Raw genomic sequence first — 55,378 nt, forward strand, 5'->3', positions numbered from 1 at the left:
TCGACCGCGGTGTGGGAGACGGTGGCCGTGGTGACCGCCTTCTGCTCCACCACGCGTGTGCGCACGTCCTGCGCCCACTGCTCCTGCTCCGCGAGGAAATCGCCCGTCGAGGCCGCGGCGAGCTGCTCGAGCGAGTCGTCCACGTCGCGGTGGTCGAAGCTGAACGCGTTGATGATCACCTGCGCGGCCGTCTCGGCGACCTCCTCGCGCTCCTGCGCCACCTGGTGCGCGGATCGCGCCTGGAGGTATCGCGTCCCCCCGACACCGAGCACCGCGAGCCCGGCCACCAGCACGACGACGGCCACGACGGCCATCCAGACGGGGACGCCGGCCCGCGTGCGGTCGGTCGCGGCGGGCGCGGGGTCCTCGTCCGTCGGCTGCGAACTCATGGCGGCGACGGTACCGGACGAGCGTCCTGACGGGTGATCCCCCGGTCGCCCCGTCACCGTGGGATCAGCCCCTGGAGGACGGCGAGCTGCTCGGCGGCCACGGACAGGTTGAGGCGGTCCGGGTCGATCTTCGGTGTACTGTCCCAGGGCTGCGGGACGTCGGGGTGTGCGTATTCCACCCGGTCGGCGCCGCGGACGGCCGTCGGACTGCCGAACGGCACCGTGCAGCGCGCCTCGTAGTTGGGCGGGAAGTCCTGCTCCAGCGGGTCGAAGGACGGGTCCTGCGCCTTGAGCTGCTCGATGATCTCGTAGGTCCTTTCGTAGCCCTGCGTACAGGGTGTGGGATTGTCCATTTCCAGTACCAGGCCGAAGTGGATGGTCCCGTCGCCCGGTGCCACGGACAGACCGCCCGCGGACAGTGCGGGCAGCAGCTGCAGCAGCACCACGAACGACGGCGCCAGCGGATCGACGGTCTTCATGGTGGTGGACAGGTTGCCCACCGCCCGGGTGAGGGGCTCGCCCGAGTTGTCGATCAGTGCACGGGTCTCGTCGGCGAACTCCGGGGCGGTGGAGATGAGCCGCTCGAGGTCCGAATCGGAGTCCCGCAGGGCCTCGGTCACGGTCCGCAGATCACGCGAGAAGCTGACGATCTCCCCGGACTGGTCGGCCTGGGTGTCGAGCACCGTCGCCCCGTCCCGGATGAGCGCCTGCAGCTGCGGCATAGTGCGGATCCCCTCCTCGGAGAGACGGATGAGCGAGTCCGACAGCCGCTGGAGCTGTGGCCCGCGGCCCTCGAAGGCGTCGCCGAGTTCGTCGACCATGACCTCGAGGTCGTCCAGCGGGACCGAGCGGGACAGGTCGTCGACCGAGGCCAGGAGGTCCTCGACGCGCACGGGCAGCGCTTCGCTGCCTGCCGTGATGACGTCGCCGTCCTGCAGGTGCGGCTCGGTGTAGCTGTTGGGCCTGAGGTCCACGAACTGCTCGCCGATCGCCGAGCGGTTGGCGACCACGGCCATCGTGTCGGCGGGAATCCCCGGGGCGTCGGAGTCGAGATCGAGTTCGACGCGCACCCCGCCGTCGGTCAGCGTCAGCTCCCCGACGCGCCCGACGGCGGTCCCACGGTAGTTGACTGCCGCGTTGGTGAACACGCCGCCGGTGTCCGGCAGGTCGAGGTAGACCTTGTACTGCCCGATTCCCAGCAGGGACGGCAGTCGGACGTAGTTGGCGCCGACATAGGCGATACCCACCGCTGCTATCACGCAGAAGGCGATGAGCTGGGTTCTCAGTGTCTTGCTCATCGGTATCCGGGCTCCCCTGGTTCGGGCAGGTAGTTCTCGGAGAACTCCGAGGTCCCCGGCGCGGGCCTGGGCTCGACGGCCCGGTCCATGACGGGTGGTACCGGCAACAGCGGCAGGACGATGGTGGTCCTCCGGTCCGGGCCGTTGTCGCCCTCCCACGGGTTGCCGGGGTCGACGTTGTACGGCCCTCTTGTGGTGGTCGGACGCAGCGGGACCGGGTCACCCTGGTTCGCGCCGAGGTTGCGGAGTGTCTCGGAGATGGTCGCGTCGATCGACAGGAACACGTTGGCCGAGCCACCGATGGTCGAGCGGATCGACGAGTCGGGGAACGGGAACGTGGGCACGAAGCCGGTGAGCTCGATGAGGTCCGGCGTCGACTCACCGAGGTACTGCAGCACGGGCCGGAGGGCGCGCAGGTCGGCGATGAGGTCCTCACGACTGGTGAGCAGGATGTCGGACCCGACCTGGCCCAGGGCGTCGATGCGACGCAGCATCTCCACCAGCTGCGGCCGCTGCTCCTCGAGGACCGCGACGCCGGCGGGGAGCTCGTCGAGTGCGGCCTGGATCTGTTCGCGCTGATCGTTGGCCCGGGCGGTCATGAGGTTGACGCCCTCGAGCGCGGCGGTGATGCTGTCGCGCTGCCGGTTGAGCCCGGCGATGAGCTCGTCGGCGGACCGGAGCGTCTCGGTGAGTCCGTCCTCTCGCCCGTCGGTGGCCTTGCGCAGTTCGGCGACGATCGGCTGCAGCTGGTCGACACCGCCGCCGTTGAGCAACAGCGACAGGGCGCCGAGGACCTGCTCGATGTCCGTGGCGGTCCGGGTGTTGGACGTGGAGATGACGTCCCCGTCCGCGAGCCGACCGGTGGGCGGCTCGTCCTCCGGCGGGGTGAGCTGGACGAACTTCTCACCCAGCAGGTTGGTCTGCTGGATGGACGCCTCCGTGTTGGCGGGCAGCTCCAGGTCGTCACGCAGGACGATGTCGACCTGGGCCGTCCAGCCGTCCTCGGCCAGCGAGATCCCGGTCACGCGCCCGGCGTCGAGTCCGTTGACCTTCACGGTGGACTGCAGCACCAGATCGAGCACGTCGTCGAACCTGATCGAGACATCCATGGGGTCGTCACCGACGTCGGCGCCCCCGGGCAGCGTGTAGTCCTCGAGGTTCATCGAACAGCCGGCGGCCACGGCCGCGACGAGGGCGGCCGCGCCCAGCGCGCGGCCCGCGCGGCCCGCCGGATTGAGCTGTCGCCTCATCCCCGTCCCCCTTCGGAAGCGGGCGTCATGGGCCACCCGCGGTTGCCCTCGACCGTCCCCGGCACCGGGATGGACTGCTTCATCTCGCCGGCGAGGATGCCGAGCGGCAGATCCGGGTTGGACGTGCGCAGTTCCTGGTTGCGCTGGGGCGCGAGCGCCTCGCACGCCTGGATGTCGGCGCGACGGAGGTTGTCCAGCTCCTGGAACAGTTCGTTGCCCGGGTTGAGCCGGCCCAGCTTCATGATCTGGCACAGGATGCCGGCCGGGTTCTGCTTCTCGGGGATGTTCGGGCGCATCGACAGGGTGCCGGACTCCGCGTCGTAGGCGTTGATGAGGTTGGCCAGCGCCAGGGGCGCGGTCTTGAGGATCTCCTCGAGGTCGTCACGCTGGTCGGCGGTGATCTGGCTGATCGTCACCAGGCGGTCGGCGTTGCTGCGGATCACGTCCTGGTTGTCCCGCACGAGACGCGCGACGTCGGCCAACGCGTAGCTCAGTTCGCCCAGCGCACCCTGGAGGTCCTCACGCTGCCCGGCCACCGTCTGGTTGAAGGAGGCCATCTGGGAGTTGAACTCGCGCACCTGGGCGTCGTTCTCCGCCAGCATGGTGACGAAGGACTGCAGGTTGACCACGGTCTCGCTGATGTCCTGGCTCGAGTCGGCCAGTGTCGTCGCGGCGCGGGACAGTTCGTCGATCGAGCGCCCCAGGGCGGCACCGTTGTCGGCGAGGGTGTCGGCGGAGGTGGCGACGAAGCGGTCGAGGGCACCGTCGCGGTTCGCGCCGTCGGGGCCGAGCGCCTCGGTGAGGTCCTTGACCGACGCGTACAGCTTGTCGACCTCGACGGGCGTCGCCGTCCGCTCGATCGGGATGTGCGCGCCCGACTCCATGATCGGGCCGCCCGAGTACGCCGGGACGATCTGGATGTTGCGGTCCGGGATCACCGAGGGGGTGACCTGGACGGCCTTGGCGCCGGCGGGGAGGTCGATGCCTCTGCGCACGTGGAGGCGCACCTCGACGGTGTCACCCATGGGGGTGACCTCTTCGACCGATCCGACCGTCACGCCGAGGATGCGGACGTCGGTGCCCTCGGAGATGCCCACCGCGGACGGGAACGTCGCGGTGATGGTGGTGCGCCCGAGTCGGGTCACCGCGAGGTAGGTGACGGCGACGACCGCGACGACGACGACGAGGAGCAACGCCACCAGCCAGTACGGCAGCTTCTTGTGCATCACTTGATCCCACTCTGTCGGGCCGGCGTCCGGGCGCCCGGGTAGAAGGGCGGTTCCGGCGCTCCCGGCGGGATGAGGTTGGTGACCACGGAGTCGAACCACCGGCCGGTGCCCAGCATGTTGGCGTACAGCCGGTAGAAGGGCGCGAGGTTGTGGATGGACTTCTTGAGGTCCTCCTCGTGGTCGGTGAGGATCTCCAGCGCGGAGTCGAGACTGTCGAGCGTCGGGCCGAACTTCGCCTCGTTGTCCGCCACGAACAATCGCAGCTCGGTCGACAGACCGCGGGTCGACGCCAGGACCAGTTTGAGGGTCTCCGCGCGCTCGTTGAGCTCGCCGAGCAGCTGACCGGTGCCGATGATGAGCCGGCGGAAGTCGTCGTTGCGCTCGGCGAGGATCCGCGAGCTCGTCCGGGTGGCCTCGAGCAGCTGCCGCAGTTCGGCGTCCCGGCTGGAGATGGTCTGGGACAGCCGCGCGACGCCGTCGACCGCGCCGCGGAACTCCTCGGGTGAGGCCTGCATCGCGTCGGTGAGGGTGTCCAGACTCTCCGCCAACTTGACGTCGTCGATCTCGTCGAGCGTCTCGGCCGCGGAGGAGAACGCCGTGACCACGTCGTACGGGGCCACCGTCCGTTCGAGCGGGATCGGTTCGGACCGGTTCAGCTCGCCCGTCCCCGCGGGGTCGAGCGCGAGGAACTTCTGCCCCAGGACGGTCTTGACCTGGATGCTCGCCCGGGTGTCGTCGCCGAGCCAGGCGTCCTCGGCCCGGAAGCCCACGAGTACCTTGTCTCCCTCGAGCTCGACGTCGGTGACCACGCCCACCTTGATTCCGGCGACGCGGACCTCGTTGCCGCCGGTGAGACCCGCCGCCTCGGAGAAGTAGGCCTCGTACTTCGGCCCCGCCCCGACGATGGGCAGGGCGTCCAGTCGGAAGGAGCCGAGCGTGAGCACGAGGATCGTGATCACGCCGATCGCCCCGATGGTGGCGTTACCGAACCGGGGCTCGCCCGGCTTGCGCCTGCTCACGGGATCCCTCCTTCATGGCATCGCGGTGCGACGTTGGTGTACAGGACGTGGTTGAGCGTGGGTCCTCCGCTCGGCAGCAGGTTCGGCACGTTGTTACCCGGGCCGTGTACTAGGTCGGCGCCGCACAGATAGAACTGGAACCAGGAACCGAACGAACCCATCCGGATGAGGTTGTCGGTCTTGAGCGGCATGTTCGTGAGGACCTCGCTGAGCTTCTCCTCGTTGTTGGCGAGATTGTCGGTGACCAACTTGAGGTGGTCTAGCGACTCGGTGACGGCCGGCCGCGTCCCGGTGACGACGTTCTCGGCCGAGGACGTCAGATCCGCCATCGACTCGAGCGAACCGCCGATGGCGTCCCGCTCGGCGGCCAATCCCTCGACGAGCTGCCTGGTGGTCACCACGAGTTGCTGGAACTGGACGTCACGCTCGTTGATCGTCTCGAGCACCCTGGTGAGGTTGTCGATGACCTCCCCGATCACCTGATCGCGGTCGGCCAGGTGGTTGGTGAGCTGGCCGGTCTGACGGACGAGGTTCGTCACCGTGCCACCCTCGCCCTGCAGGACCCGCACCAGCGAGTCGGCGAGGGCGTTGACGTCCTCGGGCTGCAGGGTGGTGAACAACGGCCGGAAGCCGTTGAACAGGGCGGTGAGGTCGACGGCGGGCGACGTCTTCTCGATGGGGATGGTGGTGCCCTCGGGAAGAGTCGGCTGGACCGGCCCCGGTTCGCGCGAGATGTTCATGTACCGCTGGCCGATCATGTTGCGGAACCGGAGGCTGAGGTGGACGTTAGCCGGCAGGGTGCGGTCACCGGCGAGGGTGAAGTACACCTTGGCCTGGTCGCGCTCGTGGATCTCGAAGTCGGTCACGTGCCCCACCACCACTCCCGCGATCCGGACGTCGTCACCCTCCTCGACCATGGTCGCGTCGGAGAAGATCGCGGAGTACTCGGTGCCCTTCTCGCGAGTACCGCCCCGGATGGTCGTGGCGAGGACGGTCGACAGCAGACCGGTGACCACGATGAAGATGACGAGCTTGACGAACGAGGACAGCAGGCCCCCGCGGAACAGCGCTCCGAGTCTGGTCTTCACTCGAACGCCACCTCCGTCCCGCGGAGTGCCGGGGCGCCGAGGGCACCGACCCAGCCCGGGATCTCGGCAGCGTCACGGGCGGAGGCGACGCCGTAGACCGTGCGGACGGTGTCGGTCTCCAGCGGGGACCCGGCGTAGGCCATGGCCATGACATCCGCGTCCCGTCCGGCGGTCACGGTCGACGGGAACGGACGGTTCGGCTGCTCGGGCACCGCGCGTCCGGGTGCCGCGGGGACGGAGCCCCTGCTGCGGAGCGCCGGGACCGGACCGTCGAGGTCCAGTGGGTTGGGCAAGGTCGGCATGCTCTGCGGGCCGGGATTACGCGACGGCGGCTGGAACGCGCCGTCGGCGATCGCCCCGCCGGGGGCCATGGGAAAGATGTCGGGCTCCTGGGCCGGTTCGTAGCAGCGCGGACCGCGAGTGTCGAAGAACCGCGGCTCGTCCTGGTTGGGCACGTACCGCCCCTTCGGGTTCACCACCTCTATGGTCACCCGGATGCCGGGGTGCGGGTCCCCCACGCCGAGGATCGCATCGGAGCGGTCCAGGGCGACCATGAAGTTCTCGACGGTGCACGGCAGGGCCGGCGAGTACTCGGCGAGGTACTCCAGCGAGGTCCGCGAGTCGGCCGCCAGGGCGATGAGGTCCGTGCGGTTGTTGGCCAGGAAACCGGTGAGCACCTCGGCGGAGGTGCTGATGCGCTGCAGTCCGTCCGCGATGTCGGTGCGTCGCTGGATGACCGTGTCGCCGGTGGTCCGCAGGGCGTCGAGGGCGTGGACGAGATCCGGCAGCGCCTCGGAGTACGTCTGGGAGAAGGTCGCGAGGTCCTGCAACCCGGACTCCAGGGCGGGCATCTCCTCGGAGATGCCCTCGAAGACCCGGCCGATCTCCACCAGGCTCGCCCCGATCTCGTCGCCTCGGCCGGCCAGCGCCTGGTTGAGCGCGCCGAGGGTGCCGGCGAGCTTCTGCGGGGGCACGGCCTCGAGCACGGGCAGCAACCCGTCGAGGACCCGGCCGAGCTCGACCGCGTTACCCCGCGTGTCCTGCTCGATGGTGTCGCCCGGTTCGAGCGCGCCCGTCGGCGTGTCGGGGAAGCCGAGGTCCACGTAGCGCTCGCCGAACAGCGTCTTGGGCAGGAGCCTGCCGCTGATGTTGGCCGGGAGCTGGCCCATGAAGTCCGGATCGAACTCCATGTTCACGCGCACCTGGTCGCCGTCGGGCTCGACCCCGGAGACCCGTCCGACGAGGACTCCGCGGGCCTTGACGTCCGCGTCCACGGGCAATGAGTAGGCCATGTCGTCGGTGACCATGGTGACGCTGTCGGACGCGGTGAATGCGCGGTTGTAGATCGCGACCGTGGTCGCGACGAACGCCACGACGATGACGACGAACAGGGTCGCCAGGAGTCGCTTGCGTGTCGATGACATCTCGTTCATCCGGCCACCCGCACCGTCGTGGTCGTGCCCCACAGGGCGAGTCCGACGAAGAAGTTGAGGATGGCCACCACGACGATCGTGGTGCGTACCGCGCGACCGACCGCGACGCCCACGCCGGCCGGTCCGCCGGTGGCGGTGAACCCGTAGTAGCAGTGGATCATCACCAGGACGAACGCGAAGATGATGACCTTGACGAAGGAGTAGATCACGTCTTCGGGCGGCAGGAAGAGATGGAAGTAGTGGTCGAAGGAGCCCGTCGACTGCCCCTGGACCATCGTGTTGACGCCCCGGGTGGCGAGGTAGGACGACAGCAGACCGACCACATAGAGCGGGATGACCGCGATGAACCCGGCGATGATCCGGGTGGTCACCAGGTACGGCACGCTGGGGATCGCCATCACCTCGAGGGCGTCGATCTCCTCCGAGATGCGCATGGCCCCGAGCTGGGCGGTGAACCCGCATCCGACGGTGGCGGACAGCGCGAGTGAGGCCACCAGCGGCGCGACCTCACGGGTGTTGACGTAGGCCGACAGGAAGCCGGTGAGCACCGAGCTGCCGATCTGATCCAGGGCGGCGTAACCCTGGAGCCCCACGACCACGCCGGTGAAACCGCTCATCATGACGATCACGCCGATGGTCCCGCCGAGGACGGCGAGCACGCCCACTCCGAAGGTCACCTCGGCGATGAGCCTCAGAACCTCTTTGCGGTAATGGACGATCGTCTGCGGGATCCACCGGATCGCGCGCAGGTGGAAGGCGAGCTGGTCGCCGAGCGAGTCGAACGAGGCTATGGGGCCGCGGATCATGGCCCGGATCCGGGCCCGGGTGGGGCCGACGTCGGTGTGGATCGCCATCTACGACCCCTTCGGCGGGACGATCTGCAGGTACATCGCCGTGAGGATGAGGTTGGCGAAGAACAGCAGGAGGAAGGTCAGGACCACGCCCAGGTTGACGGCGTCGCCGACCCCCTTGGGACCGCCCTTGGGGTTCATGCCGCAGTAGGACGAGACGACTCCGGCGATGAGCCCGAAGACGAGGGCCTTGAGCGACGACATGATGAAGTCGGGCAGCTGGGCGAGCGCCCCGAACGACATGAGGTACGCGCCGGGCGTGCCGCCCTGCAGCAGGATGTTGAACACGTAGCCGCCGGCGATGCCGACGATCGAGACGAGTCCGTTGAGCAGGACGGCGATCAGCATCATGCCCAGCACGCGGGGGACCACGAGTCGCTGGACCGGGTCGATCCCCAGCACCCGCATCGCGTCGAGTTCCTCGCGGATGGTGCGGGCGCCGAGGTCGGCGGCGACCGCGGACCCCGCCGCGCCGGCAATGAGCAGCGAGGTCACCAGCGGCGCCCCCTGCTGCACGACGGCGAGGACGCCGGTGGCCCCGGTGTAGGCCTCCGCCCCGAGCTGCTGGACCAGCGAACCCGTCTGCATCGCGACGACCGCGCCGAACGGGATCGCCACGAGCGCCGACGGCAGGATCGTCACCGAGGCGATGAACCAGGACTGCCCGATGAACTCACGGAACTGGAACGGTCGTCTGAAAATTCCCCGCAGCACCTCGAGGAAGAGTCGGAACACCTTGCCGGCCTCGCCGAACGCGGTGCGGACGCCACCGCCGACATCCGACGGCGACACCCCTGTTCTTCTCTCTGGCTGCTGGGTCGTGCCCTCCGCCATGTATTCTCCCCCGACCTCTCCTGCCTCAGTGCTGACCGGAACCGTAGTGGTCGTCGAGCCCCGACGGGCTCGCACCTCCCGGCGTGGCGGCGTGTGCGGGGGTCGTGGCGGGCTCTGCAGCGGTGGTCGCAGAGTCGGCGTGGGCCGACTCCGCGGGCACGGAATCCTGGGTGTGGGCGGCGGCGGTCGAGCGTCCGTTGCCGTGCCCACGGGCGGCCCACTCCGTCCGGATGGCCTCCCGGGCCTCGGGCGGAAGGGCGTCGAGCATCTCGGCGACCCGCTTCTCGCGGCGGAGTTCGCCCTGACGCTGCGGGCTGCCGGGGGTCGGCTGCATCTGCGGCGGAACGCCCTTGACCTCGTCCTCGCCCGGGGAGCCGTCGTTGTGGCCGGCCTCGGCGTGAGCCTGCTCCTGGCGCATCTGCGCGTCGTCCTTCTCTTCGGACATGCCGATGGGCCCGAGCTTCGATCCGCGCAGGAACTGGCGGACCGACGGCTCCTCGCTGGTGAGCAGCACCTCACGCGGGCCGAACATCACGAGGTTCTTGCGGTAGAGCATGCCCAGGTTGTCGGGGACCGTGCGCGCGAGGTTGATGTTGTGCGTCACGATGAGGATCGTGGCGTCGATCTGCGCGTTGATGTCGATCAACAGCTGCGCGAGGTACGTCGTGCGGACCGGGTCGAGGCCCGAGTCGGGCTCGTCGACGAGGATGATCTCCGGGTCGAGCACCAGCGCGCGGGCGAGGCCGGCCCGCTTCCGCATACCGCCGGAGATCTCGCCCGGCAACTTGCCCTCGGCACCGGTCAGACCGGTGAGCTCGAGCTTCTCCATGACGATGTCGCTGATCTCGGACTCGGGCTTTCGGGTGTGCTCGCGCAGGGGGAACGCCACGTTGTCGTAGAGGTCCATGGAGCCGAACAGCGCGCCGTCCTGGAAGAGGACGCCGAACAGCTTGCGGATCTCGTAGAGCTCCTTGGCGGTGCACTGCAGGATGTCCGTGCCGTCGATGATGATCTTGCCGCGCTCGGGCCGCAGCAGGCCGATGAGCGATTTGAGGAAGACGGACTTACCGGTGCCCGACGGGCCGAGGAGCGCACTGACCTCACCCTCGGGGAGGGTGAACGAGACGTCCTCCCAGATCTTCTGCGAACCGAAGGACTTGGTCAGCCCCTCGACGGAAACCTCGACACCCACGGCAACCACTCCTCACTGCAGCCATCATCTGTGGCCACGGTCACTGTAAGCTACCGCTCCGTAGGCGTGCGGTGTTACATGGCCCGGAAAAGTGTTCCGCTCGGATCGTCGAGAGTGCTCGTGGGCGTGGGGATGTGCCGGTCGTACAGACGCCACAGGGGCGGCCCGGCGATGTCGCCGGGCCGCCCCTGTGGACGGTGGTGCGTCAGGTCACTTGAGGGTGACGGTGGCACCGGCCTCTTCGAGCTTGGTCTTGGCGGCCTCGGCGGCCTCCTTGTCGGCCTTCTCGATGATCGCCTTGGGGGCGGACTCGACGAGGTCCTTGGCCTCCTTGAGGCCCAGGCCCGACACGATCTCGCGCACGACCTTGATCACGCCGATCTTCTTGTCGCCGGCCGACTCCAGGACGACGTCGAACTCGTCCTGCTCGGCGGCGGCCTCGCCACCGGCAGCCGGGGCGCCGGCGGCGGCGACGGCGACCGGAGCGGCCGCGGTGACCTCGAAGGTGTCCTCGAACAGCTTCACGAACTCGGAGAGCTCGAGAAGAGTCATCTCCTTGAAGGCCTCGAGCAGCTCGTCGTTGCTGAGCTTCGCCATGGTGGCGTCCTTTCTGTTGGTCCCGGTGCCGTCAGACGGCCCGGAAGCATGTGGGGTGGATCAGTTCTTCTTGTCCTGGAGCGCCGCGAACAGACGTGCCAGCTGCGAGGCGGGCGCGTTGAACAGGCCGGCGGCCTTGGCCTGGTTGCCCTTGAGGGCACCGGCCATCTTCGCGAGCAGGACCTCGCGGGACTCGAGCTCGGCGATCTTGTCGAGCTCGTCGGCGGACAGCGGGGCGCCGTCCATGACGCCGCCCTTGATGACGAGCGCCTTGTTGTCCTTGGCGAAGTTCTTGAGCGCCTTGGCGGCGTCCACGACCTCACCGGTGACGAACGCGATGGCGGTGGGACCGGACAGGAGGTCGTCGAGACCCTCGACTCCGGCTTCCTCGGCCGCACGCTTGACCAGGGTGTTCTTGGCCACGGTGTACGTGGCCGCGTCACCCAGCGTCTTGCGCAGCTCGGTCACCTGGGGAACGGAGAGTCCGCGGTACTCGGTGACCACGGCGGTGGAGGAGTTCTGGAAGTGCTGCTTGATCTCCTCGACGGCCTGGACCTTTGCGGGCTTTGCCATGTTTCGCCTCCTTTCTGCATCATCTCGCCCGGGAGAGACACGAACGCCCCGTGCGCAGGTGGCACGGGGCGCGGAGGAGGCGGGCCCGCGGGCGCGCTGTCGTCTACGCTGACCGGTGTTCTCCTGCGCGGGCCGTCCGGGCGCTCCCGGACCCTTCGACCACCCCCGGCGGGAATGGCGACCTGCGGTCTTCGGTGAAACTTGATCAGGCGCCCGGGGGCCTGGACCTCCGAGCGTTCAAACTTCGGACCCAAGGGTATAGGCGGCGGACGCCGCATACCAAATCGCCCGGGCCGGCCGCGAATGGCGGCAAGTCCGGCTTTCTGACAGATTGGTCCCGTGTCTCCAGCCTCCTCCCGCCTCGCCGTCGTCTATAACCCCACCAAGGTCGGAGTCGACGAGGTGCGCCGTCGCGCCACGGCACGGGCGTCCCGGCACGGGTGGACCGACCCCGTCTTCCTCGAGACCACGGAGGACGACCCCGGCACCGGTCAGGCCGGCGAGGCGGCGGCGCAGGGCGCCGGGCTGGTGATCGCGTGCGGCGGCGACGGCACCGTGCGCTCGGTCGCACAGGGACTGATCGGCACCACGGTGCCGATGGGCGTGGTCCCCCTCGGCACCGGCAACCTGCTGGCCCGGAATCTCGACATCCCCCTGGACGACGTCGACCGCGCGCTGCGGGTGGCCATGACCGGACGCAGCCGCGCCATCGACATCGGCGAGGTCCGCTACACGGACGGCGAGGGCGACTCCCACGACGACGTGTTCCTGGTGATGCTCGGTGCCGGGATGGACGCCGACATGATCGCCGGCACAGACGACGACCTCAAGGCGCGGGTGGGCTGGCTCGCCTACGTGGGCGCCTTCGCCTCCACCCTGCTGCGCGGCCACAGGATCAGGGTGGACTACTCCCTCGACGACGGCCCGCGGATCCAGACCCGCGCGAGGACCCTGCTCGTGGCGAACTGCGGGATGCTGCAGGCGGGGATGGTGCTGCTGCCGGACGCGGTGATCGACGACGGCCTGCTGGACGTGATGGCCCTGCGCGCGAAGGGCGCGATCGGGTGGGCCAAGGCCGGCGCGGTCCTCGCGCAACACACCGTCCGCCACCGCCTCAGCGCGCTGCGCCGCGGCGGCGGTTCGTCCCACGAGCCCGAGCGTCACGAGACCCGCCCGGTGGACTTCCGCCAGGGCGTGAGTGTCACCGCGCGCATCCTCGAGAAGCCGGCCGCGTTCCAGATCGACGGCGAGGACTGCGGAACAGTCGCCGAGTTCTCCGCCCGGATCAAGCGGAGGGGCCTCGCGGTACGCGTCGCGTACTGAACGCGCCGCCGGGCCTCGGACGCGCATCAGGGGTCCCGACGGATCAGGAGCGCGAGGACGGCGCGGATCCGGAAAAGCGGAAGGCCCCGCGCCGGGGATTCCGGTCGCGGGGCCTTCGGCCGAGCTGGCTAGCTCACTCCGAGTCGGTGCCGGCCTCGAGGAGCTTCGAGATCGCCTGCGTGTCGACCGGGATGCCGGGGCCGGTCGTGGTGGAGAAGGTGATCTTCTGCAGGTAGCGGCCCTTGGAGGAGGACGGCTTGAGGCGCAAGACCTCGTCGAGCGCAGCCTGGTAGTTCTCCGTGAGCTGCTCCGGCGTGAAGGATGCCTTGCCCACGATGAAGTGCAGGTTGTTGGCCTTGTCGGTGCGGAAGGTGATCTTTCCGCCCTTGATGTCGTTGACGGCCTTGGTCACGTCCATGGTGACGGTGCCCGTCTTGGGGTTGGGCATGAGACCACGCGGACCGAGAACGCGGGCCACACGGCCGACCTTGGCCATCTGGTCCGGGGTGGCGATCGCTGCGTCGAAGTCGAGCCAGCCGCCCTGGATGCGCTCGATGAGGTCATCGGAGCCGACGGCGTCGGCGCCTGCGGCCTCGGCCTCGGTGGCCTTCTCGCCCTCGGCGAAGACGATCACGCGGGCGGTCTTACCGGTACCGTGCGGAAGGTTCACGGTGCCACGGACCATCTGGTCCGCCTTGCGGGAGTCGACGCCAAGTCGCATGGCAACCTCGACGGTGGCATCCATCTTCGTCGAGGAGGTGTCCTTGGCCAGGGCCAGGGCTTCCAGAGGCGAGTACAGCTTGGTGCGGTCGACCTTTTCAGCGGCGGCCTTGTAGGCCTTGCTGTTCTTGCTCATGTCTCATCCATTCCTGCCGCGTCACTCACGCGGCGGTCGGGTGTGGTTCGGGCCTGAGCTGCCCTCCCACGCAGTGCTTGGGGGTGGAGGTCAGCCCTCGACCGTGATGCCCATGGAACGGGCGGTGCCGGCGACGATCTTCGCGGCCTGGTCGATGTCGTTGGCGTTGAGGTCCTCCAGCTTGGTCTGCGCGATCTCACGGACCTGGTCCATGGTGACCTTGCCGACCTTGGCGGAGTGCGGCGTGCCGGAGCCCTTCTGCAGGCCGGCGGCCTTGAGGAGGAGCTTGGCGGCCGGCGGCGTCTTCAGCTTGAAGTCGAACGACCGGTCCTCGTAGACCGTGATCTCGACCGGCACGACGTTTCCGCGCTGGTTCTCGGTGGCGGCGTTGTAGGCCTTGCAGAACTCCATGATGTTGACACCATGGGCACCCAGAGCCGGGCCGACCGGCGGGGCCGGGTTGGCAGCGCCGGCCTGGATCTGGAGCTTGATGAGCCCTGAGACCTTCTTCTTCTTCGGAGGCATCGTCTTCCTGATTCTTCGACTGGATCTCGGCGCCGCGCTGTACACGCGGGAGGCCGACTGTCGTGTGCACCCGTCCCCGCCGCCCCACCGTGAGGCGAGCGTGCGGCGACACAAGCGCAACCTGGGAGAGTTTACGTGTTCCGCGCACGCAACGACTAATCGTGGGCGCGGACCGCTCCCCCGGACGCCTTCCGTGCGGGAAACGACTAACCCGCCCCACGCTGGGCGCGGGGCGGGTCGCCGGAGGTTCGTGCGGGTCAGTCGATCTTCTCGACCTGGTTGAAGCCGAGCTCGACCGGGGTCTCGCGGCCGAAGATCGACACGAGCACCTTGAGCTTCTGGGCGGCCGGGTCGACCTCGGAGATCGACGCGGGCAGGGTCGCGAACGGGCCGTCCATGACGGTGACCGACTCGCCGACCTCGAACTCGACCTCGACGTTCTGCGGGACCATCCCGGCGTCGCCGTCGGCGACACCCGCGGCGGCGGCCTTCTTCTCCGGCTTGGGCGCCAGGAACTTGGCCACGTCGCTCAGGGAAAGCGGGGTGGGGCTGCCGCCCTGGCCGCCGGTCGCGCTGACGAAGCCGGTGACGCCGGGGGTGTTGCGCACGACGCCCCACGACTCGTCGTCGAGCTCCATGCGCACCAGCACGTAGCCGGGCAGGACCTTGCGGTTGGCGGTCTTCTTCTGACCGTTCTTGACCTCGGTGTACTCCTCCACCGGGACCTCGACCTGGAAGATCTTGTCCTCGGCGCCGAGGGTGACGGCGCGGGTCTCGAGGTTGGCCTTCACCTTGTTCTCGTACCCGGCGTACGAGTGGATGACGAACCAGTCGCCGGGCAGCTTGCGCAGCTGGCGCTTGAACGCGATGACCGGGTCGATCGCGGGCGTGGCCGGCTCGGCCGGCGACTCCTCGGCGGGGGCGTCGTCGCTCACGTCGTCGGTCTGCAGGGCCGACTCGTCGAGCTCGGCCTCGGCAACGTCCTCGTCACCCTCCTCGACGATGTCGCCCTCGACGTCCTCGTCGATCTCGGTGGGCTCGGCGTCGGTGGCCGCGTCCTCGTCGAGCTCGGCGCCGGCCGCGACGGTCTCGTCCTCGGCCTGCTCGGCGGCGGCGTGCTCGGCGTCCTCGGCCCCGGGGCTCTGATCGATGTCGCTCACGGAAAATGCGGTCCTCTCGAAGTCGGCGGTCCGGATCTCACCCCGGACCTTCAGCGGCAGGTCTCTAGCGGTCGAAGACGAGCTCGACGAGCTTGCCCGCGCCGAAGTCGACGCCCGAGACGAGCGCGGTCATGAAGATGAGGAACAGGAACACGACGATGGTGTAGGTGACCATCTGGTTGCGCGTGGGCCAGATGACCTTGCGCAGCTCCTCGACGACCTGCTTGAGGTACTTGACGGGATTCGCGCGGGCGGTCCGCGTGTCCTCCGGCTTGTCCGCGTCCGTTCGGACCCGGCCCGCGACGGCCGTGTCGGCACGACCGGCCTTACCCGTGGGAACGGCGGCGGCCTCGGAGTCGCGAGCGCCGCGGGTATCGACGTCGTCGTCGCGATCCTGGCTCACGCGGCTACCTCCGGGTCGTCTGGCTTGCGGGGAAGTGCAGGGGCGACAGGACTTGAACCTGCAACCTGCGGTTTTGGAGACCGCTGCTCTGCCAGTTGAGCTACGCCCCTTCGGCCGGTTTCCCGACCACCCGTACCGTCCCGCGTAGCGGACCGCACGATCGCCTCGACTCTACAGTGTCGGCGACTGCCCGGGGGCAGCGCGGGTCGCGACCACGTTCGGTCGGGCATCTCAGTGTACGACAGCCGCCCCGGCGCCCCGAAATCGGCTCCCCCGGCCCTCTCAGTCCCCGAGCGCGACCGTGACGATCGCCTTGCCGAACACCTTGGCCCCGCCGCTGGTGACGACCAGCGCGACGTCGGCGCTCGAGCCGTCCTCGGCGACCTTCTTCACCGTCCCCGCCACCGCCAGGAGCGCCGGGGCGTCGGCCGGCACCACCACGGGGGCGGCGAACCGGAACGAGGTGGCCAGGACGCGATCGGCGCCCCCGGCCCACTCGGCGACGACCCCGATCGCCAGGGCCGAGGTCAGCATCCCGTGCGCCACCACACCGGGCAGGCCGAGCGCCTGCGCTGCCGCGTCGTCCAGGTGGATGGGGTTGTGGTCCCCCGACGCCTCGGCGTAGCGACGCAGGTCCTCCCGCCGGACCGGCAGTGTCCGCGGGGGCAGGGCGTCGCCGGCGGCGGGACTCGTCGTCGTCGCCCCCGTCGTGCCCTCCGGCGCGGGCGTCTCCTCCGGCGCGGTCGTCTCCTCCGGCCTGGTCACGCCTCCACCTCCGCGGTGAGCAACGCACTGGTCAGGGTCTGGACGGGCTCGCCGTCGGCGTCGCGGAGCAGCGTGTCGAAACCGATCATGCGCCCGCCGCGCGCCGACCGCACGCCGGTGACCGTCGCGGTGGCGGTGAGGACGTCGCCCACCCGGATCGGCCGGTGGTGCTCGCTCGACTGGGCTGTGTGGAGGGTCCGCGCGAGGTCGATGCGCAGCGCGGGGTGCTCCATCACCGCGCGCTGGACCGGGGCGGTCAGCGCGGCGGCCAGCGTCGCGGGTACCTGACCGGCGGGCGCGCCGACGGCCTCGGCGAACCGTGTCACGACCGCGTCGGTCACGGTCACGGGATCGGCGACGACGACGAGGTCATCGGCGGTGTCTGTGCTCACAGCCCCCGACGCTACCTGAGGGCGCGTGCGGCGGGATCGCCCTCGCGGCGGCGCCCCGGCTCCTACGGTGAGGGCGGTCCAGCAGGAGGTGCGACGTGAGCCATGACTGGACACGCCCCCGGACTTCCGGCTGAGCCACGGCGTGTTCGGCGGCAGGGACGGAACCACGCCCGCGACCGCTGTACCCCGATCGACGTCCGGTGCGAGAGAGTCGCTCCCCGGGCCGGAACGACGAAGGCCGCCCGCGGCGATGCGGACGGCCTTCGATGGAAGTCGTACCGGTGGGGGGACTCGATCCCCCGACCTCACGATTATGAGTCGTGCGCTCTAACCAGCTGAGCTACACCGGCATGCCCTGCCAGTCGGGCGATCGAGCCGCCCCGCACAGTGCGAGCCCCCTGTCGGAATCGAACCGACGACCTTTTCCTTACCATGGAAACGCTCTGCCGACTGAGCTAAGGGGGCGGGCTACGCTCTGCGGCTGATCTCCCAACCGCTCGGCGCTGAAGCCTTTAGCAGATTACACACACCGCCGAACGCCGCACAAATCCGCCGGTGAGGGGTCTGTCTCCGGCAGGATGGGCGGGTGCGCATCTCCGTGGTCATCCCCGTGCTCGACGACGCCCGCGAGCTCGCGGGGTGTCTGGCCGCGCTCGCCGCACAGACTCGGGCCCCCGACGAGGTCGTGGTGGTGGACAACGGCTGCTCGGACGACAGCGTCGCGGTGGCGCGGTCCGCAGGCGCCCGCGTGGTCGTTGAGCCCGTGCGCGGGATCCCCGCCGCGGCCGCGTCCGGGTATGACGCCGCCACGGGTGACGTCATCGCCCGCCTCGACGCCGACTCCCGACCGGGCTCCGACTGGCTGGCACGGATCGAGTCCGCGTTCGCCGCCGACTCCGAACTCGTCGCGGTCTCGGGGCCGGGCGAGTTCATCGGCCTGACCGGCTGGCGGGCTCGGGCCGCGAAGCTGCTCTACATGGACGCGTTCTTCCTGTCCGTCGGCTCCGCCATGGCCCACCCGGTGTTGTTCGGCTCGAACCTGGCGATGCGCCGCAACGCGTGGGAGCGGGTCCGCGACGGGGTCGACCGCACCGACCCGGAGCTGCACGACGACATCGACCTGTCGTTCCAGTTCGGCGCTCGCGACCGGTTGTGGGTGGACCGCTCGCTCGCCGTCGGCATCTCGGCGCGACCGTTCGACGACCCCGCGGCGATGCGCCGTCGCTTCTCGCGGGCGTTCCGGACGATCTTCCGTAACTGGCGCACGAGCCCGCCGTCGCAGCGGTGGCTGGAGCGCGTCCGGCGCTGACCCGGCCGAGCGCCTGCAGCCCCGCGTAGCGGCGGGCCTCCTACAGCCGCGGGCCCCTCGTCTGGGCTCAGGCCCAGACGATGACGGACCAGAGGATCAGCTGCGTCACGCAGAACCCCGCGAGCATGTTGAGCACGAGGAAGCGCTTCCAGCCCTCGTTGGTCGCCTCGGCCGTGGCGTCGGTGACCCGCACGTAGGCGGCCACGGTCGCGAGGTACGGCAGGATCGCGAACGCCGCCCCGGAGGCCGGCCACGGCGCCGCGAGGAGTAGCACCAGCACGGCGGCCGCGTAGCAGGCCAGCGCGAACCACACAGCGGCCCGCGCGCCGAGCACGGTGGCGACCGACTTCAGGCCCGCCTCGCGGTCGAAGCGCACGTCCTGCACAGCCCCGAACGCCTGCGAGGCCGCGCCCCACAGCATGAACGCGATGAGGCACGCCCACACGCCGCCGCTGAGATCGGCCCCGGCGATGGTCCAGCCGACGATCGCCGGGGAGACGAAGTGGAACGCCGACGTCACCGAATCGAGGAACGGGATCTCCTTGAACCGCAGCCCCTTGGCGCTGTAGGCGATCACCGCGAACGCGCTCGCCGCCAGCCACAGCGACGACTCCAGCGTCCCGACCACCGCGAGATAGACCAGGAACGGCACCGTCGTCACCGCGGACGCCACGAGAGTGGGCGTGTGCAGGGAGCGGTCGAGCACCGCGCCCTCGACGCCGCCCTTACGCGGGTTCCGCAGGTCGGACTCGTAGTCGAAGACGTCGTTGATCCCGTACATCGCGAGGTTGTACGGCACCAGGAAGAATACCGTCCCGATCACGCCCAGCAGGTCGAACCCGCCCGTGGCCAGGAAGTACGCCAGCGCGAACGGGGCGGCGGTGTTCACCCACGACACCGGGCGGGACGACCAGAAGAGGGTGGTGAGCAGTCCGGGCGGCGCGGGCCGGTCGGGGCTGCGGACCTCGTCGTCGTCGCCACCCCGCCCCGGCGCGTCACCGACCGGCGCGTCACCCACCGCGGCGTCGCCCGCCACAGCGCCACCCACCGGCCCGTCGCCACGCCCCGACACGGTCGGGTTGGGGCTCGCGGCGGCCTCGCTCACGGCCACCGCGCGCGGCCGGGCGGTGAGCGTGAACCACACCGACGGCACGAACACGGACGCGGCGATCGCGTAGGAGAAGTCCTCGATCGGCGCCACGCCGAGGCGGATGCCGCTGGTGAGGGCGTCGTCGTAGGCCACGAGCCCGGCGGCGATCATGATGTTGTCGAAGATCGCCGTGAGGACGAGCAGCACCACGAGCGAGCCGCCGACCCCGATGAGCCAGCGCCGCCGGTCGTCGCCGCGAAGACACCACAGGGCGATGAGCGCGGCCGCCACCACGGGAATGGCCATGGTGACGTTGATGGTCGAGTAGATGCTCACGGCCACTCCTCCGCCCGCCGCGCCGAGACGTGCTCGACGACCGTGACCACACCCGTCGCACACACGAGCGCGAGGTGGGACAGGAACGCGAGGAACACGACCTCCTCGAGCGGGATCTCCGGCGCCACGAGCAACCCGGTCATGAAGTCGGTCTGCCCGCGAAAGAACACGCCGCTGCGCACGCCGAGCACGTCCCACGTCAGCAGCAGCGCCACCGACGCGGTCACGGCGAGCGCGGTGGCCGCCGGCGCGCGGAACGCCGCGAGCTTCCAGCGATGGTCGATGACGAGGATGCCCGCGAACGAGATCGCCTGGACCGCCAGGTACGCCAGCCCGATCACCGGTCGAACACCGTGCCCCCGCCCGACGCCGCGCCCCCGCTGGCGGCGGCCCGATCGAACACCGTGCCCCCGCCGGGCTCGGCGACCGGCGCCGTGCTCGTGTCCCCGCGGACGTGCTTGAGCACCAGCTCGGCGCTGATGAGGCACATCGGCAGGCCGATGCCGGGGATCGTCGAGGCACCCGCGTAGTACAGGCCGTCGACGTGCTTGCTCACGTTGCGGGTGCGGAAGAACGCGCTCTGCGCGAGCGTGTGTGCCGGGCCCAGGGCGGTGCCGCGCCACGCGCCGAGGTCGGCCTCGAGGTCGGCGGGCGCGATGGTGCGCCGCACGACGACCCGCTCGGCGAGGTCGTCGGCGCCCGTCCACTCGGCGATCTGGGCGATCGCGCGGTCGGCGGCGGCCTCGATCACCACATTCCCGGCACCGTCCACGCCGCCGCGCCCGAGGGACGGATCGGCGGGGATGGGCACCAGGACGAAGAGGTTCTCGTGCCCCTCCGGCGCGATCCCGGCTGCCGGGTCGATGTCGGTGGCGCTGGGTCGACAGACGTAGAGCGACGCCGGGTCGGGGATGTGCGGGTCGTCGCCGAATATCGCGTCGAACCCCTCCTCCCAGCGGTCGGTGAACAGCAGCGTGTGGTGCGCGAGCTGCGGCAGCTCGCCGCGCACGCCGAGCAGGATGAGCAGCGCGCCCGGCCCGGGGGTCTTGGCGTCCCAGTATTTCTGTGGGTACGTGCGGAGGTCCTCCGGGAGCCACCGGGTCTCGAGGTGGTGGAGGTCGGCGGCGCCGACGACGAGGCCGGCCGGCAGCGTCCGCTCCGCCCCTGCCCGGTCGCGCACCCTCAGGCCCTGCACACGGGGGCGGGCCCGGCCGGACACGCGCCCGGCGGCGCCCTCGGATGTGGTGACCAGTTCGATCGCCTCGGTGCCCGTGTGGATGCGCACCCCCTGCTCCTCGGCCACCCTGCGCACGGCGGCGATCACCTCGGTGAACCCGCCCCGCGGGTAGAGGACGCCGTCGGTGAGGTCGAGGTGGCTCATGAGGTGGTAGATCGACGGCGCCAGGTACGGCGAGGAGCCGAGGAACACGGCCGGGTAGCCGAGGATCTGCTGGATGCGCCGGTCGGAGAAGCGCCGCGACACGAACGAGTGCAGCGGCTGCACGAGCCGCGCCACCAGGCTGCCGGCCCGGGCCACGACGTCCGGCCGCACGAGCGCCGGGTACGAGGTGAAGTTGGTGTAGAGGAACCGCTTGAGCGCCAGGTCGTACGTCGTGCGCGCCGAGTCGAGGTACGTACCCAGCACCCGCCCGGCGCCGGCCTCGAGCGACTCGAACAGGGCCGTGGACGCCGCGCGGTCCGAGCGGACATCGACCGGGTCGCGCCGGTTCTCGAAGTACACGCGGTACCCGGGGTCCAGGCGGACCAGGTCGAGTTGCTCATCCGCGGAGGTGCCACAGAGACGGAAGAAGTGGTCGAATACCTCGGGCATCAGGTACCACGAGGGGCCGGTGTCGAAGCGGAACCCGACCGCCGACCAGCTGCCCGCGCGGCCGCCGACCTGGTCGGTGGCCTCGACCAGGGTGACGTCGCGGCCCTCGCGGGCGAGCAGCGCTGCGGTCGCCAGGCCCGCGATCCCGCCGCCCACCACCACGACGGGCCCGTCCGGGGCGTGCCGGGGGTTCATCGCGCCACCGCCCGGCCGCGGCCCGCGGCGGCCCGGCCGATCACGGCGAGTTTGACCGGGTCGGGCACCCGCACCCGGCCCGCGCTCACCCCGGCCGCACCGGCCGCGCGGAGGCGGGCGTTGAGCTCGGCGAAAAGGTCGTGCGCTGCCGCCACCGCCAGGCGGTCACGGCCCGGGATGCGGTCGATCGCCGCCCGCGCGACGCGCAGGTCCGCGTCCACGTGGTCGGCCAGCTCGCGGACGTCCCCCTCCGTCAGCGCCCGCGGGTCCCGACCCGGCAGGTAGTTGCGACCGAGTTCCAGCGAGTCCTCCCGGACGTCCCGGAGGAAGTTCACCTTCTGGAACGCCGCACCGAGTGCGCGCGCTCCCGCCGCCATCTCGTCGTCGTCACCCAGTCCCCCTCCGGCGAACGTACGCAGGCACATCTCCCCGATCACCTCCGCCGACCCGTGGATGTACCGGCGCAGGGACTCCTCGGTGTGCTCGGTGACCTCCAGGTCGGCCTCCATCGAGTCGTAGAACGGGTCCACCAGGCGCGCGTCGATCCCGAACCGACGCGCGGTGTCGGCGAACGCGTGCGTCACCGGATCCGGGTCCAGGCCCCGGTCGATCGCGCGGTGCGTGCGGCGCCGCGCCTCCGCGATGAGCTCCCGCGCGGCGACCGGGTCGTCCATCGCGCCGTCGACCACCTCGTCACCCACGCGCGCCCACGCGTAGATCGCCGCGACGTGCGGGCGGGTCGCGGGCGCGAGCAGGCGGCACGCCAGCGCGAACGACGTCGAATACCGGCGCAGGATCACCTCGCTGCAGCGGCGTGCCGCCGCGGTGAACTCCGCGTGCGGGCTCTGCTGGGTCATCGGTTCCTCTCCAGGGCGGTGGCCAGGTGCGATTCGAGCGCCTCGCGGACGACCGGCGGTACGGCCGGCGAGTCCAGGGCGGCGCGGGCCGCGGTGACGAGGTCCTCCGCGATCCCCAGGGCGTACTCCCGCGCGCCGCATTCGCGCAGCAGCTCGCGCGCTGTGTCGGGGTCGGGGTCGGACCGGTTCAGCGCGGCGTCGATCTGCGGCCACGCCCCGGTCGCGCGGGCGTGGGCGAGCAGCACGGTGGGCGCGCGGCGGACGAGGTCGCCGGAGTTCGACTTGCCCGTCACGGCCGGGTCGCCGAACACACCCAGCACGTCGTCCACCACCTGATACGCGGTGCCGAGGTGGCGGCCGGTCTCCCGCAGCGGGTCGACGATCTCCTCGGGCGCTCCGGCCAGGACCGCGCCCAGTACGAGAGGCAGGCACACCGAGTAGGCGGAGGTCTTGGCCGCGCCGATCGCCAGCGCCCGCTCGCAACCGGCGGGAACGTCCTCCGAGGCGCCGTGGACGTCCGCGAACTCGCCGGCCACCGACGCGACGACCGCCCGGTGCACCTCGTCCACCACACGGTGCAGCGTCGCCGCGGGCACGGGCAGGCGCGCGAACTCGGCCATCGCCGCCACGAGCAACAGGTCCCCGCCCAGCAGCCCGCCGATCATCCCCACGTGTCCTGCACACTCGGCGGGCAGTCCGCGATCGGCGGCCCGCGTGGCGGTGCGCCCCTGCAGGTTGGGGTGGCCGCGACGGTGGTCGTCCCCGTCGGCGAGGTCGTCGTGGACGAGGAACGCCTCGTGCAGCAGCTCGAGGGCCTGGCCCGCGGCGGCGCGCACGGTCTCGTCCCGCCCACCGGCGGTCGTGTAGACGGCGTCGAACAGCGCGGACCGCATGCCCTTCCCGGAACGGGTGGTCCGGCCCAGGTCACCGAGCCAGTCGTCCACCCCCCGCCCCAGTCCGGGCGGCAGCGCGCGGGCGGTGATCCGATGGGCGGCGGTCATCGAAACGGGTGTCATATCGGGTTGTTCGGAGCCGGGGCCGTCGTGGATATGTCTCACCTCGATTCTGGTCGACGAGATGCGGCGTGACAGGTCGTGCGGGACGTGACACCGGAGCCGCGCATGCCCACACGTTCACGAATGTGCGCGCGACGTGCCCCGAAATGCACGAAGACCCCCGCTTGTGGCAGGGGTCTCGCGTGCCAGATGATGGATTCGAACCAACGTAGGCATAAGCCGACGGATTTACAATCCGCTCCCTTTGGCCGCTCGGGCAATCTGGCGTGCACCCTTGTGGGCGCTACGACACGATACAACGCGACCGCCCCCGCGTGCCAAATCGGGGTGGTCAGGGGTGGTCCGACGGGGCGGGTAGCCTGGTCTGGTCGGTTCACCACCCCCTACGTCAGGAGTGCGCCCATGGCCTCGGAGTCCTCGTTCGACATCGTCTCGGAGTTCGACCGCCAGGAGGTCGACAACGCCCTCAACCAGGCCGCCAAGGAACTGGGCACCCGCTACGACTTCCGGGGCACGGACGCCGCCATCGAGTGGAAGGGCGAGGACGCCGTCGAGATCACCGCTGACTCCGAGGACCGCGTGCTGGCCGCCAAGGACGTCTTCGTGGAGAAGCTGGTGCGCCGCGGGCTCAGCATGAAGGCCCTCGAGGTGGGCGACCCGATGCCGTCGGGCAAGTCCTTCCGCCTGGTCGGGTCGCTCAAGCAGGGCATCGACAAGGAGAACGCCAAGAAGATCACCAAGCTCTTGCGCGACGAGGGACCGAAGGGCGTCAAGGCGCAGATCCAGGGCGAGGAGATCCGCGTGTCGTCCAAGAAGCGCGACGACCTGCAGGAGTGCATCGCACTGCTCAAGGGCGCCGACTTCGACGTGGCGTTGCAGTTCACCAACTACCGCTGATCGGCCGGGCCGTGGGCTCCCCGGGTGCGGTTGGCCGTCGGCTCCGCGCCGCCGCGATGGTCGCCGTGGTGGGCCTGTCCCCGCTCGCGGGGTGCGCGTCCGGTGGCGACGACGACGAGGGCGGCGACCTGACCGTGTTCGCCGCCGCCTCCTTGAGCGGGGCGTTCACGGAGATCGCGGAGCAGGTCGAGAGGTCCGAGCCCGGTGTGTCGATCCGGCTGAGCTTCGGTGGGTCGAACGGCCTGGTCGACCAGGTCGCCGGCGGCGCCCCCGCGGACGTGTTGGCTGCCGCGGACGTGGCGACCATGGATCGGGCCGTCGACGCCGGGCTGGTCGCCGGCGAACCCGTTCCGTTCGCCACCAACGTGCTCACGCTCATCACCCCGCCGGGTAATCCTGCGGGGATCACCGGGCTCGACGCGTCCCTGGACGGCGCCCGGTTGGTCGTCTGCGCGGACGGCGTGCCGTGCGGGTCCGCGACTCGCGAGCTCGCCGAGGCGGCCGGGGTCGAGTTGCGCCCGGTGAGTGAGGAGTCCGCGGTCACCGACGTGCGCGGCAAGGTCGCCTCCGGGGAGGCCGACGCGGGGATCGTCTACGTTACCGACGCGCTCGCGGTCGCCGGCCGGGTCGAGCGGGTCCCGATCACCGGGGCTCCTACCGTGCCCAACGTCTACCCGATCGCCGTCCTCGACCGCGCTGCGGACTCCGGGCCCGCCCGCCGGTTCCTCGACGCCGTCACCGGTCCCGCCGGGCGTGCGGTGCTGGCCGAGCACGGGTTCGGGCCGCCGTGACCCGGCCGCCGCTTCCCCGGTGGCTGCTCATCGCCGCCGCTGTGGCCGTGCTGTTGGCAGCCCTGCCGCTGGCCGGGATGGCGGTGCGCGTGCCGTGGACCCGGGTCCCCGAGTTGCTGACCTCCGAGGCCGCCCGCGATGCCGCGTGGCTCAGCCTTCGCACGTGCGCGGTCTCCACCGTGCTGTGCGTCCTGCTGGGGACCCCGCTGGCCGTGCTGCTGTCCCGCAGTCGTGGGCCGCTGGCGGCCGTGGCCCGCACCCTCACGGCGCTGCCGATGGTTCTCCCCCCGGTCGTGGCGGGCCTGGCGCTACTCATCACGTTCGGCCGCACCGGCGTGGTGGGTCGCCACCTGTCCGTGCTGGGGGTCGAGGTCGGGTTCACGACCGCGGCCGTGGTGATCGCGCAGACCTTCGTCGCGATGCCGTTCCTCGTGGTGGCGCTGGAGGGCGCGCTGCGTTCGGTGGACGCGCGGCTCGAGCGGACGGCGGCCTCGCTGGGCGCCTCCCCGTCCCGCGTCCTGGCGACCGTGACGTTGCCGCTCGTCCTACCCGCCCTGGCCGCCGGCGCGACGATGTCGTTCGCCCGTGCGCTCGGCGAGTTCGGCGCGACGCTGACCTTCGCCGGCTCCCTGCAGGGCACCACCCGGACCCTGCCGTTGGAGATCTACCTCAGTCGCGAGACCGACACCGAGACCGCCCTCGCGCTGGCCGTCCTGCTCATAGCGGTGGCGGCCGTGCTCATGGCGGCCTCGGCGCTCGTCGCCCGCCGGGCGGTGGTCGGACGTGGCTGACCACTCCCCCGGTGCCCGGCCCTCCCCCGCCGCCGCCGAGCTCGACTGCCGGGTCACCGCCCGCGGTATCGACCTCCGACTCACCGTCCCCGCCGGCCGTCGCCTGGCGATCGTCGGCCCCAACGGCGCGGGCAAGTCCACGGCGCTGTCCCTGCTCGCCGGGCACCTACGCCCCGACTCGGGCGAGGTCCGCCTCGACGGCCGCGTCGTCAGCTCGCCCCGCACCCACGTGCCGGCGCACCGCCGCCGGGTCGTCGCGCTCGAGCAGCGGCCCGGTCTGCTGCCGCACATCACGGCCCTGGAGAACGTGGCGTACGGCCCCCGCGCCCGCGGTGTGCGCAGGCGCGACGCTCTCGCCCGCGCCCGCACCGAGCTCGACGCCGTGGGCTGCGCAGACCTCGCCGGCCGCCGCCCGCACGAACTGTCCGGAGGGCAGGCCCAGCGTGTGGCGCTCGCCCGCGCGCTGGCCGTGGACCCGGAACTCGTGCTGCTGGACGAGCCGCTGGCCGCGCTGGACGTGGAGGTCGCTCCGGCGATCCGTCGTCTGCTCGCCGATCGGATCACCGGCCGGGCCGTGGTCCTGGTGACCCACGATCCGATGGACCTGTGGGCGCTGGCGGACGATGTCGTCGTCGTCCACTCCGGCCGCGCCACCCAGTCCGGCACGGTCGAGGGGGTACTTGCGCGCCCGGCGTCGGACTTCGCCGCGCGACTGGCCGGCGTCTCGCTGGTGGAGGGGATCGTCGACGACGACGAGGTGCGCACCCCCGGAGGCGATGCCGTGGCGGGGATCCGCGCGGACGCCGCGGCGGGCTGGCGGGGCGGGGTGCGGGCGGTGGCGACGGTCGATCCGCGGGCGGTGGCAGTGCACGCCGCTCCCGCCGACACCGCGTCCGCTTCGGCCCCGGGCCCGGCCGGCACTGTCGCTCCCGCCGCTCCCCCCAGCCCGGCCGGCCCTGCGTCCGCGCACTCGCCGGTCTCGAGCCCGCGGAACGCCTGGCCCGCCCGCGTCGTGTCGTTGGCTCCGGCCGGTGCGCAGACACGCGTGACCGCGGAACTCCGGGACGGCCAGCGAATCGACGCCGAGATCACGACGCGTTCGGCCGCCGAACTCGCGCTCGCACCGGGCGTGCCCGTCACGCTGATCGTCAAGGCCACCCAGGTGGTCCTCTACCCGCGCGGCTGACCCGGCCGGACCTGTCGCCGCACCCCGCGCTCGGCCCCTCCCGCCCATCCCAGACGACTGCCGCACTCACGCGGCCCCTCCTACACAGCCGCCCCTCGCACGCGAGAAGCCACGCCCACGCGGCCGCTCAGCCGACGCGGTCGACCGTGAAGCGCACGAGCCGGCGCAGCGCCTCGTTGGCGGGCCCGGCCGGCAGCGCGTCGAGCTCGGCCATGGCGTCGTCGACGTACTTCTCGAGTGTCGCCCGCGCGCGCCGCATACCGTCCGAGACCCGGAGCAACTCCAACGCCTCCACGACCTCGGAATCGTCGGTGAGCGGCTGGGCCAGCAGGTCGCGCAGTCGCGGGCTGTCGGGCGAGCCGGCCTCCATCGCGTAGATCATCGGCAGAGTGTGCACGCCCTCGCGCAGGTCGGTGCCGGGGGTCTTGCCGGACTCGGCGGACGGGGAGGCGATGTCGATGATGTCGTCGGCGATCTGGAACGCGATCCCCACCGCGTCACCGAACCTGCGCAGCCGCACGATCTGCTCGCCCGTCGCACCGGAGTACTCGCCTCCGAACTGGGCGGCGGCGGCGATGAGCGACCCGGTCTTCTCCCAGATCACCCGCAGGTAGTGCTGGGCGGCGTCCTCGTCGCGGCCACCGATGCCGGGACCGACGGTCTCGCGCATCTGCCCGGTGACGAGTTCGGCGAAGGTCTGGGCGATGAGCTGGACGGCGGCCGGACCGAGGTCGGCCAGCAGCATGGAGGAGTGGGCGAAGAGGAAGTCGCCGGCGAGGATCGCGGTGGAGTTGTCCCACCTGCTGTTGGCGGACTCGACGCCGCGGCGCATGCTGGCCTCGTCCATGACGTCGTCGTGGTACAGGGTGGCGAGGTGGATCATCTCGCAGACGACGGCGGCCTTGACCAGGCGCTCGTGGTCGGGCTCGGGCCCGATCTCGCCGGCGAGGAGGGTCACGATCGGCCGGAAACGTTTGCCGCCGGCGGTGACGAGGTGGAGTGCGACCTCGGAGAGGAAGTCCTCGCCGCTCTCGAGTCGACTGACCAGCAGTTTCTCGACCTCGTCGAGTCGCCCTCGAAGGGCTGCGGCGAGGTCTGCGTCACCGATGTCCACGCCGGCCACCACGTGGTCCGTCGCCGTGTCCGCGGTGCCGGTCGTCACTGATTCGCTCGACATCCCCACTCGTCCTCGTCGCCTGGTGCGGGTCGGCATCGACCGGCCCTTCTCGACAGACTACGGTCCCGGCCCGGCGGCTGCGGCACCCCACCCCGCCCGAGGTGCAGGCGACCGGTGCGCCCGCCGACCTGCCACCATGGTGCGTATGGAGTCCCGGCGGCGTCTTCCCTCTTCGACCGATGTCCTCGTGGTGGGCTGTGGCCCGGCGGGGGCGGCAACCGCGACGTGGTTGGCGCGGGCGGGCCGCGAGGTGACGGTGCTCGACGCCGCGGAGTTCCCCCGGGATAAAACGTGCGGGGACGGCCTGACGCCGCGGGCGATGCTCGAGGTGGATCGACTGGGCCTGGGCGCGTGGGCGCGGGACCGGATCACCATCCGTGGTCTCGAGCTGCGGGGCTTCGGCCACGAGCGACGGGTGCCGTGGCCGGCGGGTGAGCACGGGGGCACGGGGTCGGCGGTGCGGCGCACTGTGTTCGACGACCGGCTGCGGCAGGCGGCTGTCGAGGCCGGCGCGGTGGTGCACCAGGGCGTGCGGGTGACGGGCGTGGAGAGGGGCGACGACGACGAGGTGACCGCCGTCCTGGCCGGGGACGATCGCGTGGAGTGCCGGACATTGGTGGTGGCCGATGGCGTGAGGTCGCCGGTGGGTCGTCTGCTGGGTCGCACCTGGCATCGCGACACGGTCTACGCCGTGGCGGCGCGGTCGTATGTCGGGTCCGCTCGGCACGACCATCCGTGGATCGGGTCCGACCTCGAGCTGCGCGACGAGGCGGGTGCCATCCAGCCCGGCTACGGGTGGGTGTTCCCCCTGGGCGACGGCGAGGTCAACCTCGGGGTGGGCGCGCTGGCGACCTCGACGCGGCCGGCGAACGTGGCGGTCAAGGAGCTGCTGCAGCACTACGCCCGTAGCGTGCGCGACGACTGGGCGTTGGAGGGTGAGCCGCGGGCGGTGACGTCGGCGCTGCTGCCGATGGGGGGTGCGGTGGCGGGGGTGGCGGGCCGCAACTGGGCGGCTGTGGGTGATGCTGCGGCGTGCGTGAACCCGCTCAACGGCGAGGGCATCGACTACGCACTCGAGGGCGGGCGGCTGCTGGCCGAGTTAATCCTCGCCGGCCACGGGACGCGCTCGGGCGGTGTCGGCTCGGACGGTGTCGGCTCGGACGGTGGCGGTGCCCGCACGGAGCCGCTCACGCACGCGTGGCCGGAGGTGCTGCGGCGGACGTACGGCGAGGCGTTCGCGATCGCCCGGGACGCCGCCCGACTGCTCACCTATCCGCGATTCCTGCCGATCGCCGGTCCGGTGGGGATGCGCTCGCAGACGTTGATGACGGCGGCGGTGCGCTGCATGTCCAACACCGTCGCCGACTCGGACCGCGACGTGGTGGCGCGGGCGTGGCGGGCGGCCGGGTCGGTGGCCCGCAGGCTCGACCGGCGCCCGCTGTTCGCCGACTGACCGCGCGGACACCCGTCGGTCGTGCGCGAGCCGGGCGGGCGGCCTCTGCGGCGGACCGAGGGCGCAGGCGGCGTCAGGCGGGGCGACGGGCCAGATGGATCGCGGCGATGCCGCCGGTGAGGTTGGTGACGCTGCAGCGCTCCCAGCCGCTGGCCTCGACCATCTCGAGCAGCGCCTGCTGGTCCGGCCAGTCGCGGATGGACTCGGCCAGGTAGACGTACGCGTCCGGGTTCGAGGACACGCTCGTGGCGATCTTCGGCAGCGCCCGCATGAGGTAGTTCATGTAGAGCGCGCGGAACGGCGGGAAGACGGGCGTGGAGAACTCCACCACCGCCAGCCGCCCGCCCGGCTTGACCACTCGCGCCATCTCCCGCAGACCGGCGGCGGTGTCCTGGACGTTGCGCAGGCCGAAGCTGATGGTCGCGGCGTCGAAGGAGGCGTCGGCGAACGGCAGCTTCATCGCGTCGCCGGCGACCTTGGGCACGTCCCGACCCGCACCCGCGCGCAGCATGCCGAGCGAGAAGTCCGCGGCCACGCACCACGCGCCGGACCTGGCCAGCTCGACGGTCGACACGGCGGTGCCGGCGGCCAGGTCGAGGATCCGCTCCCCCGGCCGCGGCGCGAGCAGCGACCGGGCCCGGCGCCGCCACACGTGGTCCATGCCTCCGGACAGGATCGTGTTGGTCAGGTCGTAACGCTTCGCGACGCCGTCGAACATCGACGCGACGTCGCGGGGCTGCTTGTCGAGATTGGCGCGGGACACGCCCCCGACGCTACCCGGCCCGGCCGAGGCCCACGCGGACCCGGCCCGCGGAGGAGCCGACGCGGCCCGTGGACGAGCGGGCGCCGGCGGCGACGTAGTGGTCGAACAGCTGCCCGCAGACGGCGTCCCAGGTGCGCCCCGCGACGGTGGCGCGGGCGGCGGCGGCCAGCCGATCGCGGTCGGCGAGCACGGCGTCGAGGGCCGCGGAGACCTCGGCGGCGTACCGGCCCGGGTCGAGCAGGACGCCGTTGACGCCGGCCTGAACGAGGTCACGCGGGCCGCCGGCGTCGGGGCCGATCACGGGCACGCCCGAGGCGTGGGCCTCCTGGATCGACTGGCAGAACGTCTCGAACTCGCCGGCGTGACAGAACACGTCGAGCGTGGCGTAGGCGCGGGCGAGCGCCTCGCCGTGGAGTTCCCCGGTGAAGATCGCGTGGGGCATGGCCGCCTGCAGTGCGGGGCGGTCGGGGCCGTCGCCGACGACGACGAGTTGGACGTCGCCGCCCGGGCCGGAACGGTCGGCCAGTGGCCGGAGGCGCTCGACGTGTTTCTCCGGCGCGAGCCTGCCGACGAATCCGACGACGGGCCGCCCGTCCGGAGACCACAGCCGGTGCAGGGCCGCGCTGCGGCGGGTGGGCGAGAATCGCTCCGCGTCGACGCCCCGCCCCCACCGGTACAGGCGCGGGATCCCCTGGGCGGCCAGGTCCTCCATCGCCGCGGTCGACGGGGCGAGGGTTCGGTCGCAGGTCGCGTGGATCGCCCGGGTCCAGGCCCAGGCGGCGTCGGCGAGGACGCCGATCCCGTACGCGTCGGCGAATCCGGCCACGTCGGTCTGGTACACGGCCACCGAGGGCACGCCCAGGGCGCGGGCGGCGGCGGCACCGGCGGCGCCGAGCACGAACGGGGACGCCAGGTGCACCACGTCGGGTGCGAAGTCGCGCAGGGCGTTGTACACGCTCGGGCTGGGCGCCCCGACCGGGAGGGAGGACACCACCGGCACCCGCACGGCCGTGACCCGGTGGACGGGGTAGCCGAGGTGGTGGTCGGGGTCGGGCCCGTCGGACGCGGGCCGACCGAGATAGGGGGAGACGGCGCTGATCAGCGGGTGCGACTGCACGGCACCGGCCGCGCCCTGCCAGAAGCCGACCTGGTCGGAGGGGGCGACGACGAGGCAGTCGTGGCCGTGTCGCCGCGCGTACTCCAGCACGCGCAGGACGGAGTTGGTGACGCCGTTGACGTTCGGCAGGAACGATTCGGTGACGATGGCTACGCGCACGCCCTCACTGTCGCCCGGCCGGGCCACGGGCCGGTGATCAGCGCGGGTCGGTGCGGGGAATTCGTGGTATCGCCCGGTGAACCCCCGGTGACGCGGCGGCGTAGGCGAGCGCGGACAGCGGCACGACCACTGCGGGGACCGACAGGGCGGGCACCACGGCGACCGTCCAGCTGCGGCCGGAGACCCGGACGAGATCGGGGTTGGCGCGGCGGAACTCCACCTGCACGCGCTGCCCCTCCACCAGGCCCGTCGGGTAGAACACGCCGGTCACCGGGCGCACCGTCCGGCCGCCTCCGGCGTCGAACTCCACAGCGGCCCGCCGGTCGGTGACCTCGGTGACGGTGGCCGTGGCGCTGCCCATGTCCCGGTCGATGCGCTGGTCGTTGACAAAGCACGCCAACAGGATGAGGACGGCGGTGAGCACGGAGAACACCGCCGCGGCCGCCGCCACCACCCGCACGCCCTGCCGGGTGAGCACCGCGCGACGGGCCCGACGCGCGGAGACGGTGCCCGCGGTCATCCGGGGTCCGAGGCCCCGGGCTCGGTCGCGCCGGCCCCCGCGGGCCCGCGGGCGGACGTCGCGGACCCCGCCGTGCCGGGCTCCACGGCCTCTGAGCGCAGGGCCGCGTGCAACTCGCGCAGACCCTGCCGGTCGGTGCCCACCCGCACCACGCGCGGGCCCTCCGGCACGATGTCGTGGTGCGCGACCGGGACCGACGGCTGCGCGAGGATCGCCTCGAGCCCCGCGGGATCGGTGTCGGTGAACGGCACCCCGGCGCCCGCGCAGAGCGCGCCCAGGTTCGCGCCGTGCGGGGTGCCGAAGACCCGCTCGAAGTCGGCGGCCAGCCGCGGATCTCCCTGCTCGAGCAGGGAGAAGATGCCGCCACCGTCGTCGTCGGCCACCACGATGAGCAGATCCGACGGATGGCGCTCACGGGGGCCCAGCAGCAGTCCCGAGATGTCGTGCAGGAACGTCAGGTCGCCCAGCAACGCCACGGTCCGACCGGGCGCCGACAGCGCGACACCGATCGCCGTGGACACCGTTCCGTCGATCCCCGAGGCACCGCGATTGGCATATACGGACACGTCGGGATCGATCGGCCCCACGAAGGACAGGTCACGCACGGCGTTGGAGGCGCCCACCACGAGGTTGTCCCCGGCCCGCACGCCGCGGACCACGGCGCGGGCCACGTGCAGGCCCGTCGGGGAGCCCCCGTCCAGGTGCTCGTCGAGCAGCCTGTCGACGGCCGCGCGGGCGTGGGCGTCGGCACGGGAGGTGGTCTCGGTCCACGACTGCTCGACCCCCCAGCCGGTGAGCACGGAGTCGGCGAGCTCGGCGGCGCTGCCCGTGGGATTGGGCGAACGCGGGCCGGCGTCGAGGATCACCAGGTCGACCTCCGGGTCGGCCAGCAGTCGCGTCACGGAACGGTGCAGCGTCGGCCGGCCGGTGACCACCACCTGCTCGGGCCGCAGCGACGGGATCGCCAGCGGGTGCACCGGATGCAGCGGGACCGGCGCGCCGGGCTCGGCGACCGTCGGGACGCCCACCAGCCCGGAGACCGGAGCCGCCCCGACGCCCGAGACGACCAACGTGGGCCGCGTGAGATCCACCGCCACGGCCGAGGCGGCGGGAGCCGAATCGACCCCCGCGCCCGCCCGCTGCACCCACGGACGACCGCCCGGGCGCCCCTCCGGGAGATCGCGGGAGCCGCCGCCGGGGTCCACCTCGTCGTCGTACCCCCCTGGGCCGCCACCGAGGACGAACTCCTCGTCGCCCTCGCCCGGCACCAGCGGCTCGCGGAACGCGATGTCCACCTGCACCGGGCCCGGATCCGCGGCCGCGGTGGCCGTGAGGATCGCGCGGCCGATCGCGGAGCGCCAGTGGCGGTGCTCGGTGACGGGATCACCGGCCGCGCCGAGCTCGACCACCGCGCGTGCGTGCGGCCCGAAAAGCCCCACCTGGTCGATGGTCTGGTTGGCGCCGGTCCCCCGCAGTTCCGGCGGACGGTTGGCCGTGAGCGCCAGCACCGGCACGCCGGAATGGGCCGCCTCGACCATCGCCGGATGGAGGTTGGCGACCGCGGTGCCCGAGGTGACGACGACGGGGACCGGCCGCTTCGAGCCCAGCGCGAGTCCGAGCGCCGTGAACCCGGCACCGCGCTCGTCGATCCGCACGTGCAACGCGATCCGACCGGCCCGCTCCGCCGCGGCCAGCGCGAGGGCGAGCGGGGCACTGCGCGAACCCGGGCACAGGACCGCGTCGGTGATCCCGTGGCGGACCATCTCGTCCACCAGGACACGGGCCTGCGCGGTACTGGGGTTGCTCGGCGTGGCAGTCATCGCCCCCAGCCTAGTCGGGCGAGGTCGACCGCCCCGCCGCATCCGTGAGCCGCCCACCCATCGCCGCCAGCGTCTCGCGCAACGCCTCCGGCGACTCCACGACGAACTCACCCGGCAGCCTGGCGAGGTACCACGCCAGCACGTCGAGGTCGGCCGCCCCGGCCTCCAGCCGACACGCCGGGCCGTCCGGGTGCTCCGCGGGGCGCAGCTCGGTGACCGTGGCGTACATGGGCGGGAACAGCTCGACCACCTCCTCCGAGGGCGCGAACACCGTCACCCGCGCCACGTGCGGGTAGGGCGCCCCGGTGACCGCGTGCTGGACGTGCGCCGCCGGGTCCGGCACGTCGGCGCGCGGCGTGAAGCGCCACCGGCTGCGGTGCACCGCGCGGATCCGGTCCAGCCGGAACGTGCGCCAGTCCGCGCGCTCGAGATCAAAGCACAGCAGGTACCAGCGCCGGCCCAGCACGACGATCCGGTACGGCTCCACCCGCCGCTCGGTCTCCCGCCCCGCGCGGTCGCGGTAGTCGAGCCGCACCTGCTCCGTGCCCCGCACCGCATGTCCAAGGTCGAGCAGCAGACCCGGCTCCACCGGGGTGTCCGCGCCGGCGACCGCGACCATCGACTCGGTGACGTCGGCGACCCGCTCCCGCAGGCGGCCGGGCATCACCTGGTCCAGCTTGGTCAGCGCGCGCAGGGCGTGCTCCCCGACCCCCGCCACCGCGCCGCCGGCCGCCAGACGCAGTGCGATCGCGACGGCCACCGCCTCCCTGTCGTCGAGCAGCAGCGGCGGCAGGCGACGACCCGATCCCAGCCGGTAGCCGCCGCCCGCACCGCGCTCGGACTCCACCGGATAGCCCAGGTCCCGCAGGCGGTCCACGTCCCTGCGGACCGAGCGGGTCGTCACGCCCAGCTCCGCCGCCAACTCCTCGCCCGTCCACACCGACCGACGCTGCAGCAGGTCCAGCAGACACAACACGCGCTGGGTGGTGGGCATCCGGTCCTCGCTCATCGCGAGCCCCCGTTCGTCGCCGCGTCATCCCTCAGACGGAAGTGTTCCACGGCCAGCGGACCGGAACTGTCCGGATGGGGTGCGACGCTGTCCGCAACCGACCTCGCAAGGAGTCAGTCATGACCGCCACCCACACCCTCGACTGGACCGACCAGCTCGTCGACCAGATGGACCGACACTGGACCACCCAGCTCCGCCCGCGCCTCGAGGGGATGACCGACGACGAGTACCACTTCTCGCCCGCGCCCGACGAGCGGACCTGGGACGTGCGTCCGCGGGGCACCAGCCGGGCACCGATGCAGGGCGGAGCCGGCGACCACACCATCGACTTCGAGTTCCCCGAACCCGCGCCCGCGCCGCTGACGACCATCGCGTGGCGGATCGGCCACCTCGTCGTCGGCGTGTTGGGCGCCCGGTGGCACTCCCACTTCGGCGGTCCCCCGCACGACTACATGACCCACACCTACGCCGGCGACGCCGCCGGCGGTCTGGCCCAGCTCGACCTCACCTACGCCGCCTGGATGAACGGCGTGCGGGGACTCGACGCCGAGGCGCTCGCCCGGCCGATCGGCGAGGCGGAGGGCCCGTGGGCCGAGTACCCCATGGCCGCCCTGGTCCTGCACATCAACCGCGAGGTCATCCACCACGGCGCCGAGATGTGCCTCCTGCGCGACGTGTACGCGCACACCCACTGATCCGTTCGAACGCACCGCCCACCACACACACCGAGGAGTCGTCATGCCACTGTTCCCCGCCACCTGCCCCACCGAGCGCGAGAACCTGCTCGAGTGGATCGACGTCGCGTTGGTCAACGCCCGGTCGATCGTCCACGGCCTGGACGCCGACCAACTGCGCGCACGACCGCTGCCCTCCAGCGAACTGACGCTCGGATGGCTGATCCTGCACATCGGTGAGGTCGCGGAGGGCTGGCTCGGCCGCGCCGCCGCCGCGCCGAACGCGCCCGAGACCGGTCGGTCCCTGCCCGAGCAGTTCGCCTGGGCCCAGGAGGTGAACCGGGTCGACCCCGACGCCACCGCCGAGGAGATCCTCGCCGAGTACGACCGACGGTGCGCGGCCGGTCTCGCCCACCTGCGCGCGGCCGACCTTGACGCGCCCGTCCCCGTGCCCGAGGAGATGCCCTGGTATCCGCCGGGGCTGCCCGCCTTCAACGGGCGCTGGGCCGCCCTGCACGCGCTCAACGAGATCGCGCGCCACTCCGGGCACGCCGACATCCTGCGGGAGGCGATCGATGGCCGGACGATGTACGAGCTCATCGCCGAGAGCCAGGAGATCGACATGTCCTACATCGGCCAGTGGTTCGCCGCCCATCCCGAGGTGCCCGCGCCGGAGTGGTGACGGGGGCGGCGCGGTTGCCGCCATGGGCTCTGCGCCGGCCGTCTACGCCGGCGGAGTCTCCCCGGCGCCGCCCGCGAGCTCCGCGAACTGCTCCTCGATCCGGCTCGCGACCTCGCCCGGTTCGGGGATGAGCTCGGCGTCGGTGGCGATCCCGACCGTCACCGTGCCGTCATAGCTGAAGATGCAGATCCCCAGAGCCTGGTCGCCGCTCATCGGCACCCACCCGAGCATGCCGTCGACCGTCGACCCGCCCAACGAGACCGGGCCGACCGGGCCCGGCACAGAGGTGAGCTGACCGACGGTCTTGTTGGCGAACAGGTCGATCACCGCCCGTGCCACCGGCCCGGGCGCCGCGGCCACGGTGAGGATCGTCGCGAACGTCACGTGCGGCTCGAGCGAGTACCGCACGCGCGTCATCGAGGTGGTGATCGCGCCGAGCAACTCCTCCGGGTCGTCGATCCCCAACGGCAACCGCATGAGCACCAGCGTGATGTGATTGCCCAGCTCTCCCGCCTCGTCGTCGCCCGAGCCCACCGACACCGGGACCATGAGGTTGATATCCGAGACACGGCGGTCTCCACGGGCGTCGAGATACCCGGTCAACGCCTTGGACACGGCGGCGATCATCACCGGGGTGACGGTGCTGTCGTGCGACTTCGCCACCTCCTTGATCGCCGCGAGGTCCAGACCGGAGACCCACGCCACCTTCTTCTCGCGGTGGACCCTGCCGCTCCACGCCAGGTCGGCGGAGCGCGGCTCGAACAGCAGCCGGAACACCGACCGGTAGGTGTTGGCCATGCGATTGGTCGGACCGATGGCATCGGTCAGGGATTCCACGGCGCGCGTGGGCACGCGCGAGAGTCGGTGTCCCGGAGCCAGCACGTCGCGGGTCAGTCGGCCAAGTGTCTCCGGGAGCCTCAGCGCCGCACCGGTCAACCCGCGGGCGATGCCGAACGAGTCCCTGGCCACGTCGGCGCCGACCCCTCCGACCGCGCTCATCGCGCCGAGCACACCCTTAGTCCGGCGCGACAGGTCGCGGCCGACCGAGGGCGGCGGGGAGTCGTCCTCGTGATCGCACAGGTCCAGGACCAACTGCGTGAGCCGGACCCCGTCGACCACGCCGTGCTGGACGCGGAACAGGACGAGCGCGCCCTCCTCCTCCGCGCCGTCCCGGTGGTACCCCTCGATGAACTCGACCCGCCACAGAGGACTGCCGCCCGGGAGCGGGACGCCCATCTGCTCGGCGACGTGCGCCTCGGCCTCCGCACGTCCGCCGGGTTCGGGCAGGCGCCGGCGGACCAGATGGTTCGACAGATCGAAGTCGGGGTCGTCGACCCAGTACCACCGACGGCCCCGGCGCCTGGCCACCCGACGGAACACCGGGTACGTCTCGACCATGCGGGTGCGGATCGCCTCGGTGACGGCGTCCCAGTCCGGCACGCGGGAGAACCACATCAGCGAGTTGATGTACATGAGGTTGTCCGGTCGGTCCATCAGCAGCCAGAGCTGGTCCCGCAGTGGGATCCGCACCCCGTCCGTCATTCCCCCTGTCGCACTGCCCGCCGCGCTGCCCGTCGCACTGCCCGCTGCACCGTCCGTCGCCGCCATGGCTCCGTTCCTCCCGCTCGCCGGGTGCCCGCCCCCTCGAGCCCGGGGAGCCTCGCGACTCACGCTAGAACAGCGATGACATCCACCGCCGCGCAATGGCCGCACCCGGCGGCACAATGGGCGGATGCGCATCGTGCACACGCCGGACGACCCACCCGCCAAGGGCTTCTACGCACTGCTCACCGCCTCGATCGCCCCACGGCCGATCGCGTGGGTGTCGACCGTCTCGGCTGACGGGGTGCTCAACCTGGCGCCGTACTCGTTCTTCACCGTCGCGTGCGCGGATCCGGCCATCCTGTCCGTGACATCTATCGGCCGCAAGGACACGTACCGCAACGTGATGGAGTCCGGCGAGTTCGTGGTGAACATCGGCACCGAGTCGCTCATGGAGACGATGAACGCCACGTCGGCACCCGTCGGGCCGGAGGTCGACGAGTTCGAGATGCAGGGGCTGACCCCCGATCCGTCGGACATCGTCTCCCCGCCGCGGGTCGCGGAGGCCCCGATCGCGTTCGAGTGCGTGCGTCACGACGTTGTCGACCTGGGCACCAGCGCGATGCTGCTCGGTCGCGTGGTGAGCGTGACCGTCGACGAGGAGATCATGGCCGACGACGGGCTGCCCGACTTCGACATCCTCCTGCCGCCCTCCCGGCTCGGCCGCCACCAGTGGGGCTACGCCCCGCGCACGCGAGAGCTGCCGCGGCCGCGGAAGTAGGTCCGGAGCTGCGGAGCTGTCGCGGGCCTCGCAGGTACCGGCGGCGCACGCACAGCCGCTCCCCCACCTGGCGTCTCGCTCCCGAATCCGGCGTCTCGCTCCGGTCGCTGTGCGGCCCCCTCAGCAGCCGCGGCCGAGCAGCCGCCCGGAAACTCACAGCCCCGGCCCTCTCCACAAGCCGGGCGCAGAACCCGCCTCCGCCGCAGGAACGGCCGGCCCATCACGGCAATACTGCCTGGCCATGAGCACAGATCAGTCCCGTCCAGTCGTCATCACCGCGGCCGATCTCCTCGCCCGTGGCTATAGTCGCCGGGCGCGCGAGCACGCGGAACGCACCGGCCAGCTCTACCGAGTCCGTCACGGCATCTACGCGCTCGCGTCGGAACTCCCCACCGGTCCCGATAGGGCCGAGGCGATGCTCGAGATGAGATCGAGGGCCGCGGCGAAGAGCGTCGGCATCGGGACCGCCCTGTCGCATACGTCGGCGCTCGTCCTCCACGGTCTGCCCGTCCACGAGATGGACACCCGGCGGGTCACCACCACCCGTCATCGACCCGGCAGTGGGAGCCGACGCGGGAAGACCTCGATCTGCCACAACCTCGATCTCGCGGGCGCGGTGACCGAGGTAGACGGGATCCCCGTCACCAGTCCGGCGCGGACGATCGTCGATGTCGCCCGGACGAGTCCCTTCACCGGCGCGGTGTGCGCGGCGGACGAGGCGTTGCGTCGCGAATTGTGCAGCCCGGCCGATCTGGCTGTCGAACTCGAGGCCGCAGCCGGCCGGGTGGGGATCGCCAGGGCCCGGGCCGTGGTGGCGTTCGCGGACGCGGGCGCCCAGTCGGTCCTCGAGTCGGCCAGCAGGGTGATGATCAGTCGCGCCGGTCTGCCGATGCCCGAGCTCCAACGGGAGTTCATCCTCTCGGACGGGACGTCGGCGTTCGTCGATATGTACTGGGAGGAGTGGGGGCTCGTCGGGGAGGCCGATGGGACGGGGAAGTACGGGATCGACGACGACGAGGTCGACGTCCGCAAGAAGCTCCGCGACGAGAAGAGACGGCAGAACGCCATCGAATCCCTGGGCAACATCGTCCGGCGGTGGCAGTGGGAGGACTATCAGTGCGGCCGGATCGTGCCGGTCATCCGCGAGGCGATGAGGATTCAGGAGTCCCTCGGCCGGGGCCCGGGTCGCGTCGCGTGATCCCGCTCCCGGGGATGGCGCCTCGCTCCCCGACATGGCGTCTCGCCCCAAGCCGCGCACCACAGCCGAGTTAGCAACTCCCACAGCCGCTCCCGGCGATGGCGCCTCGCTCCCGCGGATGCACGCGAATTCTGCAGCCGCTCCTGGGCATGGCGTCTCGCACACCCCGCGGTGCACGCGAGACGCCATGGCGAGGAGCGGCTGTGTGCGGACCGGGCCCGGGGCCGCGATTCTGGAGAGCCGGCGGCCGACTGTGTGCGGACCGGGCCCGGGGCCGCGATTCTGGTGATCCGTGCGGCGGGTGTGTCGAAGACGGGGAGGTTCAGAGAATAGCGTGGCAGCGGCGGATGCGATCCAGCCACCAGTCGCGCCGCTCGCCGCCGATGCGCAGTTCCTCCAGCCGCGCCGGGTCCGGGGCCACCTGCCGCACCGGGAGATGCCCGTCCTCCAGGGCGAAGACCCCCGGGTCGACGACGTCCTCGACGAAGAACCCGCCGGTGCCCAGACCTGCGGCGGGGATGTCGTCGTCGTCGCCCCTGGACCCGCCACGCGCGCCCGCAGCGCCAGACCCGCCACGCGCGCCGACACCCGGAAGCGCGGCGGCGGCCGCGACGCCCGCGGCGACCCCCACCGCCGAGTCGAGCGCGCTGGACACCGTCACCGGCACCCCGAGCTCGGCGGCCACGGCCAGCAGGCGCCGGGGCCCGCCCAGCGGCGCGACCTTCACCACCGCCCGGTCGGCGCCACCCGCGCGCACGACCCGCAGGGGATCCTCGGCCCGGCGGATGGACTCGTCGGCGGCCACGTCCACGTGCACGCCGTCGGCGGCGAGGCGCTCCCGCAGCTCCACCAGCTCGTCGACGGTCGCGCACGGTTGCTCGACGTACTCCAGGCCCGGCCCGTCCAATGACACCGGCCCGGTGCCCGGGGCGCGCGAGACGTCGGCGGCACGCACCGCCTGGTCGAGGACCCGCACGGCGTGGGCGGCCTCCGCGACCGACCACGCCCCGTTGGCGTCCACCCGCACCCGCGCCCCGGGTCGGGCCTGCAGGACGGCGGCGACGCGGGCGACGTCGTCGACGAGATGCTGCCCCTTCTCCGCCACCTTGACCTTGACCGTCATACACCCCGGGAAGCGGTCGAGGATCGCGGCGACCTCACCGGCCGGCACCGCCGGGACCGTCGCGTTGACCGGAACGCGCGAGCGCACGGGCGGCGGCGGGCCCTGCCACGCCATCTCGACGGCCGAGGCGAGCCAGTGGGCCGCTTCGGGATCGTGGTACTCACCGAACGGCCCGAACTCGCCCCACCCGGCGGGCCCGTCGATCAGGACGAGCTCGCGCTCAGTGATGCCGCGGAACCGCACCCGCATCGGCAGGGCCACCACGTGGACACGGGCGAGCAGATCGTCGATCGACTCGGGGCCCGGAACGGATGTCATGGGTCCACGCTAACGTCGAAGCCATGACTGAGCAGAGCAGCACCCGTTCCGACAGTGCCGCGCAGGACGAGACCGCCAGCCCCTTCGATCCGTCGCAGTGGCGGGAGGTCGAGGGCTTCGCGAGCGGCGTGGATCTCACCGACCTGACCTATCACCGGCACGTCGGCGAGGGGCGGGTCAACGGGATCGTACGCATCGCGTTCGACCGGCCCGAGGTGCGCAACGCCTTCCGCCCGCACACGGTGGACGAGTTGTACCGGGTGTTCGACCACGCCCGACGCTCCCCCGACGTGGGCACCGTGCTGTTCACCGGCAACGGGCCCAGCCCCAAGGACGGCGGGTGGGCGTTCTGCTCCGGTGGCGACCAGCGCATCCGCGGCCGCTCCGGCTACCAGTACTCGACCGAGCACGACTCGGACGTCGCCGGCGCCACCGCCGACAAGGTGGACGAGGCGCGCGTGAAGGCCGAGGGCGGGCGCCTGCACATCCTCGAGGTGCAGCGCCTCATCCGCACCATGCCCAAGGTCGTGATCTGCCTGGTCAACGGCTGGGCTGCCGGAGGCGGGCACTCCCTGCACGTGGTGAGCGACCTGACGCTGGCCTCCCGCGAGCACGCGCGGTTCAAGCAGACCGACGCCGACGTGGGCTCGTTCGACGCCGGCTACGGCAGCGCGTACCTCGCCAAGCAGGTGGGCCAGAAGTTCGCGCGCGAGATCTTCTTCCTCGGCCAGCCGTACACCGCCGAGGAGATGTTCCAGATGGGCGCCGTGAACCGGGTGGTGGATCACGCCGACCTGGAGAACACCGCCATCGAGTGGGCGCGGCAGATCAACGGCAAGTCGCCGACCGCGCAGCGGATGCTGAAGTTCGCGTTCAACCTCACCGACGACGGCCTCATGGGCCAGCAGGTGTTCGCCGGCGAGGCCACGCGCCTCGCGTACATGACCGACGAGGCCGTGGAGGGCCGCGACGCGTTCCTGGAGAAGCGCGCGCCCGACTGGGACGACTACCCCTACTACTACTGACGCGCGCGGACCGTCCGGTCATGGCCGACTCCCCAGTCACCCGCGAGCTGCGCACCCTGCCCGTAACCGGCGGCCCGGCGGTCGCCGGGATCTTCCCCGCTCTGGAGGAGATGCTCACCGACCGCGGGCCCGCCCTGCTGCCGGTGCCCGCCGACGACCCCGCGCGCACCCGGATCCTCGTCGACAGTCAGCGCCCCGGTGAACCGGTCGACGACCGCGTCGCCCTGGTTGTGAGCACCTCCGGCTCCACGGGCACGCCCAAGGGCGCGATGCTCTCGGCGGAGGCGCTGGCCGCCTCGGCCGCGGCGACCGACACCGTCCTCGGCGGGCCCGGCCGGTGGCTGCTCGCGCTGCCCGCCCACCACATCGCCGGGCTGCAGGTGATCCTGCGGTCCCTGCGCGCCGGGTACGAACCGGTGGTCGTGGACGTGACGCACGGGTTCGACCCCGAGGCGCTGCCCGCCGCTGTGGACGCGTGTCGGGCGGGGACGGGAGCGGGGGCCGGGCGCGCTGCCGACCGGGCGTACACCTCACTCGTGCCGGGCCAGCTGGCCAAGGTCCTCGACGAGGGCTCCCCCGCGGCGGTCGACGCCCTCACCGCGCTCGACGCCGTCCTGCTCGGGGGCGCGGCGGCCGCACCGGAACTGCTCGCGCGCGCGGCCGACGCCGGCGTCCGCGTCGTCCGGACCTATGGGATGAGCGAGACGGCGGGCGGGTGTGTGTACGACGGTGCACCGCTGCCGGGGGTACGGGTCGAGGTCGACGACGACGAGGGCCGCGTCTGGCTGGCGGGCCCGCAGCTCGCCGAGGGGTACCGGAACGCCCCTGATCATCCGGCGTTCGCCAGGGCGGGGTGGTTCCGCACTGACGACGCGGGGCAGATCGGCCCGGACGGCAGGCTCCGGGTCCTGGGCAGGTTGGACGAGGCGTTGAGCGTGGGCGGGCTGACGCTCCTCCCGCAGACCGTGGAGGACGCGCTGCGGAGGCATCCCGCGGTCGTCGACGTTGTCGTCGTCGGGATCCCCGACGCCCGGCTGGGCACCCGGCCCGTCGCGGCGATGACCCTGCGCGCGACCGCCACGGCCGACGAGCTGCGTCGCCACGTCACCGGGGTCCTCGGCGAGCACGCGGCCCCGGCGCGGGTGGCGGTGCTCGACGCGCTGCCCGTGCTGCCGGGCGGCAAGGTCGACCGGCGCGGCGTCGCGGCCGGGTTCGTCGATGGGACAATCGGGGAATGAGCCGCGAGACCGACCCCGCACCCTCCGCCGCCGACGCCGCCGCCGAGCCCGGCGGCGCCACGTTCTCCCACTGGCTGGAGGGCGCGCGCCCGCGGACCTGGCCCAACGCGTTCGCGCCCGTGCTCGTCGGCTCGGCGGCCGCGGCGCTCGCGGGCGGGTTCGTGTGGTGGCAGGCGCTGCTCGCGCTGGTGGTGGCGTGGTCGTTCATCATCGGCGTCAACTACGCCAACGACTACTCCGACGGGATCCGCGGCACCGACGACGACCGGGTCGGCCCCCTGCGCCTGGTGGGCTCCGGGTTGGCCCGGCCCGCGACGGTGAAGCGGGCCGCGTTCGCCTTCCTCGGCCTGGGCGGGCTGGCCGGGCTCGTGCTCAGCGCGACCTCGCAGCCGTGGCTCATCCTCGTGGGCGTGGCGTGTGTCCTGGCCGCGTGGTTCTACACGGGCGGGAAGTCGCCGTACGGGTACCGCGGGCTCGGCGAGGTCGCGGTGTTCGTGTTCTTCGGCCTGGTCGCGGTGATCGGTACGCAGTACACCCAGCTCGGGTCGGTGACCTGGTACGCGGTCGTCGCCGCGGTCGCGGTGGGCAGCTTTTCGTGTGCGGTCAACCTCACCAACAACCTGCGGGACATCCCGTCGGACACCGAGGCCGGCAAGATCACGCTCGCCGTGCGCCTGGGCGACTCGGGGACCCGCGGCCTGCACGCCGTGCTCGAGCTGCTGGTCCCGCTGCTCGCGACCCTCGCGCTGATCCCGGCGACCTGGTGGGCGCTGCTCGGGTTGCTGGCGATGCCGGTGGCGTGGAAGGCCAACGGCCCGGTGCGGGCGCGGGCCACGGGCGCCGACCTCATCCCGGCACTCGCGACGGCCGGGATGGCGTTGCTCGCGTGGAGCGTCCTGGTGAGCGCGGGCTTCGTGATCGCGTCGCTGTAGACGCCCCCGTACGAACGACGGCGAGAGACACAGACGAACGACGGCGGCCGGCCCCTGCTCGAGGGGCCGGCCGCCGTCGTTCGTGGACCTGCGCGCGCCCGGCGGGTCTACTTGCCGAGCGAGCCGGCGGGGACCGCGTTCCAGGCGTTCTGGATGCCGTCGTTGATCGCCAGGGCGGCGCCGCGCAGCGCCTCCCTGACGGGCTCGGGCAGGGGCAGCCCGTCGATGTCGGCGATGGTGATCGTGCCCGGCGCCGGCGCGGGAGCCGGTGCGGGCGCGGGTGCCGGACGGGGGGCGGGCGCGGGCGCGGGTGCAGGGGCCGGTGCGGCTCCGCCTCCCCCGCCTCCGGTCACGGTCACCCGCGTGGTCTCGGTGCGGACCGGGACGCCGAAGATGAAGGCGGTCGCGACGGGGTTGTAGACGCCGGCGGTGGTGGGCGTGCCCTTGATCGCGGTGGTGGTCGGGTCGTAGGTCAAGCCGGGCGGCAGTCCCTGGAACTGGATCGAGGCGCCGGGCGGCGGGGTGACGTAGTCACTGACCCGGCGCTCCATGTACTCGCCCACCCGCAGAGTGAGCGACGGGAGGGCGGCGGGCGCCACGTCGGTGGCCTCGACGACGACGGGCGTGGTGTCGGGCGCCTCCGCCTGTCCTGACGCGGCCCCGACCGCGGCCATGGCGGTGAGTGCGACGGCGGAAGCGATGACAGGACGGGAGATACGCAAACAGGCCTTTCGTGGACACCGCCGCGGACCCGCGGCTGACCCACGGTAGCCCACCAGAGCACGTCACCCCGGAGCCTTCTCACGATGTGAGAGGGCTCCGGGGTGGACGTGGTCACCGGCGGCCTGCGCGACCGCCGGGAGTTCCGGGGTCAGCCGCGGCCGTTAGCGACCGTCGGGCCGGGGGCCTGCACGGTGCGCGGAGCGCCGGCGGCCACGGTCGGCGCGGTGGAGCCGGACGAGCCCCCGTTCGTGGTCGCACCCGTGGTGGTGGACCCGGGCAGCGCCGGCAGGATCGCCGTGGAGCCGGGGGTGGAGGACCCGCCGTTGAGCGCGAGGGACAGGCCCGCGAGACCGAGCATGGCCGCGCCGGTGAGCGCCAGTCCCGGGGCCAGGGCGCCGAGGGAGCCGGTGTCGGCGGGGAAGGACGAGCCCGGGACGGTGATCTCTCCGCCGCTGGTCGTCGTGGACCCGGCGGGCTGGGTGTCGCCGTCGGTGGTTCCGCTGGTCGTCGTGGACCCGGCGGGCTGGGTTTCGCCGTCGGTGGTCGATCCGGTCCCGGCGCCGGCGTCGATCAGCGAACCGAGCGGGGCCAGCGGGCCCAGGCTGGAGGTGTCGATGCCGCCGGCCGCCTCGCCTCCGGCGGTGGCCGAGGAGCCCGGCAGGCCGAGCGAGCCGGTGGTGGGCGCCTTCACATCAGGCGTCTCGTTCTCCGGCGTCCCGTTCTCCGGGGCCTCGGGGGCGCCGTTCGACAGGCTGCCGAGGCCGAGCTCGCCGTTGGCGGCGCTGCCCAGCGGGCCGGTCGGCCCCTCTGGGGCGCCCGGGCTCACGGGGGTGGTACCGCCCTGACCGGTGGAGCCTGTCGCGAGCTCGGTGACCGAGCCGGCGTCGCCGCCGAGCGCGGACACGATACCCGCAACGGTCCCGAGGATCGCGTCGGTGCCGTCGGAACCCGTGGTGACCTGGCCGCCGGCCTCTGCCTGCCCACCGAGGAGGCCCTCGACCGCTGCCGTCGAACCACCCGAGGCGCCGGCGGGCGCGGTGCCGTCGGCGTTGTTGACCACAAGCGTGGCGGGGATGCTGACGGGGGCGCCGTTGACGTTGCCGATGACGGTGATGTGGTGGGTGCCGCCGGCCGCCGTCTTACCCGAGATCTTGCCGTCGGCGTACGTCAGCCCCGCGGGCAGCCCCACGACGTTCTCGATCTGGATCCCGGCATGCACACCGCTGGCCAGCTCTTGGATATCGACCGAGACCTCCGCGCCGCCGGCGGTGAAACCGGTCACGATCAGCGGGGACGCCGAGGACGACGAGCCGGCGACGGTCTGGACGTCGCCGTTGACGGTCGGGGCGTCGGGAGCGGCGACGACGACTCCGCCCACGAGCGCGACCGCGGCTGCGGCTGCGACGGGGGCGACGAGGCGACCCCGGACGATACGACGAGGACGGGCGAGGCGAGCACGCATCGGCTGGTTCCTTCCGGAGGGGTTCAGATCGCTCACTCCCCGGAACGGGAGCGCAGACCATTACGGGTGCCACTCTAATCACATACACACCAACTGTCTACTGCTGTCACATAAGTCACTAACACCACGCTAATCACACCGGTAACACACCCCCAGGGGTATCTCGCCGGTCGTGGGCGGATGCTTATCCGGCGCGCACTCCTCCACCGCCACAGCACAAATGACGAGCGGCCCGATCCCTGGGTCGGGATCGGACCGCCGCGGCGAACTCGGGGCGTCAGGCCATCAGGGAACGGGCACGGAGGTCGGCACCGGTGCGACGGCGGACTCGTCCGGGGTCGCGGCCGCGCGGGCCCCGGCCGCAGCGGCGGCGCCGGAGGCCTCGGCGCCCGCGTCGTCGGCGTCGTCGGCGTCCTCGCCGGCATCGTCGGCGGACACCGACGCGGCCGTCAGGGTGGAGGTGACGGCGGAGCTGCTGGGAGTGGTGGCGCCGGTGACGGTGCTGACCGGATTGCCGTCGCCGTCGACGATCACCGTGACCGGCGGAAGGACCATCTCGCCTCCGAGGAAAGTGCCGCACAGCCCCTCGGCGAACGATCCCGTCTGCTCGAGCGACGCCGTTCCGCCGCCCTCGCCCGCGACCACGTCGAGCAGGTTGGGGAAGGAGTCCAAGGCGGAGGTGACGAGGTCGACGACCCCGGTGGGCACGCCGTCGATACCGAACAGCGGGTAAAACTTGGCCACCGAACCGCCCAGCCCGGGCAGCTCGCAGACGGCATCCGTCTCCGGCGCCAGATCGCCGATGCTCGAGTCCTCGCCGGTGACGCCCTCGAGGCTGCCGAGGGAGCCGCCGCCCACCGAGCCGGACCCGTCGCCCGAGGCGTCGCCGTCCTGGCCGCTGTCGTCGCCCTCGCCGTCGTCGCCCTCGCCGGCGTCGCCCTCGCCGGCGTCACCACCGACATCAGCGGAGCCGTCCGCCAGGCTCCCGTCGCCGAGACCCGCGGACTCGAGGCTGCCGAGCGGAATGCTGCCCGCGCCCGCCCCGTCGGGCGCCACTGCGTCACCCTGCGCGTTGACGACGGGAACGGAGAGGGCGACCAGCGCGAACGCGGCGGCGGAGACGGTGACGACCTTGCGGGTGAACATGTGTGATGAACCCTCTTCGACTACGGCGGACGGGGTCGAGCCCCCGCGTCCCCTCCGGGGCGCCGGTCGTCGACGGGAGAACTGTAACGCGGAGACCGGCGCCCGGGGGTGGAGATCGCCCCGGGCGCGGCGCGCGTCACTGTCCGAGGCTGCCCGCCCCCGTGGTGAGGAGCCCCAGCAGGGCGGTGGGGTCGGCTGCGAGGCCGCCCGCACCGGTCGTGGCCGCGGCCCCGGCGGGGGTGGCGTCGTCCCCGGCGGCGCCCGCGGACTGGCCGCCGAGCAGTGCGGGCGAGATCGTGCAGAGCATCTCCCCCGCAGAGCCGATCCCCCCGAGCGAGCCGCTGTCGCCGAGGACGGACGGCAGCAGCCCCACGACCGCGTTGACCAGCATCAGGACGAGGCCCGACGAGGCACCGTCCTGGTCGCCGGTCACCAGCGGCAGCAGCTGGGCCAGCGAGGCGCCGTCCAGCTCGCCGTCCCCGACGACCGAGCACAGGTCCGGGCCGGTGCCGGCCTCGCCGTCGTCCCCGGCCTCGTTCTCGTCCCCGGTGGCGCCGTCGGCCAGGCTCGGATCGCCGGGCGCCGCCGAGAGCGTGGGATCGGGCCGGGCGTCGTCGGTGGTGGGCTCGTCGGTGGTGGACGGCTCGGCGGTGGCGGAGGGATCCGTGTCGCCCTCCGCGTCCGCCCCGGCGCCGTCGGTGGTTGCAGCCTGCCCGGCCGCCCCGGCACCGTCGACGACGGTGATGGCGACCTTCTGCGACTGGGACAGCGCCCCGTTGGACACGGTCACGAGCACCTCGTACTCCCCGGCGCGGGTGGGCGTGCCGGAGATGACCCAGCCGTCCTGGGTGAGGCCGTCGGGCAGGCCGGTGACCTGGATGGTGGTGCCGGCCGGGATGGTGCCGCCGGCGGCGCGGGCCACGACGGGCTCGAGGTCGAGGTTCACGGGCGTCCCGAGCGGCATCTCCTGCGCAGCGGCCTGATCGGTGGCGTTCTGCGCGAGCTGGATGTCGCCGGCGTGGACGGCGGTCGGGTCGGTCACGGCCACGACCGTGCCGCCTCCGACCACGGCGAGCGCGGCCAGGGCGCCACCGAGGGCGAGCGTGCGGGAACGGGGGGCGGTGCGGTGCGAGCGTCGCTGGAACATGAGGTCACCTTGTCGTCCGGGAGCTGGGCACGACCGGGCCCAGCCCAGTCACACACGCATCGTACGTCACACCAGTCACACGAGCCACAGACATTCTCGGCGCGCCGCGGCGATCCCTACACTCACCTCTCGGACGCCAGCCGCGACGGAAGGACCCACGTGACCCCACCCCCCAGATCGCCATCCGGGCCAAGGGCCTGCGCAAGACCTACTCCCACGGGCGGGTGACGGTGCGGGCGCTGGACGGGGTCGACGTGGCCATCGACAAGGGCCGCTGGACCGCGGTGATGGGCCCCTCCGGCAGCGGGAAGTCCACGCTCATGCACTGCCTCGCGGGCCTCGACACCCCCGACGCCGGCACCGTGACGATCGGGTCCACCGAGGTCACGCGCCTGCGCGACGCCGGCCGCACCCGACTGCGACGCACCCGCGTGGGCTTCGTGTTCCAGTCCTTCAACCTCGTACCCGCGCTGTCCGTGCGGGAGAACATCGTGCTGCCCGTCCGGATGGCGTTCCGCCGCCCCGATCGCGCGCGCCTGGACGCCCTGGTCGGTGAGCTCGGGATCGGGGACCTCCTCAGGCGCCGCCCCCATGAGCTGTCGGGCGGCCAGCAGCAGCGGGTGGCCATCGCGCGCGCCCTGCTGCCCCGCCCCGACGTGGTGTTCGCCGACGAGCCCACCGGCAACCTCGATTCCGAGTCCGGCGAGGCCGTGCTCGGGCTCCTCGGCGCGTGCGCGCGCGAGACCGGTCAGACGGTCGTCATGGTCACCCACGACGCGCACGCCGCCGCCCACACCGACACGGTGCTGGTGCTGGCCGACGGCCGGATCGCCGACGAGGTGGCCTCCCCCTCCGTCGAGGCCGTGGACGCGGCCATGCGCTCGATCGCCGGTCGCCGGCCGGCCACCGCGTGAGCGCCCGCCTGGTCCTCGGTCAGCTGCGCGCCCACGCGGGCCGCTACCTGGGGACGCTGCTGGCGATCGCGGTGGCCGTGGCGTTCGTCCTCGCCTCCGTGGGCGTCCTGCGGACGATGGCGGCGAGCGCCGACGCCACCTTCGGCATGCGCTATGAGAACACCGCGGTGCTCGTGCAGAACCTCGGCGACCGGACCTCCGCCGGCAGCGAGGCCGCGCGGGAGGAGGCGGCCGAATCACAGCGGCTCGGCCTTGAGGCCATCGCCGCCACGCCGGGCGTGCGTGCGGTGACCGTGGACGCGCAGACCTACGTGCGGGCCCGGGTGGAGGGTCGCGCCCAACAGATGACGACGACGACGACGCTCGCCACCGACGACGGCCTGCGCTGGCAGCCACTGGCGGGCGGGCGGCTTCCCGCCACTCCTGGCGAGGTGGCGATCCGCGCGGACGCGGACCTGCCGGTGGGCGCCACGTTCGAGGTGCAGCCGACCGGCGGCGGCGACCCCGCCCCCGTCACGGTGGTGGGCCTGTTCGACCTGGCCGGGCAGCCCGACATGAAGTCGGCGTTCCCGCTGTACGCGACCGACGAGCAGGTTCAGCAGTGGGCGCCGAACGGCGCCGGCGGGGACGTGCGCGTGGCCTCCGACGGGACCGTGCCCGACGCCGCACTCGCCGCGGAGATCGAACGGCGGCTGGCCGACGTGCCCGGCACATCCGCGGTGGAGGTGTCCACCGGCGCCGCCGAGGCCGACGCGCTCGCCGAGTCGTTCATGGGCGGTCGCGACGTCTACACACGCGCCCTGCTGGCGTTCACCGTGCTGGCCGTGGCCGTGGCCGCGCTCGTGATCGGGACGACCTTCGCGGTGGTGTTCGCCGCCCGCGTGCGCGAGACGGCGCTGCTGCGGTGCCTGGGCGCCTCTCGGTTGCAGCTGCGGGTCTCGGGCATAGCGGAGGCGCTGGCGGTGGGCGCGCTGGCCACCGCGGCCGGGCTGGCCCTGGGCCGGTTCGCGGTCTCGCTGGCGTCCCGGGAGGCGCCGCGGCTCGGGGTGACCATCCCGCTGCAGGAGGTGACCGTGCCCGGCCGCGCGTATCTGCTCGCCGCCGCGGTGGGCATGGGCGTCACGGTGCTCACCGCGCTGCCGTCGTTGTGGCGGGCCACCTCCGGCAGTCCACTCGAGGCGATGCGCCCGGCGGACGTGCGACCCGACCCGTGGTGGCGGCGACTCGCGATGGTCGTGGTGGGCGCGGCGCTGGCGGCGTTCGGTTGGCACTCGATGTCGGCCGCGGTGGCCGCACGGGACGTGGTCTCCGCCGGAGCGTGGGGGGTCCTGGCGTTCCTCGGCGTCCTCGCGGTGGCCGCCGGGGCCCTGCCCACCCTCCTCGGCGCGCTCGGGACGGTGGTGGGCGTGGTGCTCGGCCCGGTGGTGCTCCTCGGCGCGCGCAACACCGCCCGCAGCCCGCGGCGCACCGCCGCCACCTCGTCCGCGGTCCTCGTGGGCGTGACGCTCACCGCGACGATGGCCACCGGCATCGCACTGCTCGGGCCCGCGATCCAGGCCCGCCTCGTCGACCGGGTCCCCCTGGACGTGGCCGTCACCGCGCCCGATGGTCTCCTGCCCGCCGGACTGCCCGAGTCCCTGCCCGAGACCCGGGGGGTGGCCGAGTCGCTCGTCGTGACGGACATGTACGCGGAGGACCCCCAGGGCAAGCGCACGGTGCTGCGGGTGGCCGACCCGGAACGGATCCGCGAGGTCATGCGCCGCGACGTGGACCTGCCGGGGCCGGGCGAGATCATGCTGCCCGAGTCCTCCCCCGTGGCCGCGGACGCCAGCGACGGCGACACCGTCCGGTTCACGTTCTTCTCCGACGACGACGGCCGCGACCTCGTGGTGCGCCGGACGAGCGACCAGTGGGCCCTCGCCTCTCCGGACAGCGTGCCGGCCTGGCCTGTGGCGCGACTCCCCGACGGTTCGCCCTGGCCTGAGAGTGTGGAGGTGCCCAGCCAGTTCGTGCCCCGCACCGAGCTGTGGCTGCGGATGGACGACGCCCTGGAGGGCGAGCAGCTCGACGCCGCCCTGCAGGACGTGCGCTCGACCGTCGTGGACGCCGCTCCCGACCTGGCCGTCACCGAGAGCTTCGCCTCCCGCGAGCAGATCGCCACGTCCGTCCGGACCGTGCTCACGTCGAGTTCGCTGCTGCTGGCGGTGGCGGTGGCCCTGGCGCTGGTCGGCGTGGCCAACACGCTCACGCTGGCCGTCCGCGAGCGGACGCGGGAGATCTCGCTTCTGCGCGGCGTGGGCGTGACCCGTACCGGCGTCTGGCTCATGCTGGTCCTGGAGACGCTGCTGGTCGCGGTGTGCGCGGCCGCCCTGGGCGTCGTGCTGGGCGCGGCCTTCGGCTCCGGGGGCGCCGAGGCCCTGACCGGTGCCGGTGGCGGGGTCGGCGGTGTCTTCGGCGGACTGACCGGCGTCACCGGAGTGGGCGGTAACGAGAACCTGCCCGTGTCCGATCTGGTGATGGTGGGGGTCGGCGGAGTGCTCGCCGCACTCCTCGCGGCCGGTGTCGCAGCCCTGGGCGCTGTCCGTACCAGGGTCACGACGAGCTGATCACCTGCGAAATCGACCCCGCCGCACTCATCCGGTGGCCATCCTTTGACAGAACTGAGACACTATCGTTATGCGAAATCGGGTGCTCCTCTCCGCCGGCGCAATCGCGCTGGTTGCGGCGTCGTGCGCGCAGCCGGAACCGCAGGTGCTTTCGGAGGGGCCACGCTCCGCGCCCGCGATCGAACTGACGTCGCCCACCGCGACGACGGACCGCGAAGAGCAGTCGGGGAAGTTCATCGCCCGGTGTGCGACCGATGCCGACGGGGGCACCCCGGGAATGACCATCTTCACCGACGGGTCCCAGGACGTCACCGATCACTGCCTGAGCCGCTACTACATCGGGGTCCAGCCGGCGCCCGGGGCGTTGTACGTCCCCGATGAGGAGGCCGGCACCTACGCTCCCCCGAGCGAGACCTCGACTGCTCAGCCGACCGGTGAGCAATGGACACCCGCCCAGCCGCGCACCGACATCGATCCGCTCGAGACCGAGCGAATCGATGACCGTGACACTCGCGATGACGAGACGACCGCCGATCGGCCGGACGCGCCCGGCACCGACGATCCGGACAGCGGCACCCCCGGCACGGACGAGCCCGGCAGCACCACGCCCGGGACCTCACCCGATGTGACGACTCCGACGTCACCGCCGCCCACCACCGGTCCCGGCGGGACCGAACCGGGCGGCACGGAGCCGGGCCAGAGCGAGCCCGGGCTGCCCGACCCGAGCGTTCCCGGCGGGGCGGAGCCCTCGACGACGCACTCGTCCGATCCGACCTCCGTTCCGACGGAGGCGGATACGAGTCGACTCCAGCCGCCGGCTCCGCACACGTCCGTCCCGCCGACCCGGGAGTCCGGATCGCTGGGGTCCGCGGGATCGGACGCCTCCGGCGAGCCGCGGAGCTCCGTGCGCATCCCGGACTTCCGCTGGCCGGGGTCGTTCTGGCCGGGCGGCCCGCGCAGCTGACACGCCCGCCCGGCACCGCGCTCCCCGCCGTGCCTGCCCCCTTCCGGGGTGGGCTCAGGCCTCGTTCATGCGCCGCCGCAGGTCCTCGCGTTTTTCGCGACGCCCGGCGTCGACCTCCGCGATGCCGGAGTTGATCTGCGCGCGCAATCGGCTGAACAGCACCATCGACAGCGGCAGCGCGATCACCACGGCGATGATCGCCGCGACCAGGACCGGGATCTGCACGCCGGCGAGGCTGCCGAGCCCGATGATCACCAGCGTCAGCGCCAACACCAGTAGCAGGCGGACGATCGTGTAGAAGACCATGTTCCGGGCCAGGCGGGCACCGGGCGAGCTGCCCTCCGGGTTGGTGGCCGGCATGGTCGACCCGTCCGTGGGGTGTGTTGATTCGTCTCGCTCGCTCATGCTCCCCAGGATACGTATCGTGGTGGAAAGGAGGTTCGAGTGATCTGGCTCTTCGCACTCATCGGGGTGGTGACGGTGGCGATTCTGCTGTGGCGGGCCTTCGGGCCGGGCTCACGGCCGGCTCCCCCGCGCGTCATCGCTCCCGACGACGATCCGGAATTCCTGCGGGACCTGGACCGTCGTAAACCGCTGGACCCCTGACGCCATACGGGCCGGGCGGGTCGCCGGCTCACCGGTCGCGCAGACCGCGTGGGGTGCCTCGATCAGCTGCGTGCCAGCAGGCGGACGATGGAGTCCACCGCGTCGCTGATCTGTGCGCCCGTGCGGTCGAACACCTCGGACTCCCGCCCGATCGGGTCCTCCACGTCGAGCGCTGGATCGTCGGTGTTGATGTTCAGCCGCGCGCGCGACAGGCCCGCCAGCGTGACGGACTCGTCCGAGTCGGCCAGCCGCGCGGCCTCGAGGAGCGTGTAGGTCTTCTTCCACAGCAGGGGCGCGAGTTCCTGGACGGCGTCGCGGTGCGCGCGGGTCGCGGTGAGGACGAGGTCCTTCCCGGTCAGCAGCTTGGCGGTGAGCAAGCGCGACGCGAACCCGTCGCCCTCACCGCCGTAGCCCTGCAGCACCCGCAGGGTCTCGCGGTGGATCTCCGCTCCGTTGGCGGCGCGGGTTCCGGCGGAGTCGACCGTCACGTCGAGTCCGGCCGCGGCGGCGCGTGCGGCCAGCAGTCGCTCGGCCAGCGGAGAGCGACACATGTTCCCTGTACACACCGTCATCACGGAAAGCGCCATGCGTCGATCCTAGTCGGCGGAGAGTTCGCCTCTTCTCCCCCTGCATCCGCTCCCGCTCGACCATGCCCGACCCAGCGGTCCGCCGCAGCCGCGCGCGACCATGGCGTCTCGCTCCGCCCGGCGCGCAGGCGAGACGCCATGGACAGGAGCGTCGATGCCCGTGGCGTACATCCCCAGGCGCGAGACGCCACCGGCAGGAGCGGCTACCCGCTGGTG

The 55,378-nt window shown here is 72.2% G+C and carries 55 protein-coding genes and 4 tRNA genes (1 of these 59 running past the window's edge); 18 read left to right on the forward strand and 41 right to left on the reverse strand.

The window, feature by feature from the left end; all coding sequences use genetic code 11:
• The 12 genes from C3V38_RS01910 to rplJ all read right to left on the reverse strand — a co-directional run.
• Window positions 1–389, reverse strand: the 5' portion of a protein-coding gene (locus C3V38_RS01910; protein ID WP_232302951.1) for a hypothetical protein. Its footprint begins 301 nt before the window's first position; 389 of the gene's 690 nt are visible here — the first part of the coding sequence; it begins with the start codon at window positions 387–389; its stop codon lies beyond the left edge, outside the window.
• Between the two features lie 53 nt (window positions 390–442).
• Window positions 443–1,687, reverse strand: coding sequence for an MCE family protein (locus tag C3V38_RS01915; protein ID WP_061228419.1), 1,245 nt, complete (start codon window positions 1,685–1,687; stop codon window positions 443–445).
• Window positions 1,684–2,937, reverse strand: a complete 1,254-nt coding sequence (locus C3V38_RS01920; RefSeq protein WP_061228420.1) for an MCE family protein — start codon at window positions 2,935–2,937, stop codon at window positions 1,684–1,686. Before C3V38_RS01920 ends, C3V38_RS01915 begins: the two co-directional genes overlap by 4 nt.
• Window positions 2,934–4,163 (reverse strand): MCE family protein, encoded by a 1,230-nt coding sequence (locus C3V38_RS01925; RefSeq protein ID WP_061228455.1) that lies wholly within the window; start codon window positions 4,161–4,163, stop codon window positions 2,934–2,936. Before C3V38_RS01925 ends, C3V38_RS01920 begins: the two co-directional genes overlap by 4 nt.
• On the reverse strand, window positions 4,163–5,185 hold the full coding sequence (locus C3V38_RS01930) for an MCE family protein (RefSeq protein ID WP_082767668.1): 1,023 nt from the start codon (window positions 5,183–5,185) through the stop codon (window positions 4,163–4,165). The genes C3V38_RS01925 and C3V38_RS01930 overlap by 1 nt, the downstream gene beginning before the upstream one ends.
• On the reverse strand, window positions 5,182–6,273 hold the full coding sequence (locus C3V38_RS01935) for an MCE family protein (RefSeq protein WP_061228421.1): 1,092 nt from the start codon (window positions 6,271–6,273) through the stop codon (window positions 5,182–5,184). Before C3V38_RS01935 ends, C3V38_RS01930 begins: the two co-directional genes overlap by 4 nt.
• A complete protein-coding gene (locus C3V38_RS01940) occupies window positions 6,270–7,706 on the reverse strand; it encodes an MCE family protein (RefSeq protein ID WP_061228457.1) in 1,437 nt (478 codons plus the stop codon). Before C3V38_RS01940 ends, C3V38_RS01935 begins: the two co-directional genes overlap by 4 nt.
• The gene (locus tag C3V38_RS01945) at window positions 7,703–8,512 is read right to left on the reverse strand and encodes an ABC transporter permease (RefSeq protein ID WP_174521533.1); all 810 of its coding nucleotides are present in this window, start codon (window positions 8,510–8,512) and stop codon (window positions 7,703–7,705) included. The genes C3V38_RS01940 and C3V38_RS01945 overlap by 4 nt, the downstream gene beginning before the upstream one ends.
• Before the next feature lie 48 nt (window positions 8,513–8,560).
• A complete protein-coding gene (locus C3V38_RS01950; RefSeq protein ID WP_061228423.1) occupies window positions 8,561–9,391 on the reverse strand; it encodes an ABC transporter permease in 831 nt (276 codons plus the stop codon).
• Between the two features lie 25 nt (window positions 9,392–9,416).
• The gene (locus C3V38_RS01955) at window positions 9,417–10,583 is read right to left on the reverse strand and encodes an ABC transporter ATP-binding protein (protein WP_061228424.1); all 1,167 of its coding nucleotides are present in this window, start codon (window positions 10,581–10,583) and stop codon (window positions 9,417–9,419) included.
• A gap of 210 nt (window positions 10,584–10,793) precedes the next feature.
• Window positions 10,794–11,180: a 50S ribosomal protein L7/L12 gene (rplL, locus tag C3V38_RS01960; RefSeq protein WP_061228425.1), complete on the reverse strand. Its 387-nt coding sequence runs from the start codon at window positions 11,178–11,180 to the stop codon at window positions 10,794–10,796.
• Between the two features lie 60 nt (window positions 11,181–11,240).
• Window positions 11,241–11,753, reverse strand: coding sequence for a 50S ribosomal protein L10 (rplJ, locus tag C3V38_RS01965; RefSeq protein WP_061228426.1), 513 nt, complete (start codon window positions 11,751–11,753; stop codon window positions 11,241–11,243).
• 339 nt (window positions 11,754–12,092) lie between these two features.
• Between rplJ and C3V38_RS01970 the strand changes: the two genes are divergently transcribed.
• On the forward strand, window positions 12,093–13,076 hold the full coding sequence (locus tag C3V38_RS01970) for a diacylglycerol kinase family protein (RefSeq protein ID WP_106384975.1): 984 nt from the start codon (window positions 12,093–12,095) through the stop codon (window positions 13,074–13,076).
• 133 nt (window positions 13,077–13,209) lie between these two features.
• Here the strand turns inward: C3V38_RS01970 and rplA are convergent, their stop codons facing one another.
• The 9 genes from rplA to C3V38_RS02015 all read right to left on the reverse strand — a co-directional run bounded on the left by rplA (window position 13,210) and on the right by C3V38_RS02015 (window position 17,642).
• Window positions 13,210–13,932 (reverse strand): 50S ribosomal protein L1, encoded by a 723-nt coding sequence (gene rplA / locus C3V38_RS01975; RefSeq protein ID WP_061228428.1) that lies wholly within the window; start codon window positions 13,930–13,932, stop codon window positions 13,210–13,212.
• Between the two features lie 90 nt (window positions 13,933–14,022).
• Window positions 14,023–14,457, reverse strand: a complete 435-nt coding sequence (rplK, locus tag C3V38_RS01980; protein WP_061228429.1) for a 50S ribosomal protein L11 — start codon at window positions 14,455–14,457, stop codon at window positions 14,023–14,025.
• 257 nt (window positions 14,458–14,714) lie between these two features.
• Window positions 14,715–15,617 carry a transcription termination/antitermination protein NusG gene (gene nusG / locus C3V38_RS01985; RefSeq protein WP_174705751.1) on the reverse strand — a complete coding sequence of 301 codons (903 nt, stop codon included), beginning with the start codon at window positions 15,615–15,617 and terminating at the stop codon, window positions 14,715–14,717.
• 64 nt (window positions 15,618–15,681) lie between these two features.
• Window positions 15,682–16,020, reverse strand: a complete 339-nt coding sequence (gene secE / locus C3V38_RS01990; protein WP_061228431.1) for a preprotein translocase subunit SecE — start codon at window positions 16,018–16,020, stop codon at window positions 15,682–15,684.
• Between the two features lie 37 nt (window positions 16,021–16,057).
• Window positions 16,058–16,130, reverse strand: a tRNA-Trp gene (locus tag C3V38_RS01995).
• Between the two features lie 172 nt (window positions 16,131–16,302).
• Window positions 16,303–16,785 carry a MaoC/PaaZ C-terminal domain-containing protein gene (locus C3V38_RS02000; protein WP_082767669.1) on the reverse strand — a complete coding sequence of 161 codons (483 nt, stop codon included), beginning with the start codon at window positions 16,783–16,785 and terminating at the stop codon, window positions 16,303–16,305.
• Window positions 16,782–17,177: a (3R)-hydroxyacyl-ACP dehydratase subunit HadA gene (hadA, locus tag C3V38_RS02005; RefSeq protein ID WP_061228432.1), complete on the reverse strand. Its 396-nt coding sequence runs from the start codon at window positions 17,175–17,177 to the stop codon at window positions 16,782–16,784. The genes C3V38_RS02000 and hadA overlap by 4 nt, the downstream gene beginning before the upstream one ends.
• 276 nt (window positions 17,178–17,453) lie before the next feature.
• Window positions 17,454–17,527 (reverse strand) — tRNA-Met (locus C3V38_RS02010).
• Window positions 17,528–17,569: 42 nt separating this feature from the next.
• Window positions 17,570–17,642, reverse strand: a tRNA-Thr gene (locus C3V38_RS02015).
• Window positions 17,643–17,763: 121 nt separating this feature from the next.
• On the opposite strand from C3V38_RS02015, the gene C3V38_RS02020 reads away from it, so the two are divergent.
• Window positions 17,764–18,486 (forward strand): glycosyltransferase family 2 protein, encoded by a 723-nt coding sequence (locus C3V38_RS02020; protein WP_063935590.1) that lies wholly within the window; start codon window positions 17,764–17,766, stop codon window positions 18,484–18,486.
• Window positions 18,487–18,553: 67 nt separating this feature from the next.
• On the opposite strand, the gene C3V38_RS18260 is transcribed toward C3V38_RS02020, so the two are convergent.
• The 6 genes from C3V38_RS18260 to C3V38_RS02050 all read right to left on the reverse strand — a co-directional run bounded on the left by C3V38_RS18260 (window position 18,554) and on the right by C3V38_RS02050 (window position 24,077).
• A complete protein-coding gene (locus C3V38_RS18260; RefSeq protein ID WP_082767670.1) occupies window positions 18,554–19,912 on the reverse strand; it encodes a prenyltransferase in 1,359 nt (452 codons plus the stop codon).
• Window positions 19,909–20,253 (reverse strand): lycopene cyclase domain-containing protein, encoded by a 345-nt coding sequence (locus C3V38_RS02030; RefSeq protein WP_061228434.1) that lies wholly within the window; start codon window positions 20,251–20,253, stop codon window positions 19,909–19,911. The genes C3V38_RS18260 and C3V38_RS02030 overlap by 4 nt, the downstream gene beginning before the upstream one ends.
• Window positions 20,250–21,938 carry a phytoene desaturase family protein gene (gene crtI / locus C3V38_RS02035; protein WP_061228435.1) on the reverse strand — a complete coding sequence of 563 codons (1,689 nt, stop codon included), beginning with the start codon at window positions 21,936–21,938 and terminating at the stop codon, window positions 20,250–20,252. The genes C3V38_RS02030 and crtI overlap by 4 nt, the downstream gene beginning before the upstream one ends.
• Window positions 21,935–22,795: a squalene/phytoene synthase family protein gene (locus C3V38_RS02040; protein WP_061228436.1), complete on the reverse strand. Its 861-nt coding sequence runs from the start codon at window positions 22,793–22,795 to the stop codon at window positions 21,935–21,937. Before C3V38_RS02040 ends, crtI begins: the two co-directional genes overlap by 4 nt.
• Entirely contained in the window at window positions 22,792–23,796 is a 1,005-nt protein-coding gene (locus tag C3V38_RS02045; RefSeq protein WP_246830825.1) for a polyprenyl synthetase family protein, read from the reverse strand. The genes C3V38_RS02040 and C3V38_RS02045 overlap by 4 nt, the downstream gene beginning before the upstream one ends.
• A 198-nt stretch (window positions 23,797–23,994) precedes the next feature.
• Window positions 23,995–24,077: transfer RNA gene (locus tag C3V38_RS02050), tRNA-Tyr, on the reverse strand.
• 136 nt (window positions 24,078–24,213) lie between these two features.
• Here C3V38_RS02050 and C3V38_RS02055 point away from each other — a divergent pair.
• Genes C3V38_RS02055 through C3V38_RS02070 form a run of 4 tightly spaced genes read left to right on the forward strand, consistent with a single transcriptional unit; the run spans window position 24,214 to window position 27,476 of the window.
• Window positions 24,214–24,708, forward strand: a complete 495-nt coding sequence (locus C3V38_RS02055) for a YajQ family cyclic di-GMP-binding protein (RefSeq protein WP_106384976.1) — start codon at window positions 24,214–24,216, stop codon at window positions 24,706–24,708.
• Window positions 24,709–24,719: 11 nt separating this feature from the next.
• Window positions 24,720–25,499, forward strand: a complete 780-nt coding sequence (gene modA / locus C3V38_RS02060; protein ID WP_106384977.1) for a molybdate ABC transporter substrate-binding protein — start codon at window positions 24,720–24,722, stop codon at window positions 25,497–25,499.
• Complete coding sequence (locus tag C3V38_RS02065; RefSeq protein ID WP_061228438.1) at window positions 25,496–26,290, forward strand: ABC transporter permease; 795 nt, start codon at window positions 25,496–25,498, stop codon at window positions 26,288–26,290. The genes modA and C3V38_RS02065 overlap by 4 nt, the downstream gene beginning before the upstream one ends.
• Window positions 26,283–27,476, forward strand: coding sequence for a sulfate/molybdate ABC transporter ATP-binding protein (locus C3V38_RS02070; RefSeq protein WP_061913636.1), 1,194 nt, complete (start codon window positions 26,283–26,285; stop codon window positions 27,474–27,476). Before C3V38_RS02065 ends, C3V38_RS02070 begins: the two co-directional genes overlap by 8 nt.
• Before the next feature lie 127 nt (window positions 27,477–27,603).
• Here C3V38_RS02070 and C3V38_RS02075 read toward each other — a convergent pair whose 3' ends face one another.
• Entirely contained in the window at window positions 27,604–28,653 is a 1,050-nt protein-coding gene (locus C3V38_RS02075) for a polyprenyl synthetase family protein (RefSeq protein WP_061913639.1), read from the reverse strand.
• A 145-nt stretch (window positions 28,654–28,798) separates the two neighbouring features.
• Between C3V38_RS02075 and C3V38_RS02080 the strand changes: the two genes are divergently transcribed.
• Window positions 28,799–30,106: a geranylgeranyl reductase family protein gene (locus tag C3V38_RS02080; protein WP_217354158.1), complete on the forward strand. Its 1,308-nt coding sequence runs from the start codon at window positions 28,799–28,801 to the stop codon at window positions 30,104–30,106.
• A 73-nt stretch (window positions 30,107–30,179) separates the two neighbouring features.
• Here the strand turns inward: C3V38_RS02080 and C3V38_RS02085 are convergent, their stop codons facing one another.
• From C3V38_RS02085 to C3V38_RS02105, 5 genes are read right to left on the reverse strand one after another with little or no spacing between them, the layout of a single operon-like run.
• Window positions 30,180–30,869, reverse strand: a complete 690-nt coding sequence (locus C3V38_RS02085; RefSeq protein WP_061228442.1) for a demethylmenaquinone methyltransferase — start codon at window positions 30,867–30,869, stop codon at window positions 30,180–30,182.
• Window positions 30,870–30,879: 10 nt separating this feature from the next.
• Window positions 30,880–32,145: a glycosyltransferase family 1 protein gene (locus C3V38_RS02090; protein ID WP_061228461.1), complete on the reverse strand. Its 1,266-nt coding sequence runs from the start codon at window positions 32,143–32,145 to the stop codon at window positions 30,880–30,882.
• A 37-nt stretch (window positions 32,146–32,182) separates the two neighbouring features.
• Window positions 32,183–32,665 carry a DUF3592 domain-containing protein gene (locus tag C3V38_RS02095; RefSeq protein ID WP_061228443.1) on the reverse strand — a complete coding sequence of 161 codons (483 nt, stop codon included), beginning with the start codon at window positions 32,663–32,665 and terminating at the stop codon, window positions 32,183–32,185.
• Window positions 32,662–34,485, reverse strand: a complete 1,824-nt coding sequence (gene menD / locus C3V38_RS02100; RefSeq protein ID WP_082767671.1) for a 2-succinyl-5-enolpyruvyl-6-hydroxy-3-cyclohexene-1-carboxylic-acid synthase — start codon at window positions 34,483–34,485, stop codon at window positions 32,662–32,664. Before menD ends, C3V38_RS02095 begins: the two co-directional genes overlap by 4 nt.
• A 10-nt stretch (window positions 34,486–34,495) precedes the next feature.
• Window positions 34,496–35,494: a YafY family protein gene (locus tag C3V38_RS02105; RefSeq protein WP_061228444.1), complete on the reverse strand. Its 999-nt coding sequence runs from the start codon at window positions 35,492–35,494 to the stop codon at window positions 34,496–34,498.
• Between the two features lie 119 nt (window positions 35,495–35,613).
• Here C3V38_RS02105 and C3V38_RS02110 point away from each other — a divergent pair, with 119 nt between their 5' ends.
• Together C3V38_RS02110 and C3V38_RS02115 are read left to right on the forward strand one after the other, a co-directional pair.
• On the forward strand, window positions 35,614–36,189 hold the full coding sequence (locus tag C3V38_RS02110) for a DinB family protein (protein ID WP_070720118.1): 576 nt from the start codon (window positions 35,614–35,616) through the stop codon (window positions 36,187–36,189).
• Window positions 36,190–36,232: 43 nt separating this feature from the next.
• Window positions 36,233–36,850, forward strand: coding sequence for a DinB family protein (locus C3V38_RS02115; RefSeq protein ID WP_061228446.1), 618 nt, complete (start codon window positions 36,233–36,235; stop codon window positions 36,848–36,850).
• A 42-nt stretch (window positions 36,851–36,892) separates the two neighbouring features.
• On the opposite strand, the gene C3V38_RS02120 is transcribed toward C3V38_RS02115, so the two are convergent.
• The gene (locus tag C3V38_RS02120) at window positions 36,893–38,458 is read right to left on the reverse strand and encodes a WS/DGAT domain-containing protein (protein WP_254426049.1); all 1,566 of its coding nucleotides are present in this window, start codon (window positions 38,456–38,458) and stop codon (window positions 36,893–36,895) included.
• 124 nt (window positions 38,459–38,582) lie between these two features.
• Here C3V38_RS02120 and C3V38_RS02125 point away from each other — a divergent pair, with 124 nt between their 5' ends.
• Both C3V38_RS02125 and C3V38_RS02130 read left to right on the forward strand, forming a co-directional pair.
• Window positions 38,583–39,173 (forward strand): flavin reductase family protein, encoded by a 591-nt coding sequence (locus tag C3V38_RS02125; RefSeq protein ID WP_061913651.1) that lies wholly within the window; start codon window positions 38,583–38,585, stop codon window positions 39,171–39,173.
• Window positions 39,174–39,414: 241 nt separating this feature from the next.
• Window positions 39,415–40,371, forward strand: coding sequence for a type IV toxin-antitoxin system AbiEi family antitoxin domain-containing protein (locus C3V38_RS02130; protein WP_061913653.1), 957 nt, complete (start codon window positions 39,415–39,417; stop codon window positions 40,369–40,371).
• Window positions 40,372–40,693: 322 nt separating this feature from the next.
• Here the strand turns inward: C3V38_RS02130 and C3V38_RS02135 are convergent, their stop codons facing one another.
• The gene (locus C3V38_RS02135; protein WP_061228450.1) at window positions 40,694–41,812 is read right to left on the reverse strand and encodes an o-succinylbenzoate synthase; all 1,119 of its coding nucleotides are present in this window, start codon (window positions 41,810–41,812) and stop codon (window positions 40,694–40,696) included.
• A gap of 23 nt (window positions 41,813–41,835) precedes the next feature.
• Between C3V38_RS02135 and C3V38_RS02140 the strand changes: the two genes are divergently transcribed.
• From C3V38_RS02140 to C3V38_RS02150, 3 genes are read left to right on the forward strand one after another with little or no spacing between them, the layout of a single operon-like run.
• Window positions 41,836–42,837 carry a 1,4-dihydroxy-2-naphthoyl-CoA synthase gene (locus tag C3V38_RS02140; RefSeq protein WP_061228451.1) on the forward strand — a complete coding sequence of 334 codons (1,002 nt, stop codon included), beginning with the start codon at window positions 41,836–41,838 and terminating at the stop codon, window positions 42,835–42,837.
• 20 nt (window positions 42,838–42,857) lie between these two features.
• Window positions 42,858–44,075 carry an o-succinylbenzoate--CoA ligase gene (menE, locus tag C3V38_RS02145; RefSeq protein ID WP_061228452.1) on the forward strand — a complete coding sequence of 406 codons (1,218 nt, stop codon included), beginning with the start codon at window positions 42,858–42,860 and terminating at the stop codon, window positions 44,073–44,075.
• Window positions 44,072–45,007 (forward strand): 1,4-dihydroxy-2-naphthoate polyprenyltransferase, encoded by a 936-nt coding sequence (locus tag C3V38_RS02150; RefSeq protein WP_061228453.1) that lies wholly within the window; start codon window positions 44,072–44,074, stop codon window positions 45,005–45,007. Before menE ends, C3V38_RS02150 begins: the two co-directional genes overlap by 4 nt.
• A gap of 107 nt (window positions 45,008–45,114) precedes the next feature.
• On the opposite strand, the gene C3V38_RS17320 is transcribed toward C3V38_RS02150, so the two are convergent.
• The 4 genes from C3V38_RS17320 to C3V38_RS18200 form a co-directional block, all read right to left on the reverse strand.
• A complete protein-coding gene (locus tag C3V38_RS17320) occupies window positions 45,115–45,681 on the reverse strand; it encodes a putative Ig domain-containing protein (RefSeq protein ID WP_129591151.1) in 567 nt (188 codons plus the stop codon).
• A 197-nt stretch (window positions 45,682–45,878) separates the two neighbouring features.
• A complete protein-coding gene (locus C3V38_RS02160) occupies window positions 45,879–47,192 on the reverse strand; it encodes a hypothetical protein (protein WP_254426050.1) in 1,314 nt (437 codons plus the stop codon).
• Window positions 47,193–47,477: 285 nt separating this feature from the next.
• Window positions 47,478–48,338, reverse strand: coding sequence for a hypothetical protein (locus C3V38_RS17500; RefSeq protein WP_156482639.1), 861 nt, complete (start codon window positions 48,336–48,338; stop codon window positions 47,478–47,480).
• Window positions 48,339–48,474: 136 nt separating this feature from the next.
• Window positions 48,475–49,485, reverse strand: coding sequence for a hypothetical protein (locus C3V38_RS18200; protein ID WP_061230089.1), 1,011 nt, complete (start codon window positions 49,483–49,485; stop codon window positions 48,475–48,477).
• A 224-nt stretch (window positions 49,486–49,709) separates the two neighbouring features.
• Between C3V38_RS18200 and C3V38_RS02175 the strand changes: the two genes are divergently transcribed.
• The 3 genes from C3V38_RS02175 to C3V38_RS02185 all read left to right on the forward strand — a co-directional run bounded on the left by C3V38_RS02175 (window position 49,710) and on the right by C3V38_RS02185 (window position 53,969).
• Complete coding sequence (locus C3V38_RS02175) at window positions 49,710–50,399, forward strand: ABC transporter ATP-binding protein (protein ID WP_254426052.1); 690 nt, start codon at window positions 49,710–49,712, stop codon at window positions 50,397–50,399.
• Window positions 50,396–53,005, forward strand: a complete 2,610-nt coding sequence (locus tag C3V38_RS02180) for an ABC transporter permease (RefSeq protein ID WP_106384980.1) — start codon at window positions 50,396–50,398, stop codon at window positions 53,003–53,005. The genes C3V38_RS02175 and C3V38_RS02180 overlap by 4 nt, the downstream gene beginning before the upstream one ends.
• Window positions 53,006–53,075: 70 nt before the next feature.
• On the forward strand, window positions 53,076–53,969 hold the full coding sequence (locus C3V38_RS02185; protein WP_244881711.1) for a hypothetical protein: 894 nt from the start codon (window positions 53,076–53,078) through the stop codon (window positions 53,967–53,969).
• 54 nt (window positions 53,970–54,023) lie between these two features.
• Here C3V38_RS02185 and C3V38_RS02190 read toward each other — a convergent pair whose 3' ends face one another.
• A complete protein-coding gene (locus C3V38_RS02190; protein WP_174521553.1) occupies window positions 54,024–54,374 on the reverse strand; it encodes a DUF4229 domain-containing protein in 351 nt (116 codons plus the stop codon).
• 39 nt (window positions 54,375–54,413) lie between these two features.
• On the opposite strand from C3V38_RS02190, the gene C3V38_RS17505 reads away from it, so the two are divergent.
• On the forward strand, window positions 54,414–54,575 hold the full coding sequence (locus tag C3V38_RS17505) for a hypothetical protein (protein WP_165001057.1): 162 nt from the start codon (window positions 54,414–54,416) through the stop codon (window positions 54,573–54,575).
• Between the two features lie 62 nt (window positions 54,576–54,637).
• Here C3V38_RS17505 and C3V38_RS02195 read toward each other — a convergent pair whose 3' ends face one another.
• On the reverse strand, window positions 54,638–55,162 hold the full coding sequence (locus tag C3V38_RS02195; RefSeq protein ID WP_061229361.1) for a protein-tyrosine-phosphatase: 525 nt from the start codon (window positions 55,160–55,162) through the stop codon (window positions 54,638–54,640).
• Window positions 55,163–55,378 lie beyond the last annotated feature (216 nt).

It is taken from the genome of Dietzia sp. oral taxon 368 (assembly GCF_002999155.1).
Lineage (GTDB): Bacteria > Actinomycetota > Actinomycetes > Mycobacteriales > Mycobacteriaceae > Dietzia > Dietzia cinnamea.

Bases quoted from the DNA above. Each gene is read 5' to 3' on its own strand.
- C3V38_RS02115 (WP_061228446.1), top strand. From the start codon at position 36,233: ATGCCACTGTTCCCCGCCACCTGCCCCACCGAGCGCGAGAACCTGCTC.
- C3V38_RS02075 (WP_061913639.1), bottom strand. From the start codon at position 28,653: ATGTCGAGCGAATCAGTGACGACCGGCACCGCGGACACGGCGACGGAC.
- C3V38_RS01925 (WP_061228455.1), bottom strand. From the start codon at position 4,163: ATGCACAAGAAGCTGCCGTACTGGCTGGTGGCGTTGCTCCTCGTCGTC.
- C3V38_RS02055 (WP_106384976.1), top strand. From the start codon at position 24,214: ATGGCCTCGGAGTCCTCGTTCGACATCGTCTCGGAGTTCGACCGCCAG.
- C3V38_RS02080 (WP_217354158.1), top strand. From the start codon at position 28,799: ATGGAGTCCCGGCGGCGTCTTCCCTCTTCGACCGATGTCCTCGTGGTG.
- rplJ (WP_061228426.1), bottom strand. From the start codon at position 11,753: ATGGCAAAGCCCGCAAAGGTCCAGGCCGTCGAGGAGATCAAGCAGCAC.
- C3V38_RS02045 (WP_246830825.1), bottom strand. From the start codon at position 23,796: ATGACCGCCGCCCATCGGATCACCGCCCGCGCGCTGCCGCCCGGACTG.
- C3V38_RS02105 (WP_061228444.1), bottom strand. From the start codon at position 35,494: ATGAGCGAGGACCGGATGCCCACCACCCAGCGCGTGTTGTGTCTGCTG.
- rplL (WP_061228425.1), bottom strand. From the start codon at position 11,180: ATGGCGAAGCTCAGCAACGACGAGCTGCTCGAGGCCTTCAAGGAGATG.
- C3V38_RS02130 (WP_061913653.1), top strand. From the start codon at position 39,415: ATGAGCACAGATCAGTCCCGTCCAGTCGTCATCACCGCGGCCGATCTC.
- rplA (WP_061228428.1), bottom strand. From the start codon at position 13,932: ATGAGCAAGAACAGCAAGGCCTACAAGGCCGCCGCTGAAAAGGTCGAC.
- C3V38_RS01940 (WP_061228457.1), bottom strand. From the start codon at position 7,706: ATGAACGAGATGTCATCGACACGCAAGCGACTCCTGGCGACCCTGTTC.
- C3V38_RS17320 (WP_129591151.1), bottom strand. From the start codon at position 45,681: ATGGCCGCGGTCGGGGCCGCGTCAGGACAGGCGGAGGCGCCCGACACC.
- C3V38_RS02135 (WP_061228450.1), bottom strand. From the start codon at position 41,812: ATGACATCCGTTCCGGGCCCCGAGTCGATCGACGATCTGCTCGCCCGT.
- crtI (WP_061228435.1), bottom strand. From the start codon at position 21,938: ATGAACCCCCGGCACGCCCCGGACGGGCCCGTCGTGGTGGTGGGCGGC.
- C3V38_RS18200 (WP_061230089.1), bottom strand. From the start codon at position 49,485: ATGTTCCAGCGACGCTCGCACCGCACCGCCCCCCGTTCCCGCACGCTC.
- rplK (WP_061228429.1), bottom strand. From the start codon at position 14,457: ATGCCTCCGAAGAAGAAGAAGGTCTCAGGGCTCATCAAGCTCCAGATC.
- C3V38_RS01915 (WP_061228419.1), bottom strand. From the start codon at position 1,687: ATGAGCAAGACACTGAGAACCCAGCTCATCGCCTTCTGCGTGATAGCA.
- C3V38_RS02120 (WP_254426049.1), bottom strand. From the start codon at position 38,458: ATGGCGGCGACGGACGGTGCAGCGGGCAGTGCGACGGGCAGCGCGGCG.
- C3V38_RS02150 (WP_061228453.1), top strand. From the start codon at position 44,072: ATGAGCCGCGAGACCGACCCCGCACCCTCCGCCGCCGACGCCGCCGCC.
- C3V38_RS02160 (WP_254426050.1), bottom strand. From the start codon at position 47,192: ATGCGTGCTCGCCTCGCCCGTCCTCGTCGTATCGTCCGGGGTCGCCTC.
- C3V38_RS01945 (WP_174521533.1), bottom strand. From the start codon at position 8,512: ATGATCCGCGGCCCCATAGCCTCGTTCGACTCGCTCGGCGACCAGCTC.
- C3V38_RS02140 (WP_061228451.1), top strand. From the start codon at position 41,836: ATGACTGAGCAGAGCAGCACCCGTTCCGACAGTGCCGCGCAGGACGAG.
- C3V38_RS02185 (WP_244881711.1), top strand. From the start codon at position 53,076: ATGCGAAATCGGGTGCTCCTCTCCGCCGGCGCAATCGCGCTGGTTGCG.
- C3V38_RS02195 (WP_061229361.1), bottom strand. From the start codon at position 55,162: ATGGCGCTTTCCGTGATGACGGTGTGTACAGGGAACATGTGTCGCTCT.
- C3V38_RS17500 (WP_156482639.1), bottom strand. From the start codon at position 48,338: ATGTTCACCCGCAAGGTCGTCACCGTCTCCGCCGCCGCGTTCGCGCTG.
- C3V38_RS01950 (WP_061228423.1), bottom strand. From the start codon at position 9,391: ATGGCGGAGGGCACGACCCAGCAGCCAGAGAGAAGAACAGGGGTGTCG.
- menD (WP_082767671.1), bottom strand. From the start codon at position 34,485: ATGACTGCCACGCCGAGCAACCCCAGTACCGCGCAGGCCCGTGTCCTG.
- C3V38_RS02110 (WP_070720118.1), top strand. From the start codon at position 35,614: ATGACCGCCACCCACACCCTCGACTGGACCGACCAGCTCGTCGACCAG.
- C3V38_RS02095 (WP_061228443.1), bottom strand. From the start codon at position 32,665: ATGACCGCGGGCACCGTCTCCGCGCGTCGGGCCCGTCGCGCGGTGCTC.
- C3V38_RS02190 (WP_174521553.1), bottom strand. From the start codon at position 54,374: ATGAGCGAGCGAGACGAATCAACACACCCCACGGACGGGTCGACCATG.
- C3V38_RS02125 (WP_061913651.1), top strand. From the start codon at position 38,583: ATGCGCATCGTGCACACGCCGGACGACCCACCCGCCAAGGGCTTCTAC.
- menE (WP_061228452.1), top strand. From the start codon at position 42,858: ATGGCCGACTCCCCAGTCACCCGCGAGCTGCGCACCCTGCCCGTAACC.
- C3V38_RS01920 (WP_061228420.1), bottom strand. From the start codon at position 2,937: ATGAGGCGACAGCTCAATCCGGCGGGCCGCGCGGGCCGCGCGCTGGGC.
- C3V38_RS02040 (WP_061228436.1), bottom strand. From the start codon at position 22,795: ATGACCCAGCAGAGCCCGCACGCGGAGTTCACCGCGGCGGCACGCCGC.